General features: G+C 66.9%; 53 protein-coding genes (2 of these 53 cut by a window edge). 11 read left to right on the plus strand and 42 right to left on the minus strand.

From position 1 onward, the window contains the following. The 15 genes from accD to C7H84_RS09820 all read right to left on the minus strand — a co-directional run. Nucleotides 1-192, minus strand: partial view of an acetyl-CoA carboxylase, carboxyltransferase subunit beta gene (accD, locus tag C7H84_RS09750; RefSeq protein ID WP_009691548.1) — the start only. 681 nt of this gene lie to the left of the window's left edge; 192 of the gene's 873 nt are visible here — the first part of the coding sequence; its start codon is at nucleotides 190-192; its stop codon lies beyond the left edge, outside the window. A 67-nt stretch (nucleotides 193-259) separates the two neighbouring features. Continuing rightward, nucleotides 260-1,078: a tryptophan synthase subunit alpha gene (gene trpA / locus C7H84_RS09755; protein ID WP_121858621.1), complete on the minus strand. Its 819-nt coding sequence runs from the start codon at nucleotides 1,076-1,078 to the stop codon at nucleotides 260-262. A 41-nt stretch (nucleotides 1,079-1,119) separates the two neighbouring features. Further along, on the minus strand, nucleotides 1,120-1,971 hold the full coding sequence (locus tag C7H84_RS09760; protein WP_121858622.1) for a site-specific DNA-methyltransferase: 852 nt from the start codon (nucleotides 1,969-1,971) through the stop codon (nucleotides 1,120-1,122). A 9-nt stretch (nucleotides 1,972-1,980) separates the two neighbouring features. Beyond that, nucleotides 1,981-3,174 (minus strand): tryptophan synthase subunit beta, encoded by a 1,194-nt coding sequence (gene trpB / locus C7H84_RS09765; RefSeq protein WP_121858623.1) that lies wholly within the window; start codon nucleotides 3,172-3,174, stop codon nucleotides 1,981-1,983. 55 nt (nucleotides 3,175-3,229) lie between these two features. Then, nucleotides 3,230-3,931, minus strand: coding sequence for a phosphoribosylanthranilate isomerase (locus tag C7H84_RS09770; protein WP_121858624.1), 702 nt, complete (start codon nucleotides 3,929-3,931; stop codon nucleotides 3,230-3,232). Continuing rightward, nucleotides 3,928-4,740, minus strand: a complete 813-nt coding sequence (gene truA, locus C7H84_RS09775; RefSeq protein WP_162999255.1) for a tRNA pseudouridine(38-40) synthase TruA — start codon at nucleotides 4,738-4,740, stop codon at nucleotides 3,928-3,930. Before truA ends, C7H84_RS09770 begins: the two co-directional genes overlap by 4 nt. Beyond that, a complete protein-coding gene (locus C7H84_RS09780) occupies nucleotides 4,740-7,010 on the minus strand; it encodes a FimV/HubP family polar landmark protein (protein WP_121858626.1) in 2,271 nt (756 codons plus the stop codon). Before C7H84_RS09780 ends, truA begins: the two co-directional genes overlap by 1 nt. A 314-nt stretch (nucleotides 7,011-7,324) precedes the next feature. Continuing rightward, entirely contained in the window at nucleotides 7,325-8,446 is a 1,122-nt protein-coding gene (gene asd, locus C7H84_RS09785; RefSeq protein ID WP_059466419.1) for an aspartate-semialdehyde dehydrogenase, read from the minus strand. Nucleotides 8,447-8,527: 81 nt separating this feature from the next. Further along, complete coding sequence (locus C7H84_RS37110; protein ID WP_006756675.1) at nucleotides 8,528-8,647, minus strand: hypothetical protein; 120 nt, start codon at nucleotides 8,645-8,647, stop codon at nucleotides 8,528-8,530. A 137-nt stretch (nucleotides 8,648-8,784) separates the two neighbouring features. Beyond that, the gene (gene leuB, locus C7H84_RS09795; RefSeq protein WP_121858627.1) at nucleotides 8,785-9,852 is read right to left on the minus strand and encodes a 3-isopropylmalate dehydrogenase; all 1,068 of its coding nucleotides are present in this window, start codon (nucleotides 9,850-9,852) and stop codon (nucleotides 8,785-8,787) included. 75 nt (nucleotides 9,853-9,927) lie between these two features. Then, entirely contained in the window at nucleotides 9,928-10,578 is a 651-nt protein-coding gene (gene leuD, locus C7H84_RS09800) for a 3-isopropylmalate dehydratase small subunit (protein ID WP_121858628.1), read from the minus strand. Between the two features lie 65 nt (nucleotides 10,579-10,643). Further along, nucleotides 10,644-10,790 carry an entericidin A/B family lipoprotein gene (locus C7H84_RS09805; RefSeq protein ID WP_121858629.1) on the minus strand — a complete coding sequence of 49 codons (147 nt, stop codon included), beginning with the start codon at nucleotides 10,788-10,790 and terminating at the stop codon, nucleotides 10,644-10,646. 3 nt (nucleotides 10,791-10,793) lie between these two features. Then, the gene (gene leuC / locus C7H84_RS09810; protein WP_121858630.1) at nucleotides 10,794-12,203 is read right to left on the minus strand and encodes a 3-isopropylmalate dehydratase large subunit; all 1,410 of its coding nucleotides are present in this window, start codon (nucleotides 12,201-12,203) and stop codon (nucleotides 10,794-10,796) included. 198 nt (nucleotides 12,204-12,401) lie between these two features. Next, nucleotides 12,402-13,160, minus strand: coding sequence for a Tat pathway signal protein (locus tag C7H84_RS09815; RefSeq protein ID WP_121858631.1), 759 nt, complete (start codon nucleotides 13,158-13,160; stop codon nucleotides 12,402-12,404). Nucleotides 13,161-13,195: 35 nt separating this feature from the next. Beyond that, nucleotides 13,196-14,017 (minus strand): hypothetical protein, encoded by an 822-nt coding sequence (locus tag C7H84_RS09820; RefSeq protein WP_121858632.1) that lies wholly within the window; start codon nucleotides 14,015-14,017, stop codon nucleotides 13,196-13,198. Nucleotides 14,018-14,424: 407 nt separating this feature from the next. On the opposite strand from C7H84_RS09820, the gene C7H84_RS09825 reads away from it, so the two are divergent. Continuing rightward, nucleotides 14,425-15,150: a glutathione S-transferase gene (locus C7H84_RS09825; RefSeq protein WP_121858633.1), complete on the plus strand. Its 726-nt coding sequence runs from the start codon at nucleotides 14,425-14,427 to the stop codon at nucleotides 15,148-15,150. A 34-nt stretch (nucleotides 15,151-15,184) separates the two neighbouring features. On the opposite strand, the gene C7H84_RS09830 is transcribed toward C7H84_RS09825, so the two are convergent. From C7H84_RS09830 to C7H84_RS09845, 4 genes are all read right to left on the minus strand, one after another. Then, nucleotides 15,185-16,723, minus strand: a complete 1,539-nt coding sequence (locus C7H84_RS09830) for an amino acid permease (protein WP_121858634.1) — start codon at nucleotides 16,721-16,723, stop codon at nucleotides 15,185-15,187. A 102-nt stretch (nucleotides 16,724-16,825) separates the two neighbouring features. Continuing rightward, nucleotides 16,826-17,290 (minus strand): Lrp/AsnC family transcriptional regulator, encoded by a 465-nt coding sequence (locus C7H84_RS09835; protein ID WP_121858635.1) that lies wholly within the window; start codon nucleotides 17,288-17,290, stop codon nucleotides 16,826-16,828. Nucleotides 17,291-17,391: 101 nt separating this feature from the next. After that, entirely contained in the window at nucleotides 17,392-18,150 is a 759-nt protein-coding gene (locus tag C7H84_RS09840; protein ID WP_121858850.1) for an amidinotransferase, read from the minus strand. A gap of 226 nt (nucleotides 18,151-18,376) precedes the next feature. Continuing rightward, nucleotides 18,377-19,630: a DUF1479 domain-containing protein gene (locus tag C7H84_RS09845; RefSeq protein ID WP_121858636.1), complete on the minus strand. Its 1,254-nt coding sequence runs from the start codon at nucleotides 19,628-19,630 to the stop codon at nucleotides 18,377-18,379. 172 nt (nucleotides 19,631-19,802) lie between these two features. Here C7H84_RS09845 and C7H84_RS09850 point away from each other — a divergent pair, with 172 nt between their 5' ends. Then, nucleotides 19,803-20,789: an AraC family transcriptional regulator gene (locus C7H84_RS09850; protein ID WP_121858637.1), complete on the plus strand. Its 987-nt coding sequence runs from the start codon at nucleotides 19,803-19,805 to the stop codon at nucleotides 20,787-20,789. Nucleotides 20,790-20,878: 89 nt separating this feature from the next. Here the strand turns inward: C7H84_RS09850 and gltA are convergent, their stop codons facing one another. The 7 genes from gltA to C7H84_RS09885 all read right to left on the minus strand — a co-directional run bounded on the left by gltA (nucleotide 20,879) and on the right by C7H84_RS09885 (nucleotide 26,810). Continuing rightward, nucleotides 20,879-22,180, minus strand: coding sequence for a citrate synthase (gltA, locus tag C7H84_RS09855; RefSeq protein ID WP_050011289.1), 1,302 nt, complete (start codon nucleotides 22,178-22,180; stop codon nucleotides 20,879-20,881). A 66-nt stretch (nucleotides 22,181-22,246) separates the two neighbouring features. Continuing rightward, nucleotides 22,247-22,519 carry a succinate dehydrogenase assembly factor 2 gene (locus C7H84_RS09860; RefSeq protein ID WP_121858638.1) on the minus strand — a complete coding sequence of 91 codons (273 nt, stop codon included), beginning with the start codon at nucleotides 22,517-22,519 and terminating at the stop codon, nucleotides 22,247-22,249. 6 nt (nucleotides 22,520-22,525) lie between these two features. Then, a complete protein-coding gene (locus C7H84_RS09865; RefSeq protein WP_121858639.1) occupies nucleotides 22,526-23,227 on the minus strand; it encodes a succinate dehydrogenase iron-sulfur subunit in 702 nt (233 codons plus the stop codon). Nucleotides 23,228-23,248: 21 nt separating this feature from the next. Next, nucleotides 23,249-25,024 (minus strand): succinate dehydrogenase flavoprotein subunit, encoded by a 1,776-nt coding sequence (gene sdhA / locus C7H84_RS09870; protein ID WP_121858640.1) that lies wholly within the window; start codon nucleotides 25,022-25,024, stop codon nucleotides 23,249-23,251. Between the two features lie 3 nt (nucleotides 25,025-25,027). Next, nucleotides 25,028-25,396 (minus strand): succinate dehydrogenase, hydrophobic membrane anchor protein, encoded by a 369-nt coding sequence (gene sdhD, locus C7H84_RS09875; RefSeq protein ID WP_034180015.1) that lies wholly within the window; start codon nucleotides 25,394-25,396, stop codon nucleotides 25,028-25,030. 4 nt (nucleotides 25,397-25,400) lie between these two features. Continuing rightward, nucleotides 25,401-25,817 carry a succinate dehydrogenase, cytochrome b556 subunit gene (gene sdhC, locus C7H84_RS09880; RefSeq protein ID WP_121858641.1) on the minus strand — a complete coding sequence of 139 codons (417 nt, stop codon included), beginning with the start codon at nucleotides 25,815-25,817 and terminating at the stop codon, nucleotides 25,401-25,403. 168 nt (nucleotides 25,818-25,985) lie between these two features. After that, on the minus strand, nucleotides 25,986-26,810 hold the full coding sequence (locus tag C7H84_RS09885) for a GntR family transcriptional regulator (RefSeq protein WP_121858642.1): 825 nt from the start codon (nucleotides 26,808-26,810) through the stop codon (nucleotides 25,986-25,988). A gap of 288 nt (nucleotides 26,811-27,098) precedes the next feature. On the opposite strand from C7H84_RS09885, the gene C7H84_RS09890 reads away from it, so the two are divergent. The 5 genes from C7H84_RS09890 to acnA all read left to right on the plus strand — a co-directional run bounded on the left by C7H84_RS09890 (nucleotide 27,099) and on the right by acnA (nucleotide 34,243). Continuing rightward, entirely contained in the window at nucleotides 27,099-28,085 is a 987-nt protein-coding gene (locus C7H84_RS09890; protein WP_121858643.1) for a malate dehydrogenase, read from the plus strand. Between the two features lie 183 nt (nucleotides 28,086-28,268). Further along, nucleotides 28,269-29,273, plus strand: coding sequence for an aldolase/citrate lyase family protein (locus C7H84_RS09895; RefSeq protein ID WP_121858644.1), 1,005 nt, complete (start codon nucleotides 28,269-28,271; stop codon nucleotides 29,271-29,273). Between the two features lie 223 nt (nucleotides 29,274-29,496). Beyond that, on the plus strand, nucleotides 29,497-30,003 hold the full coding sequence (locus C7H84_RS09900; RefSeq protein WP_121858645.1) for a hypothetical protein: 507 nt from the start codon (nucleotides 29,497-29,499) through the stop codon (nucleotides 30,001-30,003). A gap of 19 nt (nucleotides 30,004-30,022) precedes the next feature. Further along, entirely contained in the window at nucleotides 30,023-31,474 is a 1,452-nt protein-coding gene (locus tag C7H84_RS09905; RefSeq protein WP_121858646.1) for a bifunctional 2-methylcitrate dehydratase/aconitate hydratase, read from the plus strand. A gap of 51 nt (nucleotides 31,475-31,525) precedes the next feature. Beyond that, nucleotides 31,526-34,243: an aconitate hydratase AcnA gene (acnA, locus tag C7H84_RS09910; RefSeq protein ID WP_121858647.1), complete on the plus strand. Its 2,718-nt coding sequence runs from the start codon at nucleotides 31,526-31,528 to the stop codon at nucleotides 34,241-34,243. A gap of 180 nt (nucleotides 34,244-34,423) precedes the next feature. Here acnA and C7H84_RS09915 read toward each other — a convergent pair whose 3' ends face one another. Genes C7H84_RS09915 through C7H84_RS09925 form a run of 3 tightly spaced genes read right to left on the minus strand, consistent with a single transcriptional unit; the run spans nucleotide 34,424 to nucleotide 35,612 of the window. Continuing rightward, entirely contained in the window at nucleotides 34,424-34,864 is a 441-nt protein-coding gene (locus tag C7H84_RS09915) for a DUF1801 domain-containing protein (RefSeq protein ID WP_121858648.1), read from the minus strand. Then, nucleotides 34,861-35,292, minus strand: coding sequence for an SRPBCC domain-containing protein (locus C7H84_RS09920; RefSeq protein WP_121858649.1), 432 nt, complete (start codon nucleotides 35,290-35,292; stop codon nucleotides 34,861-34,863). Before C7H84_RS09920 ends, C7H84_RS09915 begins: the two co-directional genes overlap by 4 nt. Beyond that, a complete protein-coding gene (locus tag C7H84_RS09925) occupies nucleotides 35,289-35,612 on the minus strand; it encodes a metalloregulator ArsR/SmtB family transcription factor (RefSeq protein ID WP_121858650.1) in 324 nt (107 codons plus the stop codon). The genes C7H84_RS09920 and C7H84_RS09925 overlap by 4 nt, the downstream gene beginning before the upstream one ends. A 701-nt stretch (nucleotides 35,613-36,313) precedes the next feature. Here C7H84_RS09925 and C7H84_RS09935 point away from each other — a divergent pair. Then, nucleotides 36,314-38,053 carry a S53 family serine peptidase gene (locus tag C7H84_RS09935; RefSeq protein ID WP_121858651.1) on the plus strand — a complete coding sequence of 580 codons (1,740 nt, stop codon included), beginning with the start codon at nucleotides 36,314-36,316 and terminating at the stop codon, nucleotides 38,051-38,053. A gap of 88 nt (nucleotides 38,054-38,141) precedes the next feature. On the opposite strand, the gene C7H84_RS09940 is transcribed toward C7H84_RS09935, so the two are convergent. From C7H84_RS09940 to C7H84_RS09960, 5 genes are all read right to left on the minus strand, one after another. Further along, nucleotides 38,142-39,548, minus strand: coding sequence for an MFS transporter (locus tag C7H84_RS09940; RefSeq protein ID WP_240462018.1), 1,407 nt, complete (start codon nucleotides 39,546-39,548; stop codon nucleotides 38,142-38,144). A 320-nt stretch (nucleotides 39,549-39,868) separates the two neighbouring features. Then, the gene (locus C7H84_RS09945) at nucleotides 39,869-40,705 is read right to left on the minus strand and encodes an ABC transporter permease (protein ID WP_040141016.1); all 837 of its coding nucleotides are present in this window, start codon (nucleotides 40,703-40,705) and stop codon (nucleotides 39,869-39,871) included. Nucleotides 40,706-40,743: 38 nt separating this feature from the next. Continuing rightward, nucleotides 40,744-42,000, minus strand: coding sequence for an ABC transporter permease (locus C7H84_RS09950; RefSeq protein ID WP_162999262.1), 1,257 nt, complete (start codon nucleotides 41,998-42,000; stop codon nucleotides 40,744-40,746). Nucleotides 42,001-42,102: 102 nt separating this feature from the next. After that, the gene (locus tag C7H84_RS09955; RefSeq protein WP_121858654.1) at nucleotides 42,103-43,149 is read right to left on the minus strand and encodes an ABC transporter substrate-binding protein; all 1,047 of its coding nucleotides are present in this window, start codon (nucleotides 43,147-43,149) and stop codon (nucleotides 42,103-42,105) included. 76 nt (nucleotides 43,150-43,225) lie between these two features. Then, nucleotides 43,226-44,320 (minus strand): ABC transporter ATP-binding protein, encoded by a 1,095-nt coding sequence (locus C7H84_RS09960; protein ID WP_121858655.1) that lies wholly within the window; start codon nucleotides 44,318-44,320, stop codon nucleotides 43,226-43,228. Nucleotides 44,321-44,507: 187 nt separating this feature from the next. Here C7H84_RS09960 and C7H84_RS09965 point away from each other — a divergent pair, with 187 nt between their 5' ends. Beyond that, nucleotides 44,508-46,031 carry a PLP-dependent aminotransferase family protein gene (locus C7H84_RS09965; protein WP_121858656.1) on the plus strand — a complete coding sequence of 508 codons (1,524 nt, stop codon included), beginning with the start codon at nucleotides 44,508-44,510 and terminating at the stop codon, nucleotides 46,029-46,031. A gap of 21 nt (nucleotides 46,032-46,052) precedes the next feature. On the opposite strand, the gene C7H84_RS09970 is transcribed toward C7H84_RS09965, so the two are convergent. The 5 genes from C7H84_RS09970 to C7H84_RS09990 form a co-directional block, all read right to left on the minus strand. Then, on the minus strand, nucleotides 46,053-47,105 hold the full coding sequence (locus C7H84_RS09970) for a lipase secretion chaperone (RefSeq protein ID WP_121858657.1): 1,053 nt from the start codon (nucleotides 47,103-47,105) through the stop codon (nucleotides 46,053-46,055). 3 nt (nucleotides 47,106-47,108) lie between these two features. Next, complete coding sequence (locus tag C7H84_RS09975; protein WP_121858658.1) at nucleotides 47,109-48,203, minus strand: triacylglycerol lipase; 1,095 nt, start codon at nucleotides 48,201-48,203, stop codon at nucleotides 47,109-47,111. A 228-nt stretch (nucleotides 48,204-48,431) separates the two neighbouring features. Further along, the gene (locus C7H84_RS09980; RefSeq protein ID WP_121858659.1) at nucleotides 48,432-50,564 is read right to left on the minus strand and encodes a TonB-dependent copper receptor; all 2,133 of its coding nucleotides are present in this window, start codon (nucleotides 50,562-50,564) and stop codon (nucleotides 48,432-48,434) included. Between the two features lie 83 nt (nucleotides 50,565-50,647). Then, nucleotides 50,648-51,016, minus strand: a complete 369-nt coding sequence (locus C7H84_RS09985) for a DUF2946 domain-containing protein (protein WP_121858660.1) — start codon at nucleotides 51,014-51,016, stop codon at nucleotides 50,648-50,650. Between the two features lie 156 nt (nucleotides 51,017-51,172). Further along, on the minus strand, nucleotides 51,173-51,706 hold the full coding sequence (locus C7H84_RS09990) for a cytochrome b (protein ID WP_121858661.1): 534 nt from the start codon (nucleotides 51,704-51,706) through the stop codon (nucleotides 51,173-51,175). A gap of 241 nt (nucleotides 51,707-51,947) precedes the next feature. On the opposite strand from C7H84_RS09990, the gene C7H84_RS09995 reads away from it, so the two are divergent. Continuing rightward, nucleotides 51,948-52,586, plus strand: a complete 639-nt coding sequence (locus C7H84_RS09995) for a Pr6Pr family membrane protein (RefSeq protein WP_121858662.1) — start codon at nucleotides 51,948-51,950, stop codon at nucleotides 52,584-52,586. Nucleotides 52,587-52,634: 48 nt separating this feature from the next. On the opposite strand, the gene C7H84_RS10000 is transcribed toward C7H84_RS09995, so the two are convergent. Continuing rightward, nucleotides 52,635-53,369, minus strand: a complete 735-nt coding sequence (locus tag C7H84_RS10000; protein WP_121858663.1) for a peptidoglycan DD-metalloendopeptidase family protein — start codon at nucleotides 53,367-53,369, stop codon at nucleotides 52,635-52,637. Between the two features lie 427 nt (nucleotides 53,370-53,796). Between C7H84_RS10000 and C7H84_RS10005 the strand changes: the two genes are divergently transcribed. Continuing rightward, nucleotides 53,797-54,117 carry a hypothetical protein gene (locus C7H84_RS10005; RefSeq protein WP_121858664.1) on the plus strand — a complete coding sequence of 107 codons (321 nt, stop codon included), beginning with the start codon at nucleotides 53,797-53,799 and terminating at the stop codon, nucleotides 54,115-54,117. 130 nt (nucleotides 54,118-54,247) lie between these two features. On the opposite strand, the gene C7H84_RS10010 is transcribed toward C7H84_RS10005, so the two are convergent. Then, nucleotides 54,248-54,592: a DUF4148 domain-containing protein gene (locus tag C7H84_RS10010; RefSeq protein WP_121858665.1), complete on the minus strand. Its 345-nt coding sequence runs from the start codon at nucleotides 54,590-54,592 to the stop codon at nucleotides 54,248-54,250. Nucleotides 54,593-54,793: 201 nt separating this feature from the next. Then, nucleotides 54,794-56,060 carry the 3' portion of an NADP-dependent phosphogluconate dehydrogenase gene (gene gndA, locus C7H84_RS10015; RefSeq protein WP_121858666.1) on the minus strand. Its footprint extends 146 nt past the window's final position, so only the last 1,267 of its 1,413 coding nucleotides appear in the window; its start codon lies beyond the right edge, outside the window; its stop codon occupies nucleotides 54,794-54,796.

The raw sequence follows: 56,060 nt of genomic DNA on the forward strand, positions 1-56,060 counted from the left end.
ACGCTCACGTGCGCCAATGCGCATGTGGTGATCGCACTTCGGGCACACGTGCAGGTTCGCATCCACGTCGTTGCGGTACAGCACGGCCTCGCAGGACGGGCATTTGACCCACAGGCCTTCCGGAATGCCCTTGCGGCTTTTCGGGTCGGTCTGCTTGATCTTCGGCGGCAACAGTTTGTCGAGCCAGCTCATCGTGTATGTTTCCCTGTTCCGTGGCGGGGCGGGCCGGGCGGCCCGGCCCCGCTTCCTTGTGTTGTGTTTATCGCGCTGCCTGGCCGGCGCCGTCCAGGGCGGCGCGCAGTTCGGCGATGAATGCCTTCAGCGCGGCGGCGGCGCCCTCCGGCGCGGCGCTCTCGAGCAGCTGCACCAGGCGGCTGCCGATCACGACGGCGTCCGACACTTCGGCCACCGCGCGCGCCGTCTCGGCGTCGCGGATCCCGAAGCCGACGCCCACCGGAACCGGCACGCGCGACTTGATGGCCGGGATTTTACCCGCAATGCTCGAAACATCCAGATTTCCGGCGCCGGTCACGCCCTTGAGCGACACGTAATACACGTAGCCGCTCGCGATCTTGCCCACGTCGGCGATGCGCTCGTCGGTCGACGTCGGCGCGAGCAGGAAGATCGGATCGATCTGCGCGCCGCGCATTTTCTCGGCGAACACGCCCGCTTCCTCGGGCGGATAGTCGACGACGAGCACGCCGTCGACACCGGCCGCCTGCGCTTCGGTCGCGAACGTGTCGACGCCCATGCGCTCGATCGGGTTCGCATAGCCCATCAGCACGACGGGGGTTTTCTGGTCGGTCTCGCGAAAGCGCTTCACGTCGGCGAGCACGCTCGCCAGCGTGACGCCGCGCGCGAGCGCGCGTTCCGACGAGCGCTGGATCACCGGGCCGTCGGCCATCGGGTCCGAGAACGGCACGCCGAGCTCGATCACGTCGGCGCCGCCTTCGGCGAGCGCGTGCATGAATTCGACGGTCTTCGCGGGATCGGGGTCGCCGGCCGTGATGAACGGGATCAGGCCCTTGCGGCCCTGTTCGGCGAGTGCGGCGAAGGTCTGCTGGATACGGGAGGACATGGCAATTTTCCTTGATGCGATCGGCATGGCGGCGGCGCGACTCACGCGCACGCCTGCGCGGCGAGCGCGCTCACGCGCTCGTGCGCGATCGCGCAATAACTTTCGTTGATCTCGTAGCCGACGAAGTCGCGCCCCTGCCGCGCGCAGGCCACCGCGGTCGTGCCGCTGCCCATGAACGGATCGAGCACGCGGCCGCCCGGCGGGCAGCTCGCGAGCACCATCCGCTCGATGATTTCCAGCGGCTTCTGGGTCGGATGATCGACGCGCTCCGCGTGCTGCCGATGCAGGCGCGAGACCGACCAGACGTCCTTCGGGTTGTAGCCCATCTCCAGCCACTTGCTGCCTTCGAACAGCTTGCGCGAGCGGGCCTTCTTCGTGTCGGCGTCGTACGGGATGCGGACCGGATCGAGATCGAAGTAATACGCTTTGGAAACCGCGAAAAAGCCGATGTTGTCGTGCACCGACGTGAAACGGCGCGTCGTGCCGCCCATGCTCGGCACGCGCCGGTCCCAGATGATCTCGTTGACCATCGTGAGCCTCGTCTTCAGGAAGCTGAAGATTTCCGGCGCGTACTGCCACGTGCAGAAGATGTACATCGACCCGCTCGGCTTGAGCTTCGGAATCGCGAGCTCGAGCCACTCGCGCGTCCACGCGAGGAAATCGTCGCCCGAGCGCTTGTCCGAGTCGTTGCCGTAGTCCTTGCCGAGCCCGTACGGCGGATCGGCGACGATCAGGTCGATCGACGCATCCGGCAGGCGCGCGGCTTCGATCAGAAAATCGCGGTTGTGCAGCTCGATCCCGGCCGACAGTGCGCGCGGCACGGCGAGGACGGGCTGCCCCGCCTCCGCTTCGCTCGCGGCGCCGCCGGCCGGTTGTTCGATCAGGTCACGCATCGGGCGGGGTCAGAGGACGAGGCCCGATCGCTCGGCGACCGTGTGCATGTCCTTGTCGCCGCGGCCCGACAGGTTGACGAGCAGGATCTTGTCCTTCGGCAACGTCGGCGCGAGCTTCACGCCATACGCGATCGCGTGGCTCGACTCGAGCGCGGGGATGATCCCCTCGATCCGGCAGCAGTCGTGGAACGCCTTCAGCGCCTCGTCGTCGGTGATCGGCACGTACTGCGCGCGGCCGCTGTCCTTCAGCCATGCGTGCTCGGGGCCGACGCCCGGGTAGTCGAGGCCGGCCGACACCGAATGGGTCTCGATGATCTGGCCGTTGTCGTCCTGCAGCAGGTACGTGCGGTTGCCGTGCAGCACGCCGGGGCTGCCGGCGATCAGCGACGCCGCGTGACGGCCGGTGTCCAGACCGTCGCCGGCCGCTTCGACGCCGATCAGCTGCACCGAGGTATCGTCGATGTACGGATAGAAGATGCCCATCGCGTTCGAACCGCCGCCGACGCACGCGATCACCGCATCCGGCTGGCGGCCGGCGAGCTCGGGCATCTGCACCTTGCACTCGTCGCCGATCACGCGCTGGAAGTCGCGCACCATCACCGGATACGGGTGCGGGCCCGCGACCGTACCGATGATGTAGAACGTGCTTTCGATGTTGGTGACCCAGTCGCGCATCGCCTCGTTCAGCGCGTCCTTCAGCGTGCGCGAACCCGATTCGACCGGCACGACCGTAGCTCCAAGCAGCTTCATCCGGTAGACGTTCGCGGCCTGGCGGCGCACGTCCTCGGCGCCCATGTAGACGATGCACTCCATCCCGAAGCGCGCACAGATCGTCGCGGTCGCGACGCCGTGCTGGCCGGCGCCCGTCTCGGCGATCACGCGCTTCTTGCCCATCCGCTTCGCGAGAAGCGCCTGGCCGATCACGTTGTTGATCTTGTGCGCGCCGGTGTGGTTCAGGTCCTCGCGCTTCAGGTAGATCTGCGCGCCGCCGAGCATCTCGCTCCAGCGCTGCGCGTGATAGATCGGCGACGGACGGCCGACGAAATACTTCAGTTCACGCTCGTATTCGGCGATGAAATCGGGGTCGTTCCGGAATTTTTCATACGCCGTGCGCAGTTCGTCCAGCGCGTGAATGAGCGTTTCGGCGACGAACACGCCGCCATACGGGCCGAAGTGGCCGCGATCATCAGGAAGGTTGTACATGGTGTCTCTCTCGATCGGTCGGTGCGCCCCGCCTTTGGGGCCGCACCGGCTTGCATCACCCGGCGTCCGCTTCGCGCACCGCGCGTACGAACGCCGCCATCCGGGCGTGATCCTTCACGCCCTTCGCGCCCTCTACTTCGATGCCACTCGAGACATCGACAGCAAACGGACGCAACTGGCGGATCGCATCACCGACGTTTTGCGCGCTCAAGCCACCACTCAAAACGGCCCGATGCGCGAGCTCTGCGGGAATAAGAGACCAATCGAAGACCTTGCCGCTACCGCCGTAGTCCGGCACCAGGGTGTCGAACAGGAGGCCGCGCGCTTTCGAATAATGAAGCGCTAATTCTACCAAATCGGCGCGCTGCGTCGAGGGGCCGACGCGCACTGCGCGCAACCACGGCAGGCGCGCCGCGCGACCGAGGGCGTCGCACTGCTCGGGCGTCTCGTCGCCGTGGAATTGCAGCACCGTCAGCGGCACGTCGCGCACGACGGCCTCGATCTCGGCTTCGGTCGCGTTCACGAACAGCCCGACCACCGACACGAACGGCGGCGCGAGGCTCGCGAGCTCGGCCGCCTGCGCGATCGACACCGCGCGCGGGCTCTTCGGATAGAACACCAGGCCGATCGCGTCGGCGCCGAGCGCAGCCGCGTGCAGCACGTCCTCGGGGCGCGACAGGCCGCACAGCTTGATGCGCGTGCGCGGCGCGAGCGCTGCCGCGGCGGAAGTCGAAGAAGACACGGCGTGATCCGTCATGATGGTGGGTCCAGATCGGCCCAGACGCTGCTCCACGGCACGCTGCCGAGCTGCGCGGGCGGGACGGCGAATTCCGCCGGGTAGCCGACGTGGGCCAGGTACAGCCCGTCGGCCATGAACGTGGGTGCGGCGAGATTGCGATCGCGGCCGGCCAGTACGTCGGCGAGCCAGTCCGCCGGATAGCGGCCGCGCCCGACCGCGACGAGGCAGCCCATCAGGTTGCGCACCATGTGATGCAGGAACGCGTTCGCGCGGAAGCGGAAATGAATGAAGTTGCCCGCGCGTCGCACGTCGATCTGGTACAGGTGTTTGACCGGCGTCTTCGACTGGCATTCCGACGAACGAAACGACGAGAAATCGTGCTCGCCGATCAGGTGCGCGGCGGCGGCGCGCATCGCGTCGTCGTCGAGCGGCGTGTGGATCCAGCCCGACCGGCCGGCCAGCATCGGCGAGCGCACGGGATGCACGTACAGCGCGTAGTAGTAGGTGCGTTCGAACGCCGAGAAACGCGCGTGGAACGTGTCCGGCATCGGCTTCGCCCACTGCACCGACACTGTCGACGGCAGGAACGCGTTGGTGCCGCGCACCCACGAGAAATCCGTGCGGTCGAGTTCCGTGTCGAAATGCACGACCTGGCCGAGCCCGTGCACGCCCGTGTCGGTCCGCCCCGCGACCGTCGTGTGCAGCGGCACGCACGCGAATTCGCCGAGCGCACGCTCGAGTGCATCCTGCACGGTCTTGCCGTGCGGCTGCGCCTGCCAGCCGCAGAACGCCGCGCCGTCGTACTGAATCCCGAGCGCGATCCGCATCACGCCTCGTCCGCCAGTTTCGCGAGCAGCGCGCGTGCATCGTCGCGCGTCGCGGCGTCGTTCGCGTCGACCACTTCCTGCAGCAGCGTGCGCGCGCCGGACAGGTCGCCCAGTTCGACGTACTCGGACGCGAGATCCAGCTTGTTGCGGGCGATGCGCGCGAGCTCCTCCGGCGTCAGTGCCGGCAACACGGCGCCCGGCGTGGACGGCAGGTCGAGGTCGAAATCCAGCTTCAGCGCGCCGAACTGCGCGCCCCCGAGCGGCGGCAGCGACGACGGCGTGGATGCGCCCGCAGCGTGAGGTGCGGGCGTGGATGCATCCGGATCCCAGTCGAACTCGTCGTCCTGGTCGGCTGAATGTTCCGGGGACAGACCGTTCACGCCGACGTGCGGAGGCGCGGCGGATTGACCGTTAGTTGCGATATGCTCGCCTGCGGCTCGCCCCTCTTCCTCGGCCTGCTCGTCCGCGGCACGCGGCGGCAGCGGCATGTCGAGGCTGTTGAGCGCGCTGATCGCGTTCTGCATCAGCGCCGCGTGCTGCGCGTCGTTGGTCGCTGCGGCGGGTGCTGCGACGGGCTCGTCCGCCGCCGGTTCCGCGACGGGCTTCACGTCGTGCGCGGCCGACGCTGCGTCGATGTCGGGCGCGACGTGCGCAGACGGCCCTTCCGCCTGCTCGTCATGCGGCTTCGCCGCTTCCGGCGACGACGCGACCTCGGGTTTGTGCGTCTCGACCGACTCGGCCGCTGCGGCGGCCGCCGTGACCAGATTCACGTCGCCCGCCGCGTCGCGGGCCACCGGCGTCTCGGGGAGGATCGGCGGCGACGGTTCGGTGCGCGCGACGGGCGCAGAAGGCGCTTCCACTTGCTCGTCGTGCGGCTTTGCCGTATCCGGCGACGACGCGACCTCGGGTTCGTGCATCTCGACCGTCTCGGCCGCTGCGGCAGCCGCCGTAACCAGACTCAGGTCGCCGGCCGCGTCGCGGGCCAGTGGCGTCTCGGGGAGGATCGGCGGCAACGGTTCGGCGGATGCGACAGGCGACGGCGATGCATCGGCATCGCCAGCAGCCGCGACGCCGGAGGCCGGCGTGATGTCGTCGGCCGAGCGCGCTTTGCGGCGTTTGCGCCAGGCAAACCCGGCCGCAAGCACGACCACGGCCGCGCCGGCCGCCGCGGCCGGACGCCAGTCGATCTGTTCCGAACCGCGTACGGGTGCGGCGGCCGGCGCCGGCACGGCCGCCTGCACGGGCGCCGATGCCGGCTGTACCGCACTCGCGGCCACACCGGACGCCGCTTCGCTCGCGGCCGCAGACGACGCGGCAGCGGATGCCCCCGCGTCGTTTGCAGCGGGACGCGGCACAGCGGGTGTCGGTACAGGCGCCGGTGCAACGTTGTTCGTCGCGGCGGGCTTGCCGATTCCGTGCTTCTGCAGCTCCATCAGCACGCGGTTCTTCAGCGCGAGCAGTTGCTGCAGGCTCGACGGCCGCGGCTGCGATGCGCCCGCGACGGGGGCCGCCGCGGACGGTTCGTGCATGCGTTGCGCCGGATTGCCCGGTACCGACTGGATAGCGGCTTCGCTTGCCGACGACGGCGCGGACTGAATCGAGCCGCTCCATACGTGCGGGCCGCTTGCACCGGCCGCCGACGCTGCCGGCTGAACGGGTTCGACCGTCGACGCACCGTGCGCAGCGGACGCGCCGATCGAAGCCGACGCCCCGGCCGCTGTCGCGACGCTCGCCCCGCTGACCGGCGCCGGATGCGCAGCCGACGCGGCCGGCGCGGCTTGCACGGCCGAACCCGGATGCGGCGCGGTCGCACCATGCTGCGCGACAGAAGCGGCGGCCGTGCCCGACGCGGCGGCCGGCGCGGATGCTGCCGCTGTTCCGGACGCACCCGACACACCCGACGCACCGGCCGGCACGAGCGCCGCACCGGTCGCGTCGAGCGCGGGCACCGTCAGCGTCGCGCCGACTTTCAGGCGGCTCGGGTCGCGCTTCATGAACGCCTGCGGATTCGCGTCGAACAGCGCACGGCCGGCGCGCGCAAGCACGGCCGGATCGTGCGACTGGGTCGCGGCTTTCGCGAGGTCGTTCAACGACTGGCCAGGCTGGACGGTCACGTTGAGCGGCGCGGGTCCACCTGCTGCGGACGCCGGCAGATCACCGGCGCCGGCGGCCCAGGCCGACGCGGACGCGCCCAGCGCCAGGATCGCCAGCGCGGCACGCACGGCGCACGACAGACGGGACAGACGCGGAAACAAGGAAATTCGGGACATCGTAGGCTCTATCGCCGCGCACGGGCGCGGCTCGGATTCGCGTAGGAAAGCGTCAATAAAGTCGCCGCAGAAATGCAAAAGCGTCGCGCTGAACGCGACGCTTTCGGCGGTTCTGCGCGTCGTAACCGCATAGTTTACTTCACGCGATCGGATTCCGGCCGAATTCGTCGCCGGTCGCTGCGGCCGCTCATGCCGGTGCAGCGGCTCGGCCGCCGCCTGCACACCGCCGGGCGCCGGCCAAATAAAAAACGCCTGCCGCCCCGCGAAGGGCTGGCAGGCGTTGCGCGCCGATGGCGCGCTGCGCGGTCCGATCCTTACTTGTCGAGCAGGATGCGCAGCATGCGGCGCAGCGGTTCGGCCGCGCCCCACAGCAGCTGATCGCCGACCGTGAATGCCGACAGGTATTCGCCGCCCATCGCGAGCTTGCGCAGGCGACCGACCGGCACCGTCAGCGTACCGGTGATCTTCGCCGGCGACAGGTCGCGCATCGATGCTTCGCGCTCGTTCGGGACAACCTTCACCCAGTCGTTCGCCGACGCGAGGATGCCGTTGATTTCGTCGAGCGGGACGTCCTTCTTCAGCTTGATCGTCAGCGCCTGCGAGTGGCAGCGCATCGCGCCGATCCGCACGCACAGGCCGTCGACCGGGATCGAGCCCGGCTCGCCCATGGCCGGCTTGCCGAGGATCTTGTTGGTTTCCGCGCCGCCCTTCCACTCTTCCTTCGACATCCCGTTGCCGAGATCCTTGTCGATCCACGGAATCAGCGAACCGGCGAGCGGCACGCCGAACTGGCTCGTCGGCATCGCGTCGCTGTTCATCGTCGCGAGCACGCGGCGGTCGATGTCGAGAATCGCGGAAGCCGGATCGGCGAGCTGTTCCTGCACCGAACCGTGCAGCGCGCCCATCTGCGACAGCAGTTCACGCATGTTCTGCGCGCCCGCGCCCGATGCGGCCTGGTACGTCATCGCCGTCATCCAGTCGACGAGGTTCTCGCGGAACAGGCCGCCTAGTGCCATCAGCATCAGGCTGACCGTGCAGTTGCCGCCGACGAAGTTCTTCGTGCCCTTGACGAGCGCGTCCTTGATCACGTCGAGGTTGACCGGATCGAGGATGATGACCGCGTCGTCCTGCATCCGCAGCGACGATGCCGCGTCGATCCAGTAGCCGTTCCAGCCGGCCGCGCGCAGCTTCGGGAACACGTCGTTCGTGTAGTCGCCGCCCTGGCACGTGATGATCACGTCGCACTTCTTCAGCTCGTCGACGTTGGTCGCGTCCTTGAGCGTGGTCTCGTTTTTCGCGAACGACGGCGCCTTGCCGCCTGTATTGCTGGTGCTGAAAAACACCGGTTCGATCAGGTCGAAATCACCTTCTTCCTGCATGCGTTGCATCAGCACGCTGCCGACCATGCCGCGCCAACCTACGAGACCTACGTTCATGACTAACCCTTTGAATGGAGCTTCCCCGCCATTTCCGTCCCCGGCGTGACCGCGCGGGGAAACAGGCGGGCACGACGGCGATCAGCGTTTAATGATCGTTTTCGTGGTAATGGTTTTCGTGATGACGATGGCGCGCGCACCCGCACGGGCAGTGTTGCCGTGGAGTTTCAAGACCGGGGAGATCAGGGAAATCAGCGCCATCGTTCGAGTCTACACAAAGCCGGTTGCCCGCACAACGGCCAACCGTGCGGAAACCGGCCGATTTCGCGGCCGGTTCGCGCCCTTTCTACATTAACTGCCTTGACTGCTGCCTAACTGCCGTACTGCGTTGCCGCGCGTTACAGCGCGGCGACCACCGCGTCGCCCATCGCCACCGTGCCGACCTGCTTGCAGCCCGGCGTCGCGATGTCGCCCGTGCGATAGCCTTGTTCGAGCACCGTTTTCACCGCGCGCTCGATGCGATCGGCCTGTTCCGCACGATTCAGCGAGTAGCGCAGCAGCATCGCGGCCGACAGGATCGTTGCGAGCGGGTTAGCGATGCCCTTGCCCGCGATGTCCGGTGCCGAGCCGTGCGACGGCTCGTACAGGCCCTTGTTGTTCTTGTCGAGCGACGCCGACGGCAGCATGCCGATCGAACCCGTCAGCATCGACGCTTCATCCGACAGGATGTCGCCGAACATGTTGCCGGTCACGATCACGTCGAACTGCTTCGGCGCCTTCGCGAGCTGCATCGCCGCGTTGTCGACGTACATGTGCGACAGCTCGACGTCCGCGTATTCCTTCGACACGTCGATCATGATGTCACGCCAGAACTGCGACGTCTCGAGCACGTTCGACTTGTCGACCGACAGCAGCTTCTTCGCGCGCTTTTGCGCGGCCTGGAACGCGACGTGCGCGATGCGGCGCACTTCCGGCTCCGAGTAGCGCATCGTGTCGAAGCCTTCGCGTTCGCCGGCGAACGGGCCGTCCGGCGCCGCGCGCACGCCGCGCGGCTGGCCGAAGTAGATGTCGCCGTTCAGTTCGCGCACGATCAGGATGTCGAGGCCCGCGACGAGTTCCGGCTTCAGCGGCGATGCATCGACGAGCTGCGGATAGCAGATCGCCGGGCGGAAGTTCGCGAACAGCTCGAGATGCTTGCGCAGCCCGAGGATCGCCTGCTCGGGGCGCAGCGCGCGCTCGAGCGAGTCGTACTTCCAGTCGCCGACCGCGCCGAACAGGATCGCGTCCGCTTCCTTCGCGAGTTTCAGCGTCGCGTCCGGCAGCGGATGACCGCTCGCCTCGTAGCCCGCGCCGCCGACCGGCGCCTGTTCGAGTTCGAACTTCTCGCCGAGGGCGTTCAGCACCTTGACCGCTTCGTTGACGATTTCCGGACCGATGCCGTCGCCGGGCAGCACTGCAATCTTCATGCGTTATTCCTGACTGGGTAGGTGTGGGTGGCAAGTCGGCGAGCGCGCGTCATGCGCGCCCGCCCGAAGGCAATCTCAGCCGACCAGCTTGTTGTTGAGCCACGGCTGCTTCGCGAGCCGCTCGGCTTCGAACTGACGGATCTTGTCCGCGTGACGCAGCGTGAGCCCGATGTCGTCGAACCCGTTCAGCAGGCAGTACTTGCGGAACGCAGTGATGTCGAACGCATACTCGCGGCCGTCGCCCGTGCGCACGACCTGCGCGTCGAGATCGATCGTCAGTTGAAAGCCGTTGAATGCGACCGTCTCGTTGAACAGGTGATCAACCTGCTGCTCGGTCAGCACGATCGGCAGCAGCCCGTTCTTGTAGCAGTTGTTGAAGAAGATGTCGGCGAAGCTCGGCGCGATGATCGCGCGGAAGCCGTACTGCTGCAGCGCCCACGGCGCGTGCTCGCGCGAGCTGCCGCAGCCGAAGTTCTTGCGGGCGAGCAGCACCGAGGCACCCTGGTAGCGCGGTTGGTTCAGCACGAAGTCCGGGTTCAGCGGACGCTTCGAGTTGTCCTGACCCGGCTCGCCGTGGTCGAGGTAACGCCATTCGTCGAACGCGTTCGGGCCGAAACCCGTGCGCTTGATCGACTTCAGGAACTGCTTCGGGATGATCGCGTCGGTGTCGACGTTCTCGCGATCGAGCGGCGCCACGACGCCGGTATGTACAGTGAATTTTTCCATGATCCGTCTATCCGGTAGAAGGGCCGGCAGTCAGCCGGCGCACATCGACAAATTCTCGGCGGCCATCAATCCGCGGCGCGCTGGAGCGCATTGCCGGCGGCGTTGACGTCCTGGCCGAAGCCTCGGACGGTATTGCAGCCCGCAAGGCCGAAGCCCAGCCCCGCGAGCGCCAGCGCGGCAACCAGCCGCGCGATGAGTTTCGTTGCCGTCACGCGTTACCCCAGCTGGCGAATGTCGACGAAGTGGCCTTCGATCGCCGCCGCCGCCGCCATCGCGGGGCTCACGAGGTGCGTGCGACCGCCCGCGCCCTGCCGGCCTTCGAAGTTGCGGTTCGACGTCGACGCGCAGCGTTCGCCCGGATCGAGCCGGTCGGCGTTCATCGCGAGGCACATCGAGCAGCCCGGTTCGCGCCATTCGAAGCCGGCATCGGTGAACACCTTGTCGAGCCCTTCGCGCTCGGCCTGCGCCTTCACGAGGCCCGAGCCCGGAACCACCATCGCGAGCCGAACGTTCGACGCGATGCGGCGGTTCAGCTTCTTCACGACGTACGCGGCCGCGCGGATGTCTTCAATGCGTGCGTTCGTGCACGAACCGATGAAGATCTTGTCGACCTTGATCGACTCGATCGGCGTGTTCGGCTCGAGCGCCATGTAGGCCAGCGCGCGCTCCATCGCGTCGCGCTTGACCGGATCCTTCTCGCGCTCGGGGTCCGGCACGCGACCGTCGATCGACGTGACCATTTCCGGCGACGTGCCCCACGTGACCTGCGGGACGATCTCGGCCGCGTTCAGCTCGACGACGCGGTCGAACTGCGCGCCTTCGTCCGACTTGAACTCGCGCCAGTATTCGACGGCCTGGTCCCATTCCGCGCCGGTCGGCACGAACGGACGGCCCTTCAGGTAGTCGATCGTCGTGTCGTCGACGGCGACCATGCCCGCGCGCGCGCCGGCTTCGATCGCCATGTTGCAGACGGTCATGCGGCCTTCCATCGTCAGCGCGCGGATCGTCGAGCCGCCGAATTCGATCGCGTAGCCCGTGCCGCCGGCCGTGCCGATCTTGCCGATGATCGCGAGCACGATGTCCTTCGCGGTACAGCCGCGCGGCAGTGCGCCCTCGACCTTCACGAGCATGTTCTTGCTCTTTTTCTGGAGCAAGGTTTGCGTCGCGAGCACGTGCTCGACTTCCGACGTGCCGATGCCGTGCGCGAGCGCGCCGAACGCGCCGTGCGTCGACGTGTGCGAATCGCCGCAGACGATCGTCATGCCCGGCAGCGTCGCGCCCTGCTCCGGCCCGATGATGTGCACGATGCCCTGGCGCACGTCGTTCATCTTGAACTGCGTGATGCCGAACGCGTCGCAGTTCGCGTCGAGCGTGTCGACCTGCAGCTTCGAGACGGGATCGGCGATGCCGTGGCTGCGATCGGTGGTCGGGACGTTGTGGTCGGACACGGCCAGGTTCGCGCTGATGCGCCACACCGGGCGATGCGCGACGTTCAGCCCTTCGAACGCCTGCGGGCTCGTGACTTCGTGCAGCAGCTGACGGTCGATGTAGAGCAATGCCGTGCCGTCGTCCTCGGAGTGGACGACGTGGGTATTCCACAGTTTGTCGTAGAGAGTCTGTGCCATGGGTATGCGGGGTCGTTGTGACTACAAGCCTTACTGGTGCGATCGATTATGCCACGCAGAACGCGCTGCGGCGCAGGCTCGGCGCTAAAAAACCCATTAAAAACAGTGGTTTGGCTGGTAGTGCCAATACCTGTATCGGCATTACCAGCCAAACGGGGCACGCACGATCCGGCTCGCGGCGATCGCCCGCGCCCTCGCCTAGCCGTTCGGATATTCGCGATTGATCAGGTCGAGCCGCAGCATCGCGAGCTGCATGCCGGCGTTGCTCAGCAGGTAGAGATCGCGCCGCCGCATCGCCGGCTGCTGGGCCGATGCATCGTAGGTACCCGGCAGCGTCAGCCCGGCCGGCACCGCCGCCTGCATCCCCGCCGCGTTCGACGCGCGCACGGCGATCGACGCCTGATCGCGGTGCGTGACGACGCCGACCTTGCCGAGCGCCGCCGCCGAACCGGCCTGCCTGACGATCGCGGCGACCACGCCGTCGGGCGTCGGTATCAGGCTGCCGGCCGCCGCAGCGGGCGTCGCGATCGACGTCACGCCGGCCGTCAGTCCGTACTTCGACGCGAGCACGCTCGCGACTTCCTGCTGCGCGAAAACCGGCACCGCGATCTTCTGCCGAAGCTGGAACACGGCATCGGCGATCGCCTCGTTCACGGGGCCCGGCACCGGCGTGGCGGCCGATGCCCCGGCGCGACTGCCGAAGCCGAACGCGGCAATCGTGTTGATGGCGGCAGCGTCGACGGTCGGCGGCGTCCAGGAGAAAAACGTGTCGAGCAGATGACCGGTTTCGTCGGCGGCGGTCGCGCGATCGTTCAGTTCGTTGGTCAGCTTGCCGAGCATCTGGCGCTGCAGTTCGGCATCGGAAACGGGCGCGTCGCCCGCGAAAGCGGGTGCAGCGGCGGCGCACGATGCGGCGAGCAATGAAGTGGAAGCCAGGAAATGGCGGCGGTTCGTCATGGTCACGGAATTCGAATGAGAAACAACGGAAGGCATCAGCCCTTCGGGAACGCCCGCATCGTCGCGGTCATCGCGCGCGTCAGCATCTGCGCATACATGTCGTGCACGAGATAGAGGCTGCGGTTGCGCGTCCACGGTTGGCCCGACTGCGGGTCGTACATCGTCGGCAGCGGCACCTCGGCGACCGCAGCCGCCTTCATGCCTGCCTGCTGCGAAATCTGGAGGCAGCGCTTCGCATGGTCGCGGTGGCCGACCACCGCGACGGTGCCCATCGCCGATGCGCCACCCGCGCGCGATACGGCCACGGCCGCGACACCCGCGGTGCTCAGGTACACGATCGAGCCGTCGCTCGCGATCACCGGCTCGATCGACGACAGCACGTCGCTGCCCATCCCGTATTTCGATACCAGGAAGCGCGCGATTTCCCACTGCGCGTAGACCTTGACGGGCTTCAACTGGCGGATGCGGTACACGGCGTCCGCCAGCGCTTCGTTGACGGGCCCCGGATCGGGCAGCGCGGACTGGTTGCCGCCCGTGCTCGACGTGTTGCCGCTCGCCGCGTTCGGGCGATTGCCGAAGCTGTACGCGACGATCGCGCCGATCTGTGCGGCCGGCACGGTCGGCAGCGCCCACGTGAAGCCGACATCGGTCATCGCCGGCACGATCGCATCGACCGTCGCCGCATCGCCGAGCTGGGCGTTCAGTTTCGCGGACATCTGCGCGGCAAGTGCCGCATCGGTGATCGGTGCCGCCGCGACGTCGTCGCCGCCGCATGCGCTCAACAGCGGCGCCGCCGCAACGGCCGGTGCGGCAGCCAGGAATTTTCTGCGGGTAGCAGTCGATGGATTCGAATTCATAAGAGATACGAAACGATGCGAATCGCAGTGTTGCGAGTCGCGGGGTCAGCGGAAATGGCAATCGGGCGCGTCGCGCGGTTCGGCGATGGGCGGCAGAGCCGGAGCGTGAACCGCAACGCGACGATCCGTCGATCGACGAGACGGAATCGTAGTGGCCGTCTATTAAATTGCGGTGAAGTTGTCGAACGAATGCGGACGATCATCACTTCGTTTCGCCGATGGTCGAATTTGTTTCATCGGTGGTGAGCGCGCGACTTCCGTTTCACCGGCGGTGAGCCATGTCGTTCATGCGGTTTTATCGCGCACGATCTCCTAGACTGTCTATTCGCCACGGGCGGCGCACGACCGCCCTCCCCGCCATCACGATGCGGGCCTCACCCGACGCATCGACCGGACAGGAGAACAGCATGCGATATGAGCTCTATTACTGGCCCGAAATCCAGGGCCGCGGAGAATACGTGCGGCTCGCGCTCGAAGCGGCCGAGGCCGATTATGTCGACGTCGCGCGCGAATCGGGGCGCGGCATGGGCGTATCCGCGATGATGCGCATGATGGACAGCACGAAGGCCGAATGCGTGCCGTTCGCCCCGCCGTTCCTGAAGGCCGGCGACGTGGTCGTCGGGCAGACCGCGAACATCCTGCTGTTTCTCGGCGCACGGCTCGGGCTCGCACCCGACGACGAAGCCGGACGCTTGTGGGTGCATCAACTGCAGCTGACCGCCGCCGATTTCATCACCGAGATCCACGATACGCATCACCCGATCGGCAGCGGCCTCTATTACGAGGACCAGAAGGCGGAGGCAGCCGAGCGCGCGGCCGATTTCCTCCAGCATCGGCTGCCGAAGTTCCTCGGGTATTTCGATCGCGTGCTCGCGCAGAATCCGCACAAGCGCGGTTATATCGCGGGCAGCGCGCTCAGTTATGCAGACCTGACGATGTTCCAGTTGATCGAGGGCCTGCGCTATGCGTTTCCGAAAGCGATGAAGCGCGCAGAGCGCAAGGTCGCGGCACTCGTCGGCCTGCACGATCGCGTCGCGGAGCATCCGCCCGTCGCGCGCTATCTCGAATCGGAGCGCCGCATCCCGTTCAACGACATGGGGATCTTCCGGCACTATCCGGAGCTGGACGCGTAGCGGCGGCGCGGCATCCGCGCGCGCCGCCCGGCGCTCAACGCGACGGGTCGCGTTTCCCGTGCGTGACGGCCGCGTCGACGGCGTCGTCCGAGCGCGTGAGCCACGGCCCGATTTCCATCTCCTCGTAGCGCACGAGCCGGCTCTTGCGCACGCGGCGATACGCCCACCAGATCGCGACGAACAGCGGAATCCACACGTAGATCGACAACACCTCCATCCAGTCGATGCGGGCCGCGAAGAACGCCTGGTAATCCTGCCCGAGCGAGATCACGATGCAGATCGCGATGGCGAACAGCGGCCCGAACGGAAACCACTTCGCGCGGTACGGCAACTGCTCGAGCCGGTAGCCCTGCTTCAGGAAGCCCTTGCGGAACCGGTAGTGGCAAACCGCGATGCCGAGCCACGCGATGAAGCCGGTGATGCCGACCGTGTTGAGCAGCCACAGGTAGATGCTCTGGTTGTTGGTCAGCGACGTGAGGAAGCACAGCCCGCCCACCGCCATCGTCGCGTACAGCGCATTGCGCGGCACGCCGCCGGGCGACAACGTCGCGAACATCGCGGGCGCACGGCCTTCCGCCGCGAGGTTGTACAGCATCCGCGTGGCCGCATACGTGCCCGAGTTGCCGGCCGACAGCACGGCCGTCAGGATCACGAGATTCATCGCGCCGGCCGCAAGCGGAAAGCCCGCATGGCTGAACACGAGCGTGAACGGGCTCACACCGATGTCGGTCACGTCGCTCTTCAGTAGGTTCGGATCGGTGTACGGCACCAGCAGGCCGATCACGAAGATCGCGAGCACGTAGAACAGCATGATTCGCCAGAAGATCTGCTTCACCGCGCGCGGGATCGTCTTGCGCGGGTGTTCCGATTCGCCGGCGGTAATGCCGACCAACTCGGTACCGAGGAACGAGAAACCCGCGATCAGCGCGACGCTCATCATCGCGTGCACGCCGCCGACGAACGGTGCATCGCCGGTCCGGAAGTTGCGCCAGCCGACCGGATGGCCGTTGCCCAGCAGGCCGGCCGCGATCAGCAGCCCCGCCGCGATGAACGCGATCACGGTGACGACCTTGATCAGCGAGAACCAGTATTCGGACTCGCCGAAGCCGCGCACGGACAGCGTGTTCAGCAGGAAGATCAGCACCAGGAATCCGGCACCCCACCACACGCCCGGAATGGCTGGAAACCAGTAGCGCATCACGATCTGCGCGGCGACCAGCTCGATCGCGATGGTCACGGCCCAGCTGTACCAGTAGGTCCAGCCGAGGGCGACGCCGAAGCCTTCGTCGACGTATTTCTCGCCGTACACCGCGAACGAGCCGGACACCGGCATCAGCGCGGCCATCTCGCCGAGCCCGGTGACGACGAAGTAGACCATCATCCCGATCGCGATATACGCGGCGATCGCGCCGCCCGGCCCCGCCTGCGCGACCGACGCGCCCGACGCGACGAACAGCCCCGTGCCGATCGAGCCGCCGATCGCGATCATCGCGATGTGGCGGCCCTGCAGCCGGCGCTTGAGCGCCGTCCCGGACGGCGCGGTTGTCCGCGCTACCGCTTGCATAGCATCCATAGTGTTCACCCTGATTGGATTCGGGTCGATCGAATCGATTCGGAATCCCAATCGATCGACCCGGTTATTCACGTCGAAGCCGGTCCTGCCTGCCGGGCCGCGTCAGACGACGCTGCGCTTGATAGCCTGCAGCTCGGCCGTCGTCACGATCTTCTCGATCCGGAACCGCGGACTTTCCAGCCACACGTTCGCGATCCGCCGGTACTCGTCGAGATCCTCGCACGCAAGCCGCACGAGAAAATCGAACGTGCCGCTGACGAGCCAGCAATCGAGCACCGCCGGGTTGTTCCGCATCTCATCCTCGAACGGCACCTGCGAACGCCCGTGATCGGCCAGCACGATCTGCGCGATCACGACGATCGGCTTGGTCGCGCGCGGCGCCTTGATCACCGCGCGGTAGCCTTCGATCACGCCCAGCGCCTCGAGCCGCTCCACGCGCGCCTGGCACGGGCGCGGCGTGAGGTTCACGAGCTCCGACAGCTTCCGGTATGAAATCCGGCCGTCGGTGCGCAGGATGTCGAGGATCCGGAGATCGATCTTGTCGAGCTGCATCTTCTTGTCGGTCATCCGCGTTCGCTCCGGTCGGTGTGTGGCGGGTGCGCGGAGGGTCTCCTCCAGTTCCGCGCGGGGGCCACATTATCCGGCCGAAGCGGCCGCTCGCCAATCGGCTAGAACCGCAGCGACAGGCAGGTCAGCCCGCCGTCCATCTTGCGGAACTCGCTCGTGTCGATCACGTGCAGCGGCAGCCCGAGCGACTGAATCGCGTCGTGCACGCGCGGATAGCCTGCCGGCGTGATCAGCGTGCCGTTCACGCGCAGCGTGTTGCCCGCGTATTCGTCGACGGCCGAGATCGCGATCCGGCGGTACTCGGCGAATGCCGGATGCGCGGCCAGCGCCTCGGTCACGAGCAGCGTGTCGTCGCCGAGCGCGTTGACGACCGACTTCAGGTGCAGACCCGCGCCGACCGGCACCGCGATGACCGAATAACCGTAGCGCGACACCAGCGCCTCGAACTCGGCGATGCCCTCGGCGTCGGTGCGGCCTGTCAGGCCGATATAGAAGCGCTTGCCGACGAGCATCACGTCGCCGCCGTCGAGACGGCCGGCCTGCATCGGCAGCAGGTCGCGATGCGCGCCGAGCGCCGCTTCGATGTGGGCCGTCTCGCCGCGGCGCGCCGGCGCACCCGGGCGCGTGATCACGGCGAATTCGGGCGTGACGACGGCGACGTCCTCGACGAAGTGCGAATCGGGGAACGCGTCCAGCGGCGGCAGTTCGGTCAGCGCGACGCCGAGGCCGCGCAGCGCGTCGCAGTACGCGTGAAACTGCGTGAGCGTCTTGTCGTAGTCGGGCGCGCCGAGCGTGGCGGTGGTGAGACCCGCGCCACAGGACGGCGCGGGGCGGCGAACGATCGCTTGCGTGAATTGCATCGGCTTCTCCATGGTCACGCTGCCTCCGTGCGGCGCACGGGGCAGCTGCGTTGTGTCCGGACCATTATCGGAAGCCAAATTGCGCAATTCGCGTCGATTTCGGGCGCGCCCGCAGCCGATTACGTCGAATTGGAGGCAACGCGCAGCGGATTCGGCAGACCGGTGGTGGATGCGACGCGAACGGCGGCTGCCGCGTGCCGCCGCCGCGATGCGCCCGCTGCATTCGTCATCCGGCGAACGGCTCGAAGCCCATTTGCGCACGGCCAAGCGCCGTGAGGTCGCTCTCGCGTCCCCGTCCGTCGAACTCGACCTCGAAATGATCGGCCGGGAAATCGGGCGGACTGTCGCCGCGCACGAACGCGAGCCGCTGGCGCTGCAGGTACGCGTCGTTCTTCGCGCAGCCGGGCGCGGCCGCGATGTACATCACGTTGCTGTCGACGCTGCCGCGATGCGCATCCTCGACCGCATGCACGACGTCGCCATGCCAGAACACCGCGTCGCCCGGCTCCATGTGCGGGATCGGCACCAGCGCGTCTAGCAGCAGCGCATGCCATTCGGGCTGGATCGACAGCGCGCGGCCCGGTCGCGCGCCGCACAGGTCGTCATCGGCCACGTCGTCCTGCAGCGCGCGCAGCACGACGTACGCCATCGCGTTCGCGACCGGAATCAATTGCAGCGTGCCGTCGCCGGGCCCTTGCGGCGTCAGCGCGGTCCAGCCCTGGAACGTGCGGAACATCGAACACACGGCCGGCGACGGAATCTCCTCGACGTCGGGACGGAACGCGGCGTCGAACGGGTCGTAATCGCGCCAGCGGCCGGCCAGCACGTGGCGATAAACCTGCCGGAAATTCGCGCCGAGCCAGCGCTCGACCGAGCCGCCGTCGACATGCGGCGACAGCCCGAGCGACGTCGAGCCCGGCGGCCGGCGGCGGATCCGATCGGCATAGGCCGGCACCTGGTCGGGATCGAAATGCGTATGCGCGCCGTCCGCGTGGCGCCACAGGCGGTTCAGGAATACGCGTGCCTGCGTGAGTGCCGGCGACTGCCGGGCGGCCACCTGCGGCTTCGACCAGTAGACGCCGTAGATCTGCGGCTTGCCCGACGCGAGATTGCCGAAGTAGCGATCTTCGGCGCGCGCATCCAGCCGCTCGGCGAAACGGTTCGCATCGAGGTAGGCGCCGATCTCGTCGTTCCAGTCGCGTGCCTGCCGCGCGTCGAACACGCCGCGAATCACCGCCGCGCCGTGCGTGCGGATCGCGGCAATCGTCTGCGGATCCACCGTGCCGTTCGCGATGTCCGCGAATCGCAGCACCGGAATCACGTCGCGGCCGTGTGCGTGTGCGCGGCGGATCGCGTCCACCTGCCGCGCGATGTCGCCTTCAAGTTCGCGGAACGTGGCCGCGTAACCGGGCAGGTCGGCGCGCAGCGCGCGTTTCGCCGTGCGGATCGCGGCCGGCAGATCGTCAATCGTCAGATGCATCGCCGTCTCCTCGCTGAATCGTTTTGATGAGCATCCAGCGTACGGCCGACGCACGGCCACCATCGACACTATCCAGCCAACAATCGATACAATCCGGACAACCGCGCTTTACTCGTGAGGATCGGTCGCGATCGTGCCACCGCGCGCTGCCCGCCCTCGTCCGGAGGTCTCGATGAAACCGCTGTACGAGCACGTGACGTTCGCCCCTGGCTGTTCGATTCGCGTGTACCACCGCCAGCTCGCACGCATTCCATTCGAATGGCACCGCCATCCCGAATACGAACTGACGCTGACGCTGAACAGCCGCGGCCAGCGCTTCATCGGCGATCACGTCGCCCGCTATGCGGACGACGATCTCGTGCTCGTGCCGCCGAACCTGCCGCATACGTGGTCGTCGAACGCGCGCATCGACCGCGACGCGCCGGAAGTCGCGCTCGTCCTCTGGTTCGACGGCGACTGGGCGCGGCGCGTGGCCGACTGCTGCCCCGAATACGCGCCGCTGCGCTCGCTGCTGCGCCGCGCGGCGCCGGGCCTCAGCTTCGACGCCGAGACGGCGCGCGCGATGCGCGCGCGGCTGCCGAAGTTGCTCGATCCGTCGCCGCGCGTGCGCCTCGCGGCCGCACTCGACACGCTCGCCGAGCTCGCGGAAGCCGGCGGCGAGCCGCTCGCCACCGCGCAGGCCTACGATCGTCCCGACCCAGCCGCGCCACTCGCCGACGCGGCCTCGGCCGCGCCCGAAGCCGAGCGCCTCGATCGCGTGCTCGACGCGATCGACCGGCAGTTTCACGAGCCGCTGCGCATCGACACGCTCGCGGCCGTCGCGCACATGTCCGAGCGCACGCTGCAACGGCTGTTCGCGCGGCACCTCGGCGAAAGCGTCGGCCGCTACGTGCAGCGGCTGAGGCTCGCGCATGCGTGCCGTCACCTGGTCGGCACCGACTGGCCGATCGCGACGGTCGCCGCGCGCTGCGGCATTCCGAACGCCGCGAACTTCAACCGCCAGTTCCTCGCGGCGCGCGGGATGACGCCCGGCGCATATCGGCAGTTCTTCGCGCAGCACGGCCATGCGCCCGATGCCGACTCGCCGGCGTCGCTCGATACGCGGCCGCCGTCGCTGGAACGCCGCACCGGATCGGACAAACTTCGGCCGCACAAATGAAAACACCCCGGCGGGATATCCCACCGGGGTGCTGAAGCATTGCGTTGCCGGACGCGAGCGGCCTTGCGGCCGTTCGCGCCGCGCACGACTTAACGTGCGTTGAGCGGCTTCGCTTCGCGCGGCGTGTCGCCGATGAACAGCTGACGCGGACGGCCGATCTTCTGTTCCGGATCCGCAATCATTTCGTTCCACTGTGCGATCCAGCCGACCGTACGTGCCATCGCGAAGATACACGTGAACATCGACGTCGGGATGCCCAGCGCGCGCTGGACGATGCCCGAGTAGAAGTCGACGTTCGGGTACAGCTTGCGCGACACGAAGTATTCGTCTTCCAGCGCGATCTTCTCGAGCTGCATCGCGAGCTTGAACAGCGGGTCGTCGTGCAGGCCCAGCTCGTTCAGCACTTCGTAGCACGTTTCGCGCATCAGCTTCGCACGCGGATCGTAGTTCTTGTACACGCGGTGACCGAAGCCCATCAGCTTCACGCCCGAATTCTTGTCCTTCACCTGCTTGATGAATTCGGGGATGTTGTCCGGCGAACCGATCTGCTCGAGCATGTTCAGCGCGGCTTCGTTCGCACCACCGTGCGCCGGGCCCCACAGACACGCGATACCGGCTGCGATACACGCGAACGGGTTCGCGCCCGACGAGCCGGCCAGGCGGACCGTCGACGTCGATGCGTTCTGCTCGTGATCGGCGTGCAGGATCAGGATACGGTCGAGCGCGCGGACGAGCACGTCGTTGACCTTGTACTCTTCGCACGGGTTCGAGAACATCATGTGCATGAAGTTCGCGCTGTACGACAGTTCGTTCTTCGGATAGACGAACGGCTGGCCGATGCTGAACTTGTACGCCATCGCGACGAGCGTCGGCAGCTTCGCGATCATGCGGATCGCCGACACTTCGCGGTGACGCGGGTCGTTGATGTCGAGCGAGTCGTGATAGAACGCCGACAGCGCGCCGACAGCCGCCACCAGCACTGCCATCGGGTGTGCATCGCGACGGAAACCACGGAAGAAGAAGTGCATCTGCTCGTGCACCATCGTGTGCTTCGTGACGGTGTCGACGAATTCCTTCTTCTGCGCGGCGTTCGGCAGCTCGCCCTTCAGCAGCAGATAGCAGCTTTCGAGGAAGTCGGCGTTTTGCGCGAGGTTGTCGATCGGGTAGCCGCGGTACAGCAGTTCGCCCTTGTCGCCGTCGATGTACGTGATCGCCGAATTACAAGCTGCCGTCGACATGAAGCCCGGGTCGTAAGTGAACTTGCCGGTCTGGCCGTACAGCTTGCGGATGTCGATCACGTCCGGGCCCATCGTGCCCTTGTAGATCGGCATTTCGACGCTCGGCGAGTTGTCGCTGAACGATAGCGTGGCTTTAACATCAGACGGAGTCATGGCACATCCTCAATCGAAATAAAGAAACGGGATTCGATAACGGGCACAACGCGCTACACCTTGGCGTTACACGTTGCGCAGCATCTCCAACAGCCGGTGAATGTCCTGGCTGTCTAGGTCGCCCTCTGGTTCCTTGCGCGCGAGGAGCAAGTCCATCAGGTCGTTGTCGCTCAGATCGAGCAGGCGCGACAACGCGCCTACGTCTGCATCGGTGAGGTCATGCTCGTATCTGCTGAAGAAACGCTCGAAGATGATGTCGTTTTCCAGCAGACCCCGCCGCGCGCGCCAGCGGAGGCGCGCGCGGCGGTGCGGGTCGGATTGATGCGAATCGTCGCTCATCAAGCTTTATACCGCGCGGCGCACCATCAGTTCCTTGATCTTGCCGATCGCCTTCGTCGGGTTCAGGCCCTTCGGGCAAACGTCGACGCAGTTCATGATCGTGTGGCAGCGGAACAGACGGTACGGGTCTTCCAGGTTGTCGAGACGCTCGCCGGTGGCGGTGTCGCGACTATCCGCGATGAAGCGGTAAGCCTGCAGCAGGCCGGCCGGGCCGACGAACTTGTCCGGGTTCCACCAGAAACTCGGGCACGACGTCGAGCAGCTCGCGCACAGAATGCACTCGTACACGCCGTCGAGCTCGTCGCGTTCTTCCGGCGACTGGAGGCGTTCCTTCTCCGGCGGCGGCGCGTCGTTGATCAGGTACGGCTTGATCGAGTGATACTGGTTGAAGAAGTGCGTCATGTCGACGATCAGGTCGCGCACGACGGGCAGGCCCGGCAGCGGGCGCAGCACGATCTTCTGCGGCAGCTCGTTCAGGTTCGTCAGGCACGCGAGACCGTTCTTGCCGTTGATGTTCATCGCGTCCGAACCGCACACGCCTTCACGGCACGAACGGCGGAACGACAGCGTCTCGTCCAGTGCCTTCAGCTTGACCAGTGCGTCGAGCAGCATGCGCTCATGCTGGATCTCGAGCTCGTACGTCTGCATGCGCGGCGCCGCGTCCTTGTCCGGATCGTAGCGGTAGACTTCAAAAATGCGTTTTGCCATTTCGGATTCCTTTGACTCGGCTTAGAACGTGCGCGGCTTCGGCGGCACGGATTCGACCGTCAGCGGCTTCATTTGAACCGGCTTGTAGTCGAGGCGATCGCCTTCGCTGTACCACAGCGTGTGGCGCAGCCAGTTGTCGTCGTCGCGGTGTTCGTAATCGCTGTGGGCATGCGCGCCACGGCTTTCCTTGCGTGCTTCCGCAGAGACCATCGTCGCGCGGGCGACTTCGATCAGGTTGTCCAGCTCGAGCGCTTCGACGCGCGCGGTGTTGAACACCTTCGACTTGTCCTTCATGTGGATGCTTTCCACGCGGGCCTTCAGGTCGGCCATCCGATCGACGCCTTCCTTCAGCAGCGCCGACGTGCGGAACACGCCTGCATGCTTCTGCATCGTCGCGCGGATGTCGTTCGCGACGTCCTGCGTGTACTCGCCCGAGCTCGACTTCTCGAGCTTCGCCAGGCGCGCCAGCGAGAACTCGCCTGCATCGGCCGGCAGCGGCTTGTGTTCCTTCTGGTTCTTCACGTGCTGGACGATGTGGTTGCCGGCCGCGCGGCCGAACACCACGAGGTCCAGCAGCGAGTTCGTGCCGAGGCGGTTCGCGCCGTGCACGGACACGCACGAGCATTCGCCCACTGCATAGAAGCCGTTGACCGGTTCCTTGTGATCGCGCGACGTGCCGACGACCTGACCGTGGATGTTGGTCGGGATGCCGCCCATCTGGTAGTGGATCGTCGGGACGACCGGGATCGGTTCCTTGATCGCGTCGACGTTCGCGAACTTCAGCGCGATTTCGCGGATCGACGGCAGACGCTTCATGATCGTCTCGGCGCCGATGTGCGACAGGTCGAGCAGCACGTGATCCTTGTTCGGACCCACGCCGCGGCCTTCCTTGATTTCCTGGTCCATCGAACGCGACACGAAGTCACGCGGCGCCAGATCCTTCAGCGTCGGTGCGTAGCGTTCCATGAAGCGCTCGCCGTTCGCGTTGCGCAGGATACCGCCTTCGCCGCGCACGCCTTCGGTGATCAGCACGCCCGCGCCGGCCACGCCGGTCGGGTGGAACTGCCAGAACTCCATGTCCTGCAGCGCGATGCCCGAGCGGGCCGCCATGCCGAGGCCGTCGCCGGTGTTGATGAACGCGTTCGTCGATGCCGCGAAGATCCGGCCTGCGCCGCCCGTCGCGAACAGCGTGGTCTTGCCTTCCATGATGTAGACGTCGCCCGTCTCCATCTCGAGGGCCGTCACGCCGAGCACGTCGCCGTCCGCGTCGCGGATCAGGTCGAGCGCCATCCATTCGACGAAGAATTGCGTCTTCGCTTCGACGTTCTGCTGGTACAGCGTGTGCAGCAGCGCGTGACCGGTACGGTCGGCGGCCGCGCAGGCGCGCTGGACCGGCTTCTCGCCGTAGTTCGCGGTGTGGCCGCCGAACGGACGCTGGTAGATCGTGCCGTCCGCGTTACGGTCGAACGGCATGCCGAAGTGTTCCAGTTCGTACACGACGTTCGGTGCTTCGCGGCACATGAATTCGATCGCGTCCTGGTCGCCGAGCCAGTCGGAACCCTTGATCGTGTCGTAGAAGTGGAAGTGCCAGTTGTCTTCGCTCATGTTGCCGAGCGACGCGCCGATGCCGCCTTGTGCGGCGACCGTATGCGAACGGGTCGGGAACACCTTCGACAGCACGCCGACCGACAGGCCCGCGCGCGACAGTTGCAGCGCTGCGCGCAAGCCCGAGCCGCCCGCGCCGACGATCACCACGTCGAACTTGCGGCGCGGCAGGGAAGTTTTGATTGCAGCCATTCTTTACACTCTCCAGAGAATCTGCGCGGCGTAGCCCGCACATGCGAGCAGCCAGACGATGGTCAGCGATTGCAGCAGCAGGCGCACACCGACGGGCTTCACGTAGTCCATCCAGATGTCGCGCACGCCGACCCATGCGTGGTAGAAGAGGGAGAGCAGCATCACGAAGGTCGCGAGCTTCATCCATTGTGCGGAGAAGATCGATGCCCAGCCTTCGTACGAGAAGTCATGCGCGCCGAAGAACAGGACGAGCAGGATAACCGTGTAGACCGCCATGATCGTGGCGGTGATGCGCTGCGCGAGCCAGTCGCGCAGGCCGTAGTGAGCGCCGACGACGAGGCGCTTCGAGCCGATTCGGTTGTTGGCTGCCATTTTCTTAGAACGCTCCGAACAGTTTGAGTGCCATGGCGATCGTCAGTGCGATCGAGACGACAAAGACGACGACTGCCGTCCGCTTGCCGCCTTCCTTCGAGACGGCGTCGTGATTGACGTCCATCAGCAGGTGGCGAATGCCGGCGCAGAAATGGTGGAGGAATGCCCACGACAACGCGAGGACGATCAGCTTGACGATGACGTTGGAGAGGAACTGCTTGAAGACTTCGAAGCTGAGCTCGGAGGTGAGGCTCTGGTCGAAGAGGAACAGCAGGAACGGCAGGAACAGGAACAGCAGCGCGCCGCTGACTCGGTGGAGAATCGACAATATCGCCGCCAGCGGCATGCGATATTTCAACGTGATGTCGCCGATTCCGATGTTCCGGTATTCCGGCCTCGGCTTTCTTACTGCGTCAGTCATGCTAGACCCCTACTATGTTGTCACACTAATCCGCGATTTTAGCGCCTTTTTATATCGCGCTGCAGCGAAAGTCTGCTCTGGATCGTTACGCGAACGGGAATAAAGGCGGCCCGAAACGTGCTACGCGAACATGGGAAGCGCGCGCACGCTGCTTGTGCCGATACGTCGTCAGCTCAAGTCATTCTGATAGTAATACCCGGTCGTGACATACCAGCCGCGCCGCACTTCCACCGGCCGGTCTCCGTATGTATAGGACACGCGCTCGACCGACAGCAATGGAAAACCCGCCGGCACGTGCAGCAGGTCGGCCACCGCCGGCTCCGCGGCCACCGCGCGGATCTTTTCCGTCGCGCGGATCATCCGCGTGCCGAACTCCGTCTCGAACATCGCGTAGAGCGGCCCCTTGTACTCGCTCAGCCGCTCGAACGTGAGCCCGCGGAACATCACGCCCGGCAGCCAGATCTCGTCGAGCACCGTCACTTCGCTGTCGAACTCCAGCAGGCGGCGCACCTGTACGACCGGATCGGCCGGCTTCAGGTCGAGCTGCCGCGCGATCTCGGCCGGCGCGCGCAGGCGCCGGCATTCGAGCAGGCGGCTCACGTGCGGGTGTTCGGCACCGTCGTCGGCCAGCAGACGCAGGAAGCGGAACTGCGCGCGATCTTCGTTGTGCGTTGCAACAAAAGTGCCCTTGCCCTGGCGGCGAACCACGAGGTTTTCGGCGGCCAGTTCGTCGATCGCCTTGCGAACGGTGCCCTGGCTGACCTTGTAACGGGCTGCAAGCTCCACTTCGCTCGGGATGATCTCGCCCGGCTTCCATTCACCGGTTTCGAGACTTTGCGTGATCAATGACTTGATCTGCTGGTATAACGGGCTGAAAGTCGGGGACGGCGAAGCGGCAGGCGCCGGCATGGAATCGCCCGCGCCCGGCTGCCCTGGGCCGCCTGCGCCGGTCGGATTCGCGTTGTTCGCCTGGTTCGATGTCATGGCGCGCATTTCATCACAAACCGCGCTTTTTCGTCCACTCAAATTCCGCAAAACATCTGTCTTATATAAGACATATGATACCGTTTGACTTTGGGCCCGCCGGCTCCTACACTCCGGGGCGAGCAAGGGTTCGCGGGTGCAAATCGCGTCCCCGGCTACGTGCCACGGCCGTCTCCAGGTTCACCGCGTCTGCCTTTCGCGAGTCCTCCGCCCTGCTTCAATGCAACGCTACGCGTAACGCGCATAGAATGGCGTTTTGCCTAGCGTCCACCGCTTCACCCGTCCTGGAGATTTTCAATGGCTAAGCCCGCAAAGCGCGTTGCCGTCACCGGCGCCGCAGGTCAAATCGCTTACTCCCTGCTGTTCCGCATCGCGAACGGCGACCTGCTCGGCAAGGACCAGCCGGTCATCCTGCAACTGCTCGACCTCCCGCAAGCCCAAGCCGCCGTCAAAGGCGTCGTGATGGAACTCGACGATTGCGCGTTCCCGCTGCTCGCGGGCGTCGTGATCACCGACGATCCGAAGGTTGCATTCAAGGATGCAGACGTCGCTCTGCTGGTCGGCGCACGTCCGCGCTCGAAGGGCATGGAGCGCAAGGACCTGCTGTCGGCGAACGCCGAGATCTTCACGGTCCAGGGCGCGGCACTGAACGAAGTCGCTAGCCGCGACGTGAAGGTGCTGGTCGTCGGCAACCCGGCGAACACCAACGCGTACATCGCGATGAAGTCGGCTCCGGATCTGCCGAAGAGGAACTTCACGGCAATGCTGCGCCTCGACCACAACCGCGCGCTGTCGCAGCTCGCAGCGAAGTCGGGCAAGCCGGTCGCGTCGATCGAGAAGCTCGCCGTGTGGGGCAACCACTCGCCGACGATGTACCCGGACTTCCGCTTCGCGACCGTCGAAGGCGAATCGCTGCTGAAGCTGATCAACGACGACGTGTGGAATCGCGACACGTTCATCCCGACCGTCGGCAAGCGCGGCGCGGCGATCATCGAAGCGCGCGGCCTGTCGTCGGCGGCGTCGGCAGCCAACGCGGCGATCGACCACGTGCGTGACTGGGTCCTCGGCACGAACGGCAAGTGGGTCACGATGGGCATTCCGTCGGACGGCTCGTACGGCATCCCCGAAGACATCATCTACGGCGTGCCGGTCACCTGCGAAAACGGCGAATACAAGCGCGTCGAAGGCCTGGAAATCGACGCGTTCTCGCGCGAGAAGATGGACGGCACGCTGGCCGAGCTGCTCGAAGAGCGCGACGGCGTCGCCCACCTGCTGAAGAACTAAGCAGGCTGCATGATCGGGCCGCCTCCGGGCGGCTCGCTCACGGCACGAGCGGCGGGCCGGCAGCCGGCCCGCCGCCCGATCCGATCCGGGCACGTTCTGCCGCTCGAGGCGCCCCGCGCGCCGGCCCAGAGCGCGCCCGAATCCGATTTTCTCCACGTTGGCCGCTTCCTTGACGTAGAAGAGATGTCCGCGCTCACTCCTGCACAAGTGCTGTACGACGGGGCGTCCCCGCCCGCGATCCTGCCCTGCTGCGATCACTACGCGGGCAGCGAGAAGCTGATGCGCAAGTCGCTCGCGCTCCAGGCCGAACTCGGCCCCGTGTTCGACATCACGCTCGACTGCGAGGACGGCGCCGCCGTCGGCCAGGAAGCGGCGCACGCGCAGCTCGTCGCCGACATCCTCGGCAGCGCCGAGAACCGCTTCGGGCGGGTCGGCGTCCGCATCCACGACTTTTCCCATCCCCACTGGCGCGACGACGTGCGCATCGTGCTGCGCGCCGCCCGCGCACCGGCCTACATCACGCTGCCGAAGATCGCGAGCGCGGCCGACGCGGCCGAGATGGTCGCGTTCATCGAAGGCACGCGCCGCGAGCTCGGCCTCGCGCAGCCGATCCCGGTCGACGTGCTGGTCGAGACGCACGGCGCGCTCGCGCAGGCGGCCGCCCTCGCCGCGCTGCCGCTGGTCGGCACGCTGAGCTTCGGGCTGATGGACTTCGTGTCCGCCCATCATGGCGCGATTCCCGATACGGCGATGCGCTCGCCCGGCCAGTTCGACCACCCGCTCGTGCGCCGCGCGAAGCTGGAAATCGCCGCGGCCTGCCACGCCCACGGCAAGACGCCGTCGCACAACGTGACCACGGAAGTGCGCGACATGGCCGTCGTCGCCGGCGATGCGCGCCGCGCGCGCGACGAATTCGCGTTCACGCGGATGTGGAGCATCCATCCCGCGCAGATCCGCCCGATCGTCGACGCCTTCGCGCCGCGCACCGATGAAGTGGCATTGGCCGCCGAGATCCTGCTGGCCGCGCAGGCCGCCGACTGGGGCCCGACGCGCCACGGCGACACGCTGCACGACCGCGCGAGCTACCGCTATTACTGGTCGGTGCTGCGCCGGGCGAAGGCGACCGGCCAGCCGGTGCCGGCCGAGGCCGCGCCGCTGTTCGGCCCGCCCGCCGGGGACGCGCGGTGAGCGCGCGCCGACACACGGATTTCATCGAAGCGCGGGAGCGCGAACCGGCGCCAGGTTTGCGAAACGACAAAAAACGTAACGGAGCCCGAAAACCTTAAATATGCGCGGCCAAATAGGTGAAAATAGCGGCCGCTGCGCGCTTCCGGGGCGCGTGCAGTTTCAACCCGGCCGGCGGTGTCAGCTGCCGGCCCTTGTCAACTGATTATCGAAAGGTTCTGACTCCATGAAGAAACTCCTGATCGCTACCGCTATCGGCGCGTTGTCCGCCACGATGCTGGTGTCGGCTCCGAGCGCGTTCGCCCAGGATGCGACGACTGCGAAGAAGACGGCCAAGCGCCCGGCGCCGGCCAAGCGCCTCGTTCCGCGCAGCAAGAAGGCCCAGGCACGTGCCGCGGCCAAGGTCGATCCGGTGCCGGATGGCGCGGTCAAGTGGGCGTGCAAGGACGGCCTGTCGTTCGACCTCGCCGGCGACATGAAGCGCGACCAGCTGGTCACGGTTCACTGGGCGAAGAAGAACTACAAGCTGCCGCGTCAGGCCACGACGACGGGCGCCGACACGTTCTACGATCCGGCCGCCGGCCTCAAGCTGGTCGTGATCCCGAGCAAGGCAATGCTGTTCAGCGATGCGAACGGCGGCGAGCGTCTCGCCGACGAATGCGTGACGCCGGAAATGGCGCAAGGCACGCCGGCTCCGACGCAATCGAACGAGCTGAAGCCGGCAACGAACTAAGCGCGTTCCCAGGCCCTCGATGTCCGCCCCGGTCTCCAACGTCCGCCCCGCGCCGGATTCGGTACTCGTCGATATCGTCGACTACGTGCTGAACACCGGCATCGACAGCGCGCTTGCGCTGGAGACGGCGCGTCATTGCCTGATCGACACGCTCGGATGCGGACTCGAGGCGCTGTCCTACCCCGCCTGCACCAAGCTGCTCGGCCCCGTCGTGCCCGGCACGATCGTGCCGAACGGCGCGAAGGTGCCCGGCACGTCCTTCCAGCTCGATCCCGTCCAGGCCGCGTTCGACATCGGCGCGATGATCCGCTGGCTGGACTTCAACGACACCTGGCTCGCCGCCGAATGGGGTCATCCGTCCGACAACCTCGGCGGGATCCTGGCGACGGCCGACTGGCTGTCCCGCACGGCCGTCGCGGCCGGCCGGCAGCCGCTCGCGATGCGCGACGTGCTCGTCGCGATGATCCAGGCCCACGAGATCCAGGGCTGCCTCGCCCTCGAGAACTCGTTCAACGCGGTCGGGCTCGACCACGTGCTGCTCGTGAAAGTCGCGTCGACGGCCGTCGTCGGCCGCCTGCTCGGCCTCACGCGCGACGAACTGATCAACGCGGTGTCCAACGCGTTCGTCGACGGTCAAGCGCTGCGCACTTACCGCCATGCGCCGAACACCGGCTCGCGCAAGTCGTGGGCGGCCGGCGACGCGACGTCCCGCGCGGTGCGCCTCGCGCTGATCGCGAAAACCGGCGAGATGGGCTATCCGTCGGCGCTCACCGCGAAAACCTGGGGCTTCTACGACGTGCTGTTCAACGGGCAGCCGTTCCGCTTCCAGCGCCCGTACGGCACGTACGTGATGGAGAACGTGCTGTTCAAGATCGCGTTCCCCGCCGAATTCCATGCGCAGACGGCCGCCGAGGCTGCGCTGCAGCTCAACGCGCAGCTCGCCGCCGCAGGCCGCACGACCGACGAGATCAGCCGGATCACGATCCGCACGCACGCGGCCGCGCTGCGCATCATCGACAAGCAGGGCCCGCTCGCCAATCCGGCCGACCGCGACCACTGCATCCAGTACATGGTCGCCGTGCCGCTGCTGTTCGGCCGCCTGACCGCGGCCGACTACGAAGACACGGTCGCCGCCGATCCGCGCATCGACGCGCTGCGCGCGAAAACCGTGTGCGTCGAGGATCCGCAGTTCACGAAGGATTACCATGACCCGGCGAAGCGCTCGATCGCGAATGCATTGACGATCGAATTCGCGGACGGGTCGAAGCTTGCCGAAGTGGCGGTCGAATACCCGATCGGCCATCAGCGACGCCGTGCGCACGGCATCCCGCTGCTGATCGAGAAATTCAGGACCAACCTTGCCCGCCGTTTCCCGGCAAAGCAGCAACAAGCGATTTTCGACGTGTCGCTGGACCAGGCAAAGCTCGAAGCGATGCCGGTCAATGAGTACGTCGACTTGTATGTGATATAGCCGTCAATACGAGACTCTTTGTTTCCTAGCCTTAAACCCAGGAAAATCACCATGGCCCACAATCTCCACAAGACCCTCAAGGAATTCGACAGCGGTTCCGGCAAAGGCAAGTTCTACTCGCTGCCGCAGCTCGGCAAGGAACTGAAGACGAAGATCGAGCGCCTCCCGGTGTCGATCCGTATCGTGCTCGAGTCCGTGCTGCGCAACTACGACGGCAAGAAGATCACCGAAGAACACATCGAGCAGCTCGCGAACTGGCAGCCGAGCGCGAAGCGCGTCGACGAGATTCCGTTCGTGGTGTCGCGCGTGGTGCTGCAGGACTTCACCGGCGTGCCGCTGCTCGCCGACATCGCGGCCATGCGCGGTGTCGCGGAGCGTTCTGGCAAGAATCCGAAAAAGATCGAGCCGCTGGTCCCGGTCGATCTCGTCGTCGACCACTCGGTCCAGATCGACTACTTCCGCCAGAAGGACGCGCTCGACCTGAACATGAAGCTGGAATTCCAGCGCAACAACGAGCGCTACCAGTTCATGAAGTGGGGCATGCAGGCGTTCGACACGTTCAAGGTCGTGCCGCCGGGCGTGGGCATCGTCCACCAGGTGAACCTGGAATATCTCGCGCGCGGCGTCCACAAGAAGGCGGACGGCGGCGACACCGTGTACTACCCGGACACCCTGGTCGGCACCGACAGCCACACGACGATGATCAACGGCATCGGCGTGGTCGGCTGGGGCGTGGGCGGCATCGAGGCCGAAGCCGGCATGCTCGGCCAGCCGGTGTACTTCCTGACGCCGGACGTCGTCGGTGTCGAGCTGAAGGGCAGGCTGCGCGAAGGCGTGACGGCCACCGACCTGGTGCTGACGATCACCGAAATGCTCCGCAAGGAAAAGGTCGTCGGCAAGTTCGTCGAGTTCTTCGGCGAAGGCACGCGCTCGCTGTCGCTGCCGGACCGCGCGACGATCGGCAACATGGCGCCGGAATACGGCGCGACGATGGGCTTCTTCCCGGTCGACGAAAAGACCATCGAATACTTCGAAGGCACGGGCCGCACGAAGGCCGAGATCGCCGCGTTCGAAAACTACTTCAAGGCGCAGAACCTGTTCGGCATTCCGCAGGCCGGCGACATCGACTACACGAAGACGGTCACGCTCGACCTCGCGACGGTCGCACCGTCGCTGGCCGGCCCGAAGCGCCCGCAGGATCGCATCGAGATCGGCAACGTCAAGTCGACGTTCACCGAGCTGTTCTCGAAGCCGGTCGCGGAGAACGGCTTCGCGAAGAAGGCGGACGACCTGAACGCGCAGTACACGACGAGCAACGGCGTCGACGTGAAGAACGGCGACGTGCTGATCGCCGCGATCACGTCGTGCACCAACACGTCGAACCCGAGCGTGCTGCTGGCCGCCGGCCTGCTCGCGAAGAAGGCCGTCGAAGCCGGCCTCACCGTCGCGCCGCACATCAAGACGTCGCTCGCGCCGGGATCGCGCATCGTCACCGAGTACCTGACGAAGACGGGCCTGCTGCCCTACCTCGCGAAACTCGGCTTCGAAGTCGCGGCTTACGGCTGCACGACCTGTATCGGCAACGCGGGCGACCTGACGCCGGAACTGAACGAAGCGATCATGAAGAACGACATCGTCGCGGCCGCCGTGCTGTCGGGCAACCGTAACTTCGAAGCGCGTATCCACCCGAACATCCGCGCGAACTTCCTCGCGTCGCCGCCGCTCGTCGTCGCGTACGCGATCGCCGGCAACATCACGCGCGACCTGATGACCGAGCCGGTCGGCAAGGGCAAGGACGGCTACGACATCTACCTCGGCGACATCTGGCCGACGAGCGAGGAAGTCCAGGCGCTCCTCAAGTTCGCGCTCGATCCGAAGAAGTTCGAGGACAACTACTCGAAGCTGACCAAGAAGGGCGACCTCTGGAGCAAGATCGAGGGCGAGACGGGCCAGGTGTACGACTGGCCGAAGTCGACCTACATCGCGGAGCCGCCGTTCTTCGGCAACGACTTCTCGATGGAGCCGGCCGCATCGATCCCGACCGTCCAGGGCGCACGCGCACTGGGCATCTTCGGTGACTCGGTCACGACCGACCACATCAGCCCGGCAGGCTCGATCAAGGAAGACTCGCCGGCCGGCAAGTGGCTGAAGGAGAACGGCGTGCAGAAGGCCGACTTCAACAGCTACGGCTCGCGCCGCGGCAACCACGACGTGATGATGCGCGGCACCTTCGCGAACGTCCGGATCAAGAACCTGATGATCCCGGCGAAAGCGGACGGCACGCGCGTCGAAGGCGGCCTGACGATCCACCAGCCGAGCGGCGAACAGCTGTCGATCTACGATGCGGCGATGCAGTACGTCGACGCCGGCACGCCGACCGTCGTGTTCGCGGGCGAAGAGTACGGCACGGGCTCGTCGCGCGACTGGGCCGCGAAGGGCACGCAACTGCTCGGCGTGAAGGCCGTGATCGCACGCAGCTTCGAGCGGATCCACCGCTCGAACCTGGTCGGCATGGGCGTGCTGCCGCTGCAGTTCAAGGGCGCGGACAGCGTCCAGTCGCTCGGCATCACCGGCGAAGAGACCTACGACATCGAAGGCCTCGGCGACGACTTCAAGCCGCAGCAGGACGTCACGCTCGTGATCCATCGCAAGAACGGCGAAACGACGCGCGTGTCGGTGCTGCTGCGCATCGATACGCCGATCGAAGTCGACTACTACAAGCACGGCGGGATCCTGCCGTTCGTGCTGCGCTCGCTGCTCGCAGCGTAAGCGCCCTGCTTTTGCAGGTGCCGCAGCCGCCTCGCGGGCGGTTGCGGCCGATTTGGATGCCCGACCTCGTGTCGGGCTTTTTTTCGTGCGCGGGTCGGTGGGTAGCCGCCGCAGTGCCGATCGCACGGCGCCGGCGGTCCGCCTTCGCGGGACCTCACCCGCCGGCATCCGGCTCGCGCGTCACGCCGCCTTGCTGGTTCGCGCCTTCGCGCCCGCGGAGGCACCCGATCGCGCGTTCTTCTTCAGATGCGTGCGGTTGTATTCGATCGCCGCGCGCACGAGATTCTTCAACGCCCGCTGGTCGATCCGGTCGCCTTCGAAGAAATCGATCGCACGGCGCGCGTTGCCGTCGAGACCGTCGTTGAACAGCTGGTCGGGATCGGGCAGTTTCGCACCGTGCATGAAGGTCACCTTCACCTTGCCCTTGTGCGCGTTCGCCACGGCGATCATTCCGTCGCGCGACCATACGGGGCTGCCCATCCATTTCCATTCCTCGACGATGCCCGCTTGCGCGCCGAGGATCGTGTGGCGCAGCTCGGCGAAGGTCTTGCCGCGCCAGTCGTCGATGCCGGCGATCAGCGCGTCGATGCGCTCCGACGGCGTGAGCTCGGTCGTGGTCATGCGTGGCCCTCCGTGCCTTCATCGGGACGCGCCAGCACTTGTTCGAGCGACGCGAAGAACTGCGCCCACCCGTGCTGCGCGCCGCGGTATGCCTGCTCCTGGTCCGTGCGGAAGCCGGCCTGCTCCATCCGCAACAGCGTGCCGCCGGGCGTCGGCGTGAGCGTCCATGTGACGACGCTTTCGAGGCCATAAGCGGCCCATGTATAGGAAAGCACGCGCTGCGGCTCGATCGTCAGCAACGTGCAGTCGACCGAACCCCAGTCCGCGCGGAAGCTGAACGTGCGGCCCGCGACGGGCTCGAAGTCGGTCTGCATCAGCCACGCCTCGATCAGGTGCGGCTGCGTGAGCGCGCGCCAGATCTTCTCCGGCGGATGCGACAGTTGCCGTTCGACGACGACGGTACGCGTTTCCGTAGTGGGCTGGTTCATTGATCCATCCTTTTGAGCAGATCTTCGAGAGCGTCGAACCGGTTCTGCCAGAAACCCGCCATCTGGCTGGTCCAGTCGATCAACGGAGTCAGCGCCTGCGGCTGCGCGCTGTAGTGCGTCTGCCGGCCTTCGTGGCGGTCGCTCACGAGCCCGGCCTGCCTCAGTACGCCCAGATGCTTCGATACCGCCGGCTGCGACACGCCGGCGTGGGCCGTCAGCGCGGCCACCGTGAGCTCGCCCTCCTCGCAGAGACGCTCGAACAGCGCGCGGCGGGTTGGATCGGCGAGTGTCCGGAACAGCATGTCGTGAGCGTTTTGCATGGTTTTATTCATAACCCGATGGTTATGGATTGAAGAATAGCGCGGGCTCGGCGCACGTCAAGGAGGAATTTCGCGGGGCGGCCGGTCGATCATGCAGCGAGCGCCGTTCGCCGAAGCAGACGGAGCGGCGGACAACCGGCTCGAGAACGACGTCGGCCGCGCGTCGGGTCGAAGGCATCGCCTCGATTCGAGCATTTCCTCTAATCCGTTCGTGCACAGCGCGAACCGAAAGCACGCTGCAAGACTCGGCAACGCGCTGTTCCACAGTTCGGGACACGCACGCGCTCGACTGGCCCCGTTTTTGTGCAACCGCATGTCGGGACGTCTTCGCGCCTGCGCGCCGGCGGCGCTTGACCACATAGTGCAACGCGCGACGCCTCCACGACCGATCGCAGGCGCTGCACGCGCGCGGTGCTACGCTCCGCGATCGCGCGCATTCCGATACCGCAACGAACGCGCCGTGCGCGCAAACGTCGTCGACCGTCGCGCGGTCGCGTCGCGAACCGGTTCCCGTTGCCGGCGGCCGCCACCTCGAGCAGGAACGCCGCATCGCGGGCGCACGGGCACACCGATGTCAGAACTGACAGCTATGGAAACTGGCAGCTACCTGAACGGCACCGACGCCCTACGCTCGTCACCGCTCGCGGCCCCACAAGGGCCGGGGCTTCCAGTAACGTCGTCCCTCCTAAAAAGGACTCCCGATGAAAAGGAATGCCCGGTTTGCCCTTCCCCTTCCGTCGCGCCGCCGCCTCGCGTGCGCGTGGCCGCTCGTGTTCGCGGCCGGTGCCGCGCATGCGACGACGGACTGGGTCGACACCCACACGAAGGCCTTTCTGACCGGCCCGCAACTGACGGCGCGCAGCGCGGCGCCGTCGCTCGAACTCGCGGCCGGCGAGACGACCGACGTCGTCGTCAGCCTGAAGCTGCGCAATGCCGCACAGCTCAAGCAGCTCGCGCACGACGTGAACCGGCCCGGCAACGCGCACTACCGCCAGTACCTGACGCCCGAGCAGTTCCTCGCGAACTACGCGCCGACCGAAGCGCAAGTGAAGTCGGTCGTCGACTATCTGCGCAAGAGCGGCTTCGTGAACATCGAGGTCGCGCCGAACCGGCTGCTGGTGTCCGCGCGGGGCACGGCCGGCACGGTGAAGACCGCGTTCAACACGTCGCTCGTGCACTTCCAGTACGCGGGCCGCTCGGGCTTCGCGAACGCGTCGACCGCGCAGGTGCCGCGCGCGCTCGGCGACGTCGTCGGCTCGGTGCTCGGGCTGCAAAACGTCGCGCGCGCACGGCCGCTGCTGCGCACCGGCAACGTCGCGAAGCCGCAGGCGCTCGCGGCCGGCACCGCTACCGGCCACTATCCGAAGGAATTCCCGGCCCTTTACAACGCGACCGGCGTGCCGACCGCGGCCGGCGTGACGGTCGGGATCGTCACGATCGGCGGCGTGTCGCAGACGCTGCAGGACCTGAAGCAGTTCACGTCGGCCAACGGTTACGGCACGGTCTCGACCCAGACCGTGAAGACCAACGGCACCGGCACGACCGGCAGCTACAGCGACGACCAGGACGGCCAGGGCGAATGGGATCTCGACAGCCAGTCGATCGTCGGCTCGGCCGGCGGCCAGGTCGGCAAGCTGACGTTCTACATGGCGGACCTGAACGCCGCCGGCAACACCGGGCTCACGCAGGCGTTCAACCGCGCGGTGTCGGACAACACCGCGAAGGTGATCAACGTGTCGCTGGGCTGGTGCGAGTCCGACGCAAACGCGGACGGCACGATCGACGCCGAAGAGCAGATCTTCACGACAGCCGCCGCGCAGGGCCAGACGTTCTCGGTTTCGTCAGGCGACGAAGGCGTGTACGAGTGCAACAACCGCGGCTACCCGGATGGCGCGAACTACACGGTGTCGTGGCCGGCGGCGTCGCCGCACGTCGTCGCGGTCGGCGGCACGACGTTGTATACGACGTCGGCGGGCGCGTTCTCGAACGAAACGGTATGGAACGAAGGGCTCGACGGCAACGGCAAGCTGTGGGCGACGGGCGGCGGCGTCAGCACGGTGCTGCCGGCGCCGGCGTGGCAGTCGGGCAGCAACCGTCAGTTGCCCGACGTGTCGTTCGATGCCGCGCAAAGCACGGGCGCGTACATCTACAACTACGGCCAGTTGCAGCAGATCGGCGGCACGAGCCTCGCCGCGCCGATCTTCACCGGCTTCTGGGCGCGTCTGCTCGCGGCGAACGGCACCGGCCTCGGCTTCCCGGCCGGCAAGTTCTATGCGGACATTCCGTCGAACCCGTCGCTCGTGCGCCATGACGTCGTGTCGGGGAACAACGGCTATCAGGGATATGGCTACAACGCAGGCACCGGCTGGGACTATACGACCGGCTTCGGCAGCCTGAACATCGCGAACCTCAACAAGCTGATCCAGACGGGCGGCTTCTGAGCGTGACGTGATGTGATGTGCGGGCGCGCGGCGGTCGATCGTCGCGCGCCGGCCGGGAAAGACTCGGGCAGCGGGCGGGCGCGGCGCCCTACTCCGTCGCCCGCTCCTTCGTCGCTGTCGTCGCTGTCGTCGCTGTCGTCGCTGTCGTCGCTGTCGTCGCGACCGGCGCAACCGGCGCGCCGGCCCGATGCGACGGCGCGAACAGCCGCAGCCCGCTCGCGACGCTCGCCGCGCCGGCGAAACCCGCACCGAGCATCAACGCGAGCGTGGGCCCGTGCCGCCCCGCGATCCCGAACGACAGCGCGACGAGCGCCGCGCCGGTCGCCTGCCCGATCAGCCGCGCAGTCGCGATGATCCCGCTCGCGCCGCCGCTGCGCTCGGGTGGCGCGCTCGACATCAGCGCCTTCAGGTTCGGCGACTGGAAAAAGCCGAAGCCCGCGCCGCACAGCATCATCCGCCAGCCGATGTCGACGACGCCCGGCGCCGCCGGCAATGCAGCAAGCGACACCATCCCCGCGCTCAGCAGCGCCAGGCCGATCGCGCCGAGCAAGCCGGGCGGATAACGATCGGACAAGCGGCCCGCGATCGGCGCGGCAAGCGCGACGATCGCCGACCACGGCGTCATCAGGAAGCCAGTCTCCACCGCGTCGCGATGCAGGACGGTTTCGAAGTAAAACGGCAGCGACACGAATGCGAGCCCCTGCGCGGCGAACGCGCATACGGCCGTCAGCGCGGACAAGGTGAACACCGGCCGGCGGAACAGGTCGACCGGCAGCATCGGCGCGGGGTGGCCGGCCTGACGACGAATCAGCAGCCAGCCGAACGCGAGTGCGACCGCGGCGGCCGCGAGCACGACGGACAGCGGCCCGCGCTGTGCGAATTCGCCGAGCGCGAAGATCAGCGACGCGAACGTGATCACGTTGAACAGCGCGGCGAGTGGATCGAACACATGCTTGCCGCGCGCCGTCTGCGGCAGCGACGGAATCGCGACTGCCAGCGCGAACACGCCGAGCGGCACGTTCACCGCGAACAGCCACGGCCAGGCGGCCACCGACAGGATCAGCGACGCGATCGTCGGCCCCACCGCGAACGACACGCCGACGACGAGCGCGTTGAAGCCCACGCCGCGCCCGAGCCGGTGCGCGGGAAACAGGTTGCGGATCAGCGCGACGTTCACGCTCATGATCGCGCTCGCGCCGAAGCCCTGCACGATGCGCGCCGCCGTCAGTTGCGGCAGGGTCGCCGCGAGCGAGCAGCCGAGCGACGCGAGCGTGAACACCGCGAGGCCTGTGACATACACGCGCTTGTGACCGACGATGTCGCCGAGCGACGCGAACGGCAGCAGCGTCGCGACCATCGCGAGCTGGTACGCATTGATGATCCACACCGACGCGGCGGGCGACGCGTGCAGGTCGGTGGCGATCGCGGGCAGCGCGGTGTTCGCGATCGCGGTGTCGAGCGTCGCGAGCGCGACGGCGAGCAGCACGGCGGACATCGCACGCCAGTTGACGGCCGGCTCCCGGTTGCCGGCGGGGGATGCGAATTCGGATACGGACAAGATGGGGCTCGGCTGACGAGCGACGCGCGGCGTCGCGGATTGAGCGGCGCGGCACCGAACGCCCCATGCAACGGCAACGGAACGCGCGGCACCGCGAACCGTATTGTTGCAGAGCCGCCTCGAACGTGCAGGCGAGCGCGTCGTCAGTCAGCGAAACGAAAGCTTCGGCGCACCGCGTCGGGTTCGCGACATCGTTGGGGACGCAACGATCGGCGGCCCGGCGGCCTGCCGAACGGTGCGCGTGCGGCCGACGCTATTTACGACACCGCGCGCCGCGCATTGCGTCCGCGCAGCCATTCGAGCGCGAGCAGCAGGCTCGTCGAAAAGATGATCAGGATCGTCGCGAGCGCGGCGATCGTCGGGCTGATGTTCTCGCGGATCCCGGTGAACATCTGGCGCGGCAGCGTCGTCTGGTCGGCGCCCGCGAGGAACAGCGTGACGACGACTTCGTCGAACGACGTCGCGAACGCGAACAGCGCGCCCGACATCACGCCCGGCGCGATCACCGGCAGCGTCACGCGAAAGAAGGTCGTGACCGGGTTCGCGCCGAGCGACAGGCTCGCGCGCACCAGGTTCTGATTGAAGCCCTGCAGCGTCGCAGCCACCGTCGTCACGACGAACGGCACGCCGAGCGCCGCGTGCGCGGCGATCAGCCCCGTGTAGGTATTCGCGAGCCCGAGCGGCGCGAAGAACAGGTACATGCCGACGCCGACCACGACGACGGGCACGATCATCGGCGACAGCAGCACGGCCATCAGCAGCCCCTTGCCGCGGAAGTCCGCCTTCGTGAGGCCGATCGCGGCGAGCGTGCCGAGCACGGTCGCGACGACGGTTGCCGACGGCGCGACGATGAAGCTGTTCTTCGCGGCCATCCGCCATTCGTCGGACGCGATCAGGTTCTCGTACCAGCGCGTCGAGAAGCCCGGGATCGGATAGACGAGGAACGTGCTCGACGAGAACGACAGCGGCACGATCGCGAGCACCGGCAGGATCAGGTACAGCAGCGTCAGCACGACGAGCACGCGCAACGCGACGTACCACGCGCGCTCGACGAACGACATGTGCGGCGCGAACAGCGGCCTGGCGAGTTTCATGGTGGGCATCCCCTTCCCGTTTTCCCTGTGCCCGGCGCTCAGCCGAGGCTCACGTTGGTGCGCGTGAAGCGCCCGTACACCGCATACAGCACGAGCGTCGCCGCGAGCAGCAGCCCGCCGAGCGCACACGCCATGCCCCAGTTGATCGTCACGTTGGTGAAGTACGCGACGTAATAGCTGACCATCTGGTCGTTCGGCCCGCCGAGCAGCGCGGGCGTGATGTAGTAGCCGATCGCGAGGATGAACACCAGCAGCGCGCCGGCGCCGACGCCCGGATAGGTCTGCGGCACGTACACGCGCCAGAACGCGGCGAACGGATGGCTGCCCAGCGACACCGCCGCGCGCTGGTAGGTCGGCGGGATCGACTTCATCACGCTGTACAGCGGCAGGATCATGAACGGCAGCAGGATGTGCGTCATCGAGATGTACACGCCGACACGGTTGAACAGCAGCGTCAGCGGGTGCGAGATCAGACCGCTGCCGATCAGCGCCGTGTTGATCAGCCCTTCGCTCTGCAGCAGCACGATCCACGCGGCGACGCGCACCAGCACCGAGGTCCAGAACGGAATCAGCACGAGGATCATCACGAGGTTCGCGCGGCGCTCCGACAGCGTCGAGATCCAGTATGCGAGCGGATAACCGAGCAGCAGCGCGAACAGCGTGACCGCCACACCGATCACGAACGTGCGGCCGAAGATCGAAAGATAGATCGACTGGTCGGGCTCGGCCTGCACGATATGGCCGAAACCGTCCTGCTTGTGGTCGAGCGCGGCGAGCAGGTAGAACGGCGACACCTGGCTGCCGTTTTTCGCGATCGCCTGCCAGTACGCGACGTCGCCCCAGCGAGAATCGAGGTCGACGAACTTCGCACGGGTCTGCGCCGGCGTGAGCGCCGCGCCGTTGTCGCCCTTCAGCGGCATCGCACGCGCCGTCTTCGCGACGAGCGAGCGATAGCCGGGAATCTCGGTGTTCAGGCGCCGTGCGAGCGCGCCCATCGCCTCACTGTCGGCGACTTTCGTCATGTCGGCCGCGAGCGCGGCATACGCGGCGTCGGCCGGCGGTGCCTTGCGGTCCCAGCCCGACAGCGCGGCCACCGTGTTCGGCAGCGCGGTCGCGATCTCGGGGTTCTGCACCGCGCGCGTGAGCAGCGTGCCGATCGGCACGACGAAGATGAGCAGCAGGAAAACCGCGAGCGGCGCGATCAGCAGCAACGCCATCGTGCGCTTGCGGGCCTCGGCGGCCTTCAGCTCGCGCTTGAGCGCGGCTGTCGACGGCGAAGAAGGAGCAATCGTCATCGTGTTCAACGGTTCTCTCCGGCCGGGCTCGATCCGGCGGAATGCCGCGCGACGCGTTCGACGCATCGCGCGGCAGGTTGCATCAGGACACCTGAGTAGCGGTTACTTCGTCGCCCACGCGGAGAAGCGCTGTTCGAGCTCGTCGCTGTGGTCGGTCCAGAAGCCGATGTCCTCCAGCACCGCGTTCTTGCCGTTGGCCGGCGAGTTCGGCAGGTTCGCGAGCGTCTTCGCGTCGAGCGACTTGATCGCCGCGACGTTCGACGGGCCGTACGCGATGTGTTGCGCATACGCCTGCTGCGGCTTCGGCGTCAGCGTGTACGCGATGTACTGCTCGGCGAGCGCCTTGTTCGGCGAGCCCTTCGGAATCGCCCAGTAGTCGAGGTCGTAGATGCTGCCGTTCCATACGACCTTCAGGTTCTTGCCTTCCTTCTGAGCGGCATCGATGCGGCCGTTGTACGCGGTCGACATCACGACGTCGCCGGCCACCAGGAACTGCGGCGGCTGCGCACCCGCTTCCCACCACTGGATGTACGGCTTCAGCTCGTCGAGCTTCTTGAATGCGCGATCCTGGCCGGCCTTCGTGCCGAGCACCTTGTACACGTCCTTCGTCGGCACGCCGTCGGCCATCAGCGCGAATTCGAGGTTGTAGCGCGCGCCCTTGCGCATCCCGCGCTTGCCGGGGAATTTCTTCACGTTCCAGAAATCGGCCCAGCCGGTCGGCGCGCTCTTCAGCTTGTCCGCGTTGTACGACAGCGCGGTCGACCACACGAAGAAGCCGACGCCGCACACCTGCGGCGCTTCCGGAATCAGGTCGGACTTCTTCGCGATCTTCGACCAGTCGAGCTTCTCGTACAGCCCTTCGTCGCAGCCGCGGTTCAGGTCGCCCGATTCGACTTCGACCACGTCCCAGTTGACGTGCTTCGCCTCGACCATGGCCTTCACTTTCGCCTGCTCGCCGTTGTACTCGACGGCCGTGACCTTGTTGCCGGTCGCCTTCTCGAACGGCTGGTTGAATGCGGCCTTCTGCGCGTCGCCGTTGGCGCCGCCGAAGTTGACGACCGTGAGTTCGGCCGCGCTGGCCGATGCGCCGACGGCGGCGAGCGCCAGGGCGAGTGCGGTACGACGCGCGATAGAGCTTGCTCCGTTCATGATGGTTCCTCTGCTCTCGTGGTGGAAGTGAGCGTTGTTGTTGACGACGTGCTGCGGAAAAACGGGAAACCCTGCGTCACGCGAACACGCGCAGGTGCTCGGGCGAGAATGCCAGCGATACCGGCGCGCCGGGCGAGAACGCGTCGAGCGCGCCCGTGCCGAGCGGCACCTTCACGAAGCATTCGTCCTGGCCCGGCAATGCGCAGCGCATGCGCACGTGATCGCCGAAATAGATGAGGCTGCGCGCCTCGCCGGTCACGCGGTTCGCGGTGCTGCCGTTCATATGCCCGTTCGCGAGGCTCATGCGTTCCGGGCGGATGCATGCGACGGCCGGCGCGCCTTCGGCCGCATCGCCGATGCGGCGTCCGACGAGCTGCGTGCCGTCATCGAGCCGGAATTCGCAGAATTCGCCGTCGACGCGCGCGATGGTGCCGCGCAGCCGGTTGCTGTCGCCGATGAAGTTCGCGACGAATTCATTGCACGGCGATTCGTACAGGCGGTCGACGGTGTCGAGCTGCTGCACGATGCCCTTGTCGAACACGGCGACGCGATCGGACATCGTCAGCGCCTCGCCCTGGTCGTGCGTCACGTACACGAAGGTCACGCCGAGCTTCTCGTGCAGCGCCTTCAGTTCGTACTGCATGTGTTCGCGCAACTGCTTGTCGAGCGCGCCGAGCGGCTCGTCCATCAGCACCAGTTTCGGTTCGAACACGAGCGCGCGAGCGAGTGCGATGCGCTGCTGCTGGCCGCCCGACAGCTGCGCCGGATAGCGCTTCGCGAAGCGTTCCATCTGCACCATCTTCAGCGCATGCGCGACGCGTTCCGCGCGCTCGCCGGCCGACAGCTTGCGTACGGTGAGCGGATACGCGACGTTCTGCTCGACCGTCAGGTGCGGAAACAGCGCGTAGTTCTGGAACACCATGCCGATGTTGCGCTTGTGCGGCGGCACGGAATTCAGCAGTTCGCCGTCGAGGCGGATCTCGCCGCCCGTCGGAAACTCGAAGCCCGCCAGCATCATCAGGCAGGTGGTCTTGCCCGAGCCGGACGGCCCGAGCAGCGTCAGGAATTCCCCTCGCTGGATGTCGAGGTCGAGCGATTTGACGACCAGCGTCTCACCGTCGTAGGTCTTCCGCACGCCGCGAAAGCTGACGATCACATCATCGGACTTCATCGTGGCTGTCCCCTGGCTGCGCGACAAAACGTTTATGAATGCCCCCAAACCTGTCGCTGCGCGCCAGGCCCCCCGAGGGGGTCAAGAAAACTTGGGGCGGCCCGGCGTTTTCTTGCGAGATGGGCCACTATACGGCCCCCACGGTTCTATACTAGGGAACCATTTCAATATTCCTAGTAGGACCACTTTGGATACCGTGATCCTGGCCGACTGGCTGTCCGCCCGTCTCGACCGCAGCTCGTCCGAGCCGATGTACCGGCAACTGCTGCAACAGATGCAGCAAGCGATTCTCACCGGGGAATTGGGGCCAGGGACAAAGCTCCCAAGTTCGCGCACGCTCGCGGCCGACCTGTCGATCGCGCGCAATACCGTGCTGCACGTGTACGACCAGCTGACCGCCGAAGGGTACGTGCTGACGACGACCGGCAGCGGCACCTACGTGGCGGACACGCGGCCGGACGCGGCCGCGATCCGTGCGCCGGGCGCCGCGCCGCCGGCGCTAGACAGCGGTGCGCTACGTCTGCCGGACGCCCAGGGCGGCCTGTCGATGCGCGGCCGCCAGCTGATCGAGCATGCAGGCGTGTCGCGGCGCCAGTGGGGCGCGTTCATGCCGGGCGTGCCGGACGTGTCGGAATTCCCGAGCCGCACGTGGAGCCGCCTGCAGGCGCGGCTGTGGAAGGAAGCGAATCCCGAGCTGCTGACGTATGCGCCGGGCGGCGGCTACCGGCCGCTGCGCCGCGCGCTCGCCGACTACCTGCGCGTCGCGCGCTCGGTCAAATGCTCGCCGGACCAGGTGATCATCACGACCGGCATCCATCAGTCGATCGACCTCGCGGTGCGGCTGCTGTCCGACATCGGCGATCGCGCGTGGGTCGAGGAGCCATGCTACTGGGGCGTGCGCAGCGTGCTGCAGGCGACCGGCCTCGCGCTCACGCCGGTGCCGGTCGACCAGGAAGGCCTCGATCCGAGCGCGGCCGACATGCAGCATCCGCCGCGGCTCGTGCTCGTCACGCCGTCGCATCAGTACCCGCTCGGGATGGTGATGAGCCTCGCACGGCGCCGGACGCTGCTCGAGTACGCACGCCAGCACCGCTGCTGGATCATCGAGGACGACTACGACAGCGAATTCCGCTACGGCAGCCGCCCGCTCGCGTCGCTGCAGGGGCTCGACGACGGCGGCCGCGTGATCTACGTCGGCAGCCTCGGCAAGATGCTGTTCCCGGGGCTGCGGATGGGCTACATGGTCGTGCCCGAGCATCTGGTCGACACGTTCCGCACCGGGCTGTCGGAGCTGTATCGCGAGGGCCAGCTGATGCAGCAGGCCGTGCTCGCCGAATTCATCATGGACGGGCACCTGACTTCGCACGTCAGGCGAATGCGCACGCTGTACGGCGAGCGCCGGCAATTGCTGATCGATGCGATCCATGCGCGCTTCGGCGACGCGCTGCCCGTGATGGGCGACGAGGCCGGCCTGCATCTGGTGCTCGGCCTGCCCGACGCGTGCGACGATCGCGCGGTCACGCAAAGCGCGTTCGACGCCGGCGTGATCGTGCGCCCGCTGACCAGCTACTACAGCAACCTCGACACCGCGCGGCGCGGGCTGCTGCTCGGCTATGCGTGCGTCGCGCACGAAGGCATCGGCCCCGCGTTCGACACGCTCGCAGCTACCATCGAACAGCATCTGCCGCGGCACGTCACGCGCGCGGCCTGACCGCGGGCATGGTTGCGTGCACTACTGGCCGTGCGCCCGCTCGGCAGCGGCGGCGCGATCGAGCGACGCCGCGCGCACCGCTTCGCCGGGCTTCGTGAACAGGCGCTGCCGCAGCGCGGCAATCCGCGCATCGCGATCCTGCGGCGACAGCCCGGCCGCGTCGATCTGCGCGCGCTGCGCCGCATAGTCCGCGTAGCGGCTCTGCCACGATGCGTCGTCCTGCTGCATCTGCGCGACGCGCGCCGCGGCTTCCGGGCCGAGCGCCTGCGTCAGTTGCGCACGCAGCGCGTCGGGCGTCGCGCCGCTCTTCTGCAACTGCGCGATCTGGTCGACCGCGGCCTGCTGCCGATCGGCCTTCTGCCGTGCCGCGCGTTCGTCGGCCGGCATCTGCTGTGCGAGCGCGGCGAGCCGCTCCGCCTTCTGCGCATCCGTCAGCGAGCGATCCTGCGCGATCTTCAGCCGCGCGAGATCGTAGCGCTGCCGCCATTGTTCGGCACCGAAGAACGGCTGGCTCCAGTCGCCCAGCGTCCGGTACGCGATCGACGCGCGCTGGTCGAGCGCGAGCTGCAACGCACCGAGATCGGACTTGTCGACCGCGCCCGCGTCGGGCAGCTTCGCGAGCGCGTCGAGATACGCGCGGTACCGGTGCCAGACGTCGAGCGCCTCCGGTTGCGCCAGCGTGCCGTCGAGCTGCGCGGCGATCTCGCGCACGACGAGCGCATCGAGCGCGGCCGCGCCCAGGTCGCTCTGCGCGGTCAGGCAATAGTCGAAGAAATCGCGCACCGCGCGCGACTTCGCGAGATGGCCGCCGGCATCGAGCGGCAGGCGCGGCGCGCTGGAACCGGCGAGCGGAGACGGCAGGCCGGCGCTCGCCGGCAATGCGGGCTGCGGCACGCCGGTCGCCGCACTCGCGCCCCCAGGCACTGCCGCAGCCGGCGGCGCATGCGTGGCATCCGTTCCGCGCTGCGACGCCGCGCCGCTCCAGAGCGCGACGCCGGCAATCGCCGCCAGCCCCACCGCACCGTAGATCGCCACGCGCCGCGCGAGCGGCGCGCGCCCTTCACGTACCGTCATCGATCACACGCCCGCGAGCTGCAGCCGGTTCGCATGCGTGCGGATCACCGCGACAGGATCTTCCGCGTACGCACCGCGCACGCCGAGCAGCTGGTTGATCTCGTCGAGATGGTTCCACTTGTAGTTCGTGCTCAGCACCTTCCCGTACAGCGCGCTGCACTTCGACACGAGCCCGTCGTTCTGGCCGGAGCCGCGATTGATCATCACCGTGCCGGTGCCGAGCAATGCGAGCGTGGACAGGTCGAGCGCGTTCGCCGGGTCGATCACCGGAAGCGTGCTGGTATCCGTCGCCCCCGTGACGCCGAATGCGGAAATCGTCGGCTGGATCGCCGTGCCGGCCCACGAATACAGCAGGTGCGTATTGCCGCCGACGGTTTCCGTCGGTGCACCCGTCTGGCAACTGCCCGGCGCGCCGAGGCCGGCACTCGGATAGTTCTGGTTGTACGCGGCGGCCTGCGCGGTCGTCAGCGTCTTCAGCGCGGCGAGCGCGTCCTGGTTCGTGTTGTGGCTGCTGCTCGTCAGGATCCCGAACACATTGACGAACGCGGCGATCACCGACGACGACAATCCGGTCGGATCGACCGCGAGCACGCTCTGCACGAAGTCCGCGAATTCCGAGCCGCGATGCGGCGTGCCGATCGTCGTCACCGACGCGACGAGGTCGGGCGCCACGGCCGCGACATAGCGCGACGTGAGGCCGCCCTGGCTGTGACCGACGAGGTTCACCTTGGTGGCCCCGGTCGCGGCGAGCACCGTCTTCACATAGGCGAGCAGTTGTTCGCCGCGGCCGTTCGGGCCGTCGTCGCTCTGAAACCCGGACAGGTTCGCGACGTAGACAGTCGCACCGTGCTGCTGCAGATCCTCCTGAATGCCGTACCAGTACTCGAGCACGCCCGCGTACTTGTCGGTGCCGGTAAGCCCGTGCACGAGGATGATCGGATAACGCGTCGCCGCGTAGTTGTCCGCCGGCGCGGTCGCCGCCATCGCCGTGCGGGTCGTCGCGAGCGTCAGCGCCGCGGTCGTCCCCGCGAACGGCGCGACGCTCATCGCGCATGCCACTGCCCCTGCCACCACCCTGGAACGCATCGATCTGGCCATGCATGTTCTCCTGATTATTGTGCTGCCGGTGCGAATGAGGATCGACACGCACGGCAGGTCGCGAACCATCGCGCGCTGCCGTGCGTGTCGAATGCGGGAGTGAATCACGAGTGGCGAACGTTTACGCCCCGACTAGATACGGTTCTCTAATCGGTTGACGTACCGCGCCCGTTCGGGCGGGGCCGCATTCATGCGCGCGCATGCTGCATCGCACACGCGCGCCGTGCGTTACAGCTTCGCGCTCACGCGCAGCCATGCAGTGCGCCCCGGTTCCATCACCGGCGCGTTCGCCGGATAGCCGAAGCCCGCGTTGCCGGCGAGGTTCAGGTGCTCGGTATAGGCCTTGTTCAATACGTTGTCGATGCCGACGGAGACCTGCACCTTCTTGCTCACGTTGTACTGCGCATGCAACGACAGCACGCCGAATCCGGCGCTCGGGCCGAAGTCCTTGCCGACCACGTTGCCCTCATTCAGCGCATAGCGATGCTGCGGCGCAACGACGCGCCACAAGCCGCCGGCCGACCATGCGCCGTGCGTGTATTCGAGCCCGAACCGCGCTTCGAGCGGCGGCATCTGCGGCAACGGATCGCCACTCGCCGTGTTGCGCCCCCATGCATAGGCGAGCGACGTCTCGACGCGCAGCGGTGCGACCGGCCGCCACGACACGCCGGCTTCGCCGCCCATGATCTGCGCATTCACGTTGGTCGCCTGCGTGGTCGGGCCCATCATCCCGGTTGCATAGTTGAACAGGATGTAGTCCTGCACATATCCCGCGTAGGCCGACACCCATGCATCGAACCGGTCGCCCTTGTACTGCGCGCCGATGTCGAGCTGCGTGGTCTTTTCCGGCTGCACCGCCGAGAACGCGTTGATCGCACCGGCCGGCCCGCGCTTCGCGGAAAACAGCTCCCAGTAGTCCGGATAGCGTTCCGCGTGGCCGATGCCCGCGTACCACGTGACCGGCAGCGACGCGAGATCGCGCTCGTAGCGCACGAAGCCGCTCGGCAGCACGCGCGCGCGATCGTCGTCGAACGTGGGATTCGGCTTGCTCATCATCATCCCGCTCGTGGTTGCGCGCTTGTCGCGCGCGCTCGCGTAGTCGACCCGCGCGCCGCCGATCACGCGCGACGCATCGCTCGCGTACCAGGTGAGCTCGCCGAACGCACCCGCGTTCCACATCGTCGCCTGCGCATTCCACGGCTGGTCGCCGTAGTTCCGGCGCCCCATCGCCGAGCGCGCGTCGAGCCGGTTCGACTGCGCGTCGACGCCGGTCACGAGCTTGAAGTCGTCGCCGAAGCGGAACGTTGCAGCGGCCCGCGCGCCGAGCGTGCGGCGCCGCACTTCGGACGCCATCCGCATCGGCATGCTGCTGGTCGGGTCCGGCTGACGCAGCGTGGTGTTGTCCATCACGTGGTCGGCTTCGTTGTAGTACACGCGCGCGTCGATCCGGTCGAGCACATCGCCGATATGCCGCTTGTCGAACGAAAGGCCGAACGTCTCGCGGCGGAAATGCGCGCCGTCCATCCCGCGCCCCGCGTAGCGCGCATAGCCGTCGCCGGTGCCGGCCGTCAGTTCGACGCGCGTGTGGTCGTCGGGCGTCCAGCCGAGCGCCGCGTCGGCATTCCACTTGTCCCATTGCGACGGCACGGTTTGGCCGTTGCCGTCCTGGTAGTCCTGCGCGTGCGCATGGTTCGCGATCACGCGCCCATAGACGTCCGGCGTGCCGGCCGTCACGTCGACGTTCTGGTCGTTGCGCCCGAACGAGCCGCCGACCACGCTGCCGTCGAAGCGCATGCCGGGGCGCTCGAAACGCGGCGTCATGCGTTCGAATAGCACGGTGCCGGCCGACGCGCCGGGGCCGTACAGCACGGTCTGCGGCCCCTTCACGACCGTCACCTTGTCATAGCTTTCCGGCGCGATATACGAGGTCGGCGCGTCCATCCGGTTCGGGCACGCGCCGAGCGTCGGCAGCCCGTCCGCAAGAATGTTCAGCCGCGAGCCGAACATTCCGCGCAGCACGGGGTCGCCATTGGTTCCGCCGCTGCGGATCGACGTAAAGCCGGGAATCGTCTTCAGATAGTCGGCGCCGTCGCTCGCCGGCAGCGGCTGGCGCGGCGTCTTCGGATCCGTGACGACGACGAGCGGCGTCGTCAGCGGCGACGCGACGACTTCGACCGGCGGAAGCAGCGCGGCCGCGTCGTCCGCCGGCGCACCGGCCGCATGCGCGGATTCGGTCGCGGCCGCCGCCGCGGTCATCGCGCTGACGGCCAGCGCGGGAACGGTGAGTGTCAGCATGCGCGGCATGCGCCGCGCACGGGAATGGCGCGCCGCCCTCGGCGCGCGCAAGGAAACCATGGTCATGATCGAAAGCCCGAGTGACGCCCTCCACGCGGCCTCGACGGACCGCACGGATATTGGCGATGAAGAAAACGGAAGACAGCGCGTCAGGCGCGCTCGGGCGGTGCGCGCGCATAGGCGCGCGGATAGCCGTCGGCGTGCACCGCAACGGCATGCGGCACGGCGACGGAAACGGGATGGGCGGGAACGAAGGCGAGCGACGCGGCGGACGCGCCGCCGATCGCGGGGCTGTGCGCGAAGAAACCGCAATAGCCGCACGCATCGAGATGCCGTGCATGATCGTGCGCTTGGCCGGCATCGGACGCACGATGCGCGCCATGCTCGGCACCGCAGACGATCGCGTCGGGAATGGCGGCCTGCGCGATGCGCCACTGCGACACCAGCGGCGCCGCGATCGCGAGCCAGATCGCGAACACGCCGAGCCAGGCGGTCAAGTGACGATGTCGATGCAGCATGCGCGGCGACGCGTAAGCGGAATGTAAAAACAGCCGAGATGTTACCGAATGTTCGTTGCGCTGACCAGTCGCGCACGACGGTAAACGCACCGGGGGCGCATGGTTGTCGACACAACCATGCGCCCCCGGCTGTTGCGCGGCTTCAGCGCGCGGCGCTCACACCATGCGGCGCAGCACGTCGTCGCGCCGGATGAAGTGATGGTAGAGCGCGGCGAGCGCATGCAGCCCGATCACGAAGTAGAACGCGTTGCCGATCAGTTCGTGCGCTTCCTTGATGGTCGGCCGCAATGCTTTGTCGGGGCCGAACAGCGTGAACGACACGCCGATCCAGTCGAGCGACACGGGCTTGCCGGCCATGTTGATCATCATGATGCCGAGCAGCGGCTGCGCGATGATGAATACGTACAGCGCGATATGCGCGAGCGTCGACAGCCACTTGAACAGCGTTGCCTGCGGGATGGGTTCCGGCACGCGGCTGATCATCCGCCACAGCACGCGCAACACCGACAGCACGAGTACGAACGTACCGGCCAGCAGGTGCACGTTCATCCAGAACGCGCGACTGTCGCTGCCTTTCGGTCCGCGAATCTCGATGGCAAGGTAGGCCAGCGCCACCAGCAGGAAGATGGCCCAGTGGAAGAAGATGGCCGGCGAACTGTAGCGCGTCTGTTTCGCGAGGATGTTTTTCATGCGTTGTCTCGTGATTCTCGTATGGTGTGCGGGGTATGCGGGGCAGGCACCTGCCGCGGCTGGCCGATGCCGGGCGGTTGCTCCGATTGTAGCGTCAGGCGCGGCCGGCATTGCACGACCCGATCAAATATCCGAAGAATCCGCACGGCCCGCGCGGCGGCCGCGCCATAAGGAAAATCCGCATCGCGCCCGCGCGCCGCTGTGGCACGATGAAGCTTTGGTGCGACGTTGCGCGGGCATCATGAGCAAAGCGTTCTTCGTTGCGGCCTACCGGCTGATCGCCGCGTTGCTCGCGGTGTCGACCACGCTGCACAGCGTCGCCGACTACTGGCACATGCCGACCTTCCATCTCGGCAACTACCTCAGCTACTTCACGCAACTGAGCAGCCTGTATGCGGCGGCGATGCTGGTCGCGGGGCTGTCGCGCGTCACGCGCGCCGGCTCGGCGCGCTACGAATCGATGCGCGGCGCCGCCGTGCTGTACATGTTGATCACCGCGATCGTCTACGAACTGCTGCTCGCGCGGCTCGATGCGCTGCACCACGTCACGCCGGCGTTCAACAACTGGGTCCTGCACCGGATCGTGCCATTCGTGGTGCTGTGCGACTGGCTGTACGTGGAGCCGCGCTCGCCGGTCCCGCAGCGCAGCGCGTTCGTATGGCTCGCCTTTCCATTCGTCTATCTCGGCTATACGCTCGTGCGCGGATCGGTGGAGAACTGGTATCCGTACCCGTTCGTCGATCCGCGGCCGCACGGCTACCTGCCGGTCGCCATTCAATGTTCGCTGATCGCGCTCGGCGCGGCAGGGCTCGCGCTGGGTATTCGCTGGCTCGGCAATCATGCGAGGCAGTCCGGCACCGCGGAACTCAAGGAAGGATGAAGGCGGGAACGTGCGCGCCGCGCGGCGCGCACGTCGTCAGGCGGCGCGTCAGCCGCCGTTGCGCGGCAGGAAGTTGATCGGATCGACGACCTTGCCGTTCTGGCGGACTTCGAACTCGAACGTCGCGCGCCCGCTCGCGTCGGTGCCCATTTCGGCGACCTGCTGGCCCGCGCGCACCGCGTCGCCTTCGTTGACGAGCAGCTTGCCGTTGTGCCCGTAGGCCGTGATGAGGCCGTTGTCGTGCTTCAGGATCACGAGCGGGCCGTAGGCCTTGACGCCGGTTCCGGCGTAGACCACCCGCCCGTTCGCCGCGGCCCGCACCGAATGGTCGGGCCCCGACGCCGCGATCACGATGCCGCGCGTCTTGCCGGCCGTGAACGGCGTCGCGACGATGCCGGTGGCCGGCCAGGCCAGCGAGCCGGGTTGCGCGGCCGCGGCGGACGGTTGTCCGAGCGACGTCGCGGCAGGCGGCGGCGCGACCCGCAGCACCTGGCCGGGCGATACGGCGTCGTTCGGCGACATGTGGTTCCAGCTGGCCACGTCCTGCACGCGCTGCCCGTAGGCGGCGGCGACGCCGGCGAGCGTGTCGCCCGGATTCACGCGGTAATAGCCGGCGATCACGCCGGGCGTGGCGGCCGACGTCCGCGTCGGCTGCCGCACCGGCTGCCAGCTGTCGGTCCATGGCGTCATCGTGCAGCCCGTCAGCGCGGCGGCCGCGACGACAAACGCCGCGAATGGCAGCCGGCGCACGAGCGCTTCGTGGATCGGAATCGTTTTTCTCAAGGGTCCTCCCGGATTTGCGTCGTTGCGTCGCCCACCGCCCTCCGGCATGCGACGCACGATGTCCGGCCGAACGGCCGGACCAACCAGTATCCGACCGCTCTCGCGGCCGTCAGTTTCCACAGCGGAACGCCGACGCAAATGGGCTCATCGGCCCCTTTTTCACGCCGTTTCAGCGTCGTTCCGAGCGGCAAAGATACCATTTGTCGCGCTCGGGACTGCGACAGCCGCCCGATCCGGCAACAATCTTGCCGTGGCAGAAACGGCGGCCGGCCCTCCGGGGACCGCTTCGCGCGACGCGCGGGCACCGGGCGGGCTCCGGCGGCAGGCCGAGGCCACCGGCCAGGTCGAATCAACGATCGGCGCTGCCGCTGGCGCCTCCTATACTCGAAGATGCACAGCGCGATCGAGCGATAACGAGGAGATCACCATGAATAATGCGACGTTTCTGTCCGTGCAACTCAATTCCGAAGATTTCGCCGGTTCCAGCGGCCTCGTCGAATTGCTCAACCAGCACCTGATGTTCGCGACGGATGTCGCCGAGGCGGCGGACGCGCTCGTTCAACTGGCGAGCGTCGCGCACCTGAGCGGCGCGACCCGCCACAGCGTCGAGCTGCCGGTGCTCGCGATCGAGCGGTTGCGCGACGCGCTCGACACGCTGAGCGGCTACGACGCGTCGTGGCTGCAGGCGCTGGAGCCGACCGATGCGCTGTTCCGCGACATCGGCCGCGGCCCGCGGCCGCTGCACTGACGCTGCCGATCCAGCCTCCCGCCAACGAAAACAGCCCGCCGTTCCGGGATGCGGAACGGCGGGCTGCGTGTACTGCTCGGGGCCGGATCAGGCCGCGTGTGCGGCGGCGATCGGCGCCGACTTGCCGCGATTAACGACCCTTGTAGACCGGTGCGCCGTCCGACACGCGCTTGACTTGCCAGCCGGTCTTGGCGGCTGCCGGAGCGGCCGACTCTTGCTGGGCAACCGGTTGCGCACCGTAGCCGCTCGTATCGGCAGCGGCGACGTTCTGTTGCGGGTTCACACGGGCTTCAGCTGCCTGGATGCCTGCCGGGTAGTCGGTCCGGTCGCTGCCCAGCTTGTAGCCGGCTTGTTGCAGGGCGGAGAGTTCAGCCTTCACCTGCGCACGGGTAACGGGTGCGTTCTGTTGGGCGAACGAGACGGCGGGAACGGCGAGGACAGCAGCTGCAGCGAACGTTGCGATCAGCGATTTCATGATTACCTCCGGGATTTTTTTGCTTCGCCGCACACACCATGTCTGCAGCGATTGAACAAAGTTTAGTCCGGAGATCACCTAGGGAAAACCATGAAAGAACGAAAACACTGTTTCCCCGGAGCCAACAATTCTGGCATCCGGGAACGAAAAACCCTACTCAAAGAATAGAATTTCGCAACAATGCCGCCCTCGCCCGGCCGGTTACGACCAGTTCGCGTGGAAGCTGCCCGGCTTGTCGGTACGCTCGAACGTGTGCGCGCCGAAGAAGTCTCGCTGCGCCTGCACAAGGTTCGCCGGCAGCCGCTCGGAGCGGTAGCTGTCGAAGTACGCGACCGCCGACGCGAACGCCGGCACCGGGACGCCGGCCTTCACCGCGGCCACCACCACATCGCGCAGCGACGCCTGGTAGTTCGCGGCGATGTCCTTGAAGTACGGGTCGAGCAGCAGGTTCGCGAGCGCCGCGTCGTTCGCGTACGCGTCCGTGATCTTCTGCAGGAAGCGCGCGCGGATGATGCAGCCGGCGCGGAAGATCTTCGCGATCGTCCCGAGATCAAGGTTCCAGCCGTACTCTTCCGACGCGGTGCGCAGCTGCGCGAAGCCTTGGGCGTACGAGATCACCTTGCTCAGGTACAGCGCACGGCGCACGGCTTCGATGAACGCGGCACGATCGCCGTCGAACGGCGCGGCGGCCGGGCCCGACAGGATCTTGCTGGCCGCGACGCGCTCGGTCTTCAGCGACGACAGCACGCGCGCGAACACCGACTCGGTGATGAGCGGCAGCGGCACGCCGAGATCCAGCGCGTTCTGGCTCGTCCATTTGCCGGTGCCCTTCTGCGCGGCGCGATCGAGGATCACGTCGACGAGGTGCTTGCCGGTTTCGTCGTCCTTCTTGCCGAAGATCTTCGACGTGATCTCGATCAGGTAGCTGTCGAGTTCGCCCTGGTTCCACTCGGTGTACACCGCGCCGAGTTCGTCGTTGGTCAGGCCCGCGACGTCCTTCAGCACCGCATAGCTCTCGGCGATCAGCTGCATGTCGCCGTATTCGATACCGTTGTGAACCATCTTCACGTAGTGGCCCGCGCCGTCCGGGCCCATGTACGCGACGCACGGCTCGCCGTCCGACGGCGCCTTCGCGGCGATCTGCTTGAGGATCGGCTCGACCAGTTCGTACGCGTCGCGCTGGCCGCCGGGCATGATCGACGGGCCGCGCAGCGCGCCCTCCTCGCCGCCCGACACGCCGGTGCCGATGAAGTGCAGGCCCGATTGCGCGAGTTCCTGGTTGCGGCGGATCGTGTCGGTGAAGTGCGTATTGCCGCCGTCGATCAGCACGTCGCCCTTCTCGAGCAGCGGCTTGAGCGATGCGATCGTCGCATCGGTGGCTTCCCCGGCCTTCACCATCATCAGGATCCGGCGCGGCGTTTCGAGCGACGCGACGAATTCCTCGAGCGTATGGGTCGGCACCAGATTG

Origin of the sequence: Burkholderia sp. Nafp2/4-1b, from assembly GCF_003635165.1 — a bacterium.
In the GTDB taxonomy this organism is placed as follows: Bacteria; Pseudomonadota; Gammaproteobacteria; order Burkholderiales; family Burkholderiaceae; genus Burkholderia.

Excerpts from the sequence above, each read along its gene's own strand:
- C7H84_RS09890 (WP_121858643.1), top strand. The coding sequence starts at position 27,099 with ATGGCTAAGCCCGCAAAGCGCGTTGCCGTCACCGGCGCCGCAGGTCAA.
- leuC (WP_121858630.1), bottom strand. The coding sequence starts at position 12,203 with ATGGCACAGACTCTCTACGACAAACTGTGGAATACCCACGTCGTCCAC.
- truA (WP_162999255.1), bottom strand. The coding sequence starts at position 4,740 with ATGCGGATCGCGCTCGGGATTCAGTACGACGGCGCGGCGTTCTGCGGC.
- C7H84_RS09935 (WP_121858651.1), top strand. The coding sequence starts at position 36,314 with ATGAAAAGGAATGCCCGGTTTGCCCTTCCCCTTCCGTCGCGCCGCCGC.
- C7H84_RS09860 (WP_121858638.1), bottom strand. The coding sequence starts at position 22,519 with ATGAGCGACGATTCGCATCAATCCGACCCGCACCGCCGCGCGCGCCTC.
- C7H84_RS09970 (WP_121858657.1), bottom strand. The coding sequence starts at position 47,105 with ATGACGGTACGTGAAGGGCGCGCGCCGCTCGCGCGGCGCGTGGCGATC.
- C7H84_RS09960 (WP_121858655.1), bottom strand. The coding sequence starts at position 44,320 with ATGAAGTCCGATGATGTGATCGTCAGCTTTCGCGGCGTGCGGAAGACC.
- C7H84_RS09820 (WP_121858632.1), bottom strand. The coding sequence starts at position 14,017 with ATGAATTCGAATCCATCGACTGCTACCCGCAGAAAATTCCTGGCTGCC.
- C7H84_RS09865 (WP_121858639.1), bottom strand. The coding sequence starts at position 23,227 with ATGGCAAAACGCATTTTTGAAGTCTACCGCTACGATCCGGACAAGGAC.
- C7H84_RS09830 (WP_121858634.1), bottom strand. The coding sequence starts at position 16,723 with ATGGATGCTATGCAAGCGGTAGCGCGGACAACCGCGCCGTCCGGGACG.
- C7H84_RS09945 (WP_040141016.1), bottom strand. The coding sequence starts at position 40,705 with ATGAAACTCGCCAGGCCGCTGTTCGCGCCGCACATGTCGTTCGTCGAG.
- C7H84_RS09975 (WP_121858658.1), bottom strand. The coding sequence starts at position 48,203 with ATGGCCAGATCGATGCGTTCCAGGGTGGTGGCAGGGGCAGTGGCATGC.
- C7H84_RS09895 (WP_121858644.1), top strand. The coding sequence starts at position 28,269 with ATGTCCGCGCTCACTCCTGCACAAGTGCTGTACGACGGGGCGTCCCCG.
- sdhA (WP_121858640.1), bottom strand. The coding sequence starts at position 25,024 with ATGGCTGCAATCAAAACTTCCCTGCCGCGCCGCAAGTTCGACGTGGTG.
- C7H84_RS09825 (WP_121858633.1), top strand. The coding sequence starts at position 14,425 with ATGCGATATGAGCTCTATTACTGGCCCGAAATCCAGGGCCGCGGAGAA.
- C7H84_RS37110 (WP_006756675.1), bottom strand. The coding sequence starts at position 8,647 with ATGGCGCTGATTTCCCTGATCTCCCCGGTCTTGAAACTCCACGGCAAC.
- C7H84_RS09985 (WP_121858660.1), bottom strand. The coding sequence starts at position 51,016 with ATGCTGCATCGACATCGTCACTTGACCGCCTGGCTCGGCGTGTTCGCG.
- C7H84_RS09955 (WP_121858654.1), bottom strand. The coding sequence starts at position 43,149 with ATGAACGGAGCAAGCTCTATCGCGCGTCGTACCGCACTCGCCCTGGCG.
- acnA (WP_121858647.1), top strand. The coding sequence starts at position 31,526 with ATGGCCCACAATCTCCACAAGACCCTCAAGGAATTCGACAGCGGTTCC.
- C7H84_RS09995 (WP_121858662.1), top strand. The coding sequence starts at position 51,948 with ATGAGCAAAGCGTTCTTCGTTGCGGCCTACCGGCTGATCGCCGCGTTG.
- leuB (WP_121858627.1), bottom strand. The coding sequence starts at position 9,852 with ATGAAGATTGCAGTGCTGCCCGGCGACGGCATCGGTCCGGAAATCGTC.
- C7H84_RS09885 (WP_121858642.1), bottom strand. The coding sequence starts at position 26,810 with ATGCGCGCCATGACATCGAACCAGGCGAACAACGCGAATCCGACCGGC.
- C7H84_RS09840 (WP_121858850.1), bottom strand. The coding sequence starts at position 18,150 with ATGCAATTCACGCAAGCGATCGTTCGCCGCCCCGCGCCGTCCTGTGGC.
- sdhC (WP_121858641.1), bottom strand. The coding sequence starts at position 25,817 with ATGACTGACGCAGTAAGAAAGCCGAGGCCGGAATACCGGAACATCGGA.
- C7H84_RS09905 (WP_121858646.1), top strand. The coding sequence starts at position 30,023 with ATGTCCGCCCCGGTCTCCAACGTCCGCCCCGCGCCGGATTCGGTACTC.
- C7H84_RS09760 (WP_121858622.1), bottom strand. The coding sequence starts at position 1,971 with ATGCGTGACCTGATCGAACAACCGGCCGGCGGCGCCGCGAGCGAAGCG.
- C7H84_RS09845 (WP_121858636.1), bottom strand. The coding sequence starts at position 19,630 with ATGCATCTGACGATTGACGATCTGCCGGCCGCGATCCGCACGGCGAAA.
- C7H84_RS09780 (WP_121858626.1), bottom strand. The coding sequence starts at position 7,010 with ATGTCCCGAATTTCCTTGTTTCCGCGTCTGTCCCGTCTGTCGTGCGCC.
- C7H84_RS09835 (WP_121858635.1), bottom strand. The coding sequence starts at position 17,290 with ATGACCGACAAGAAGATGCAGCTCGACAAGATCGATCTCCGGATCCTC.
- C7H84_RS09915 (WP_121858648.1), bottom strand. The coding sequence starts at position 34,864 with ATGACCACGACCGAGCTCACGCCGTCGGAGCGCATCGACGCGCTGATC.
- C7H84_RS09770 (WP_121858624.1), bottom strand. The coding sequence starts at position 3,931 with ATGACGGATCACGCCGTGTCTTCTTCGACTTCCGCCGCGGCAGCGCTC.
- trpA (WP_121858621.1), bottom strand. The coding sequence starts at position 1,078 with ATGTCCTCCCGTATCCAGCAGACCTTCGCCGCACTCGCCGAACAGGGC.
- C7H84_RS09940 (WP_240462018.1), bottom strand. The coding sequence starts at position 39,548 with ATGTCCGCCGTGCTGCTCGCCGTCGCGCTCGCGACGCTCGACACCGCG.
- leuD (WP_121858628.1), bottom strand. The coding sequence starts at position 10,578 with ATGGAAAAATTCACTGTACATACCGGCGTCGTGGCGCCGCTCGATCGC.
- sdhD (WP_034180015.1), bottom strand. The coding sequence starts at position 25,396 with ATGGCAGCCAACAACCGAATCGGCTCGAAGCGCCTCGTCGTCGGCGCT.
- C7H84_RS09920 (WP_121858649.1), bottom strand. The coding sequence starts at position 35,292 with ATGAACCAGCCCACTACGGAAACGCGTACCGTCGTCGTCGAACGGCAA.
- gltA (WP_050011289.1), bottom strand. The coding sequence starts at position 22,180 with ATGACTCCGTCTGATGTTAAAGCCACGCTATCGTTCAGCGACAACTCG.
- trpB (WP_121858623.1), bottom strand. The coding sequence starts at position 3,174 with ATGTACAACCTTCCTGATGATCGCGGCCACTTCGGCCCGTATGGCGGC.
- C7H84_RS10010 (WP_121858665.1), bottom strand. The coding sequence starts at position 54,592 with ATGAAATCGCTGATCGCAACGTTCGCTGCAGCTGCTGTCCTCGCCGTT.
- C7H84_RS09850 (WP_121858637.1), top strand. The coding sequence starts at position 19,803 with ATGAAACCGCTGTACGAGCACGTGACGTTCGCCCCTGGCTGTTCGATT.
- C7H84_RS09900 (WP_121858645.1), top strand. The coding sequence starts at position 29,497 with ATGAAGAAACTCCTGATCGCTACCGCTATCGGCGCGTTGTCCGCCACG.
- C7H84_RS09980 (WP_121858659.1), bottom strand. The coding sequence starts at position 50,564 with ATGACCATGGTTTCCTTGCGCGCGCCGAGGGCGGCGCGCCATTCCCGT.
- asd (WP_059466419.1), bottom strand. The coding sequence starts at position 8,446 with ATGAACGTAGGTCTCGTAGGTTGGCGCGGCATGGTCGGCAGCGTGCTG.
- C7H84_RS10005 (WP_121858664.1), top strand. The coding sequence starts at position 53,797 with ATGAATAATGCGACGTTTCTGTCCGTGCAACTCAATTCCGAAGATTTC.
- C7H84_RS09950 (WP_162999262.1), bottom strand. The coding sequence starts at position 42,000 with ATGACGATTGCTCCTTCTTCGCCGTCGACAGCCGCGCTCAAGCGCGAG.
- C7H84_RS09990 (WP_121858661.1), bottom strand. The coding sequence starts at position 51,706 with ATGAAAAACATCCTCGCGAAACAGACGCGCTACAGTTCGCCGGCCATC.
- C7H84_RS09925 (WP_121858650.1), bottom strand. The coding sequence starts at position 35,612 with ATGCAAAACGCTCACGACATGCTGTTCCGGACACTCGCCGATCCAACC.
- C7H84_RS09815 (WP_121858631.1), bottom strand. The coding sequence starts at position 13,160 with ATGACGAACCGCCGCCATTTCCTGGCTTCCACTTCATTGCTCGCCGCA.